At 67.9% G+C, this 57671-nt stretch carries 43 protein-coding genes (2 of these 43 cut by a window edge); 19 read left to right on the forward strand and 24 right to left on the reverse strand.

Going from position 1 to position 57671, the window contains the following annotated elements; genetic code table 11:
* The 5 genes from WT24_RS17540 to WT24_RS17560 form a co-directional block, all read left to right on the forward strand.
* On the forward strand, positions 1–1433 hold the 3' portion of the coding sequence (locus WT24_RS17540; RefSeq protein WP_060035178.1) for an APC family permease. 7 nt of this gene lie to the left of the window's left edge; only the last 1433 of its 1440 coding nucleotides appear in the window; its start codon lies beyond the left edge, outside the window; the stop codon is at positions 1431–1433.
* Positions 1434–1693: 260 nt separating this feature from the next.
* Positions 1694–3139: an aldehyde dehydrogenase gene (locus WT24_RS17545; RefSeq protein ID WP_060035180.1), complete on the forward strand. Its 1446-nt coding sequence runs from the start codon at positions 1694–1696 to the stop codon at positions 3137–3139.
* Between the two features lie 62 nt (positions 3140–3201).
* Positions 3202–4566, forward strand: a complete 1365-nt coding sequence (locus WT24_RS17550; RefSeq protein WP_059794483.1) for an aspartate aminotransferase family protein — start codon at positions 3202–3204, stop codon at positions 4564–4566.
* A gap of 151 nt (positions 4567–4717) precedes the next feature.
* Positions 4718–5281: a cytochrome b gene (locus WT24_RS17555; protein WP_059794486.1), complete on the forward strand. Its 564-nt coding sequence runs from the start codon at positions 4718–4720 to the stop codon at positions 5279–5281.
* A 195-nt stretch (positions 5282–5476) separates the two neighbouring features.
* Positions 5477–6625 carry a porin gene (locus WT24_RS17560; protein WP_060035182.1) on the forward strand — a complete coding sequence of 383 codons (1149 nt, stop codon included), beginning with the start codon at positions 5477–5479 and terminating at the stop codon, positions 6623–6625.
* A 60-nt stretch (positions 6626–6685) separates the two neighbouring features.
* Here the strand turns inward: WT24_RS17560 and WT24_RS17565 are convergent, their stop codons facing one another.
* Complete coding sequence (locus WT24_RS17565) at positions 6686–7741, reverse strand: porin (protein ID WP_060035184.1); 1056 nt, start codon at positions 7739–7741, stop codon at positions 6686–6688.
* Between the two features lie 279 nt (positions 7742–8020).
* Here WT24_RS17565 and WT24_RS17570 point away from each other — a divergent pair, with 279 nt between their 5' ends.
* Positions 8021–8749: an IclR family transcriptional regulator gene (locus WT24_RS17570; RefSeq protein WP_059794495.1), complete on the forward strand. Its 729-nt coding sequence runs from the start codon at positions 8021–8023 to the stop codon at positions 8747–8749.
* A 54-nt stretch (positions 8750–8803) separates the two neighbouring features.
* On the opposite strand, the gene WT24_RS17575 is transcribed toward WT24_RS17570, so the two are convergent.
* The 9 genes from WT24_RS17575 to WT24_RS17615 form a co-directional block, all read right to left on the reverse strand.
* On the reverse strand, positions 8804–10255 hold the full coding sequence (locus tag WT24_RS17575; protein ID WP_060035186.1) for an NAD-dependent succinate-semialdehyde dehydrogenase: 1452 nt from the start codon (positions 10253–10255) through the stop codon (positions 8804–8806).
* Positions 10256–10338: 83 nt separating this feature from the next.
* Positions 10339–10671, reverse strand: coding sequence for an NIPSNAP family protein (locus tag WT24_RS17580; RefSeq protein ID WP_060035188.1), 333 nt, complete (start codon positions 10669–10671; stop codon positions 10339–10341).
* The gene (locus tag WT24_RS17585; RefSeq protein WP_060035190.1) at positions 10661–12289 is read right to left on the reverse strand and encodes a bifunctional 3-(3-hydroxy-phenyl)propionate/3-hydroxycinnamic acid hydroxylase; all 1629 of its coding nucleotides are present in this window, start codon (positions 12287–12289) and stop codon (positions 10661–10663) included. Before WT24_RS17585 ends, WT24_RS17580 begins: the two co-directional genes overlap by 11 nt.
* On the reverse strand, positions 12286–13173 hold the full coding sequence (locus WT24_RS17590; protein ID WP_179949365.1) for an alpha/beta fold hydrolase: 888 nt from the start codon (positions 13171–13173) through the stop codon (positions 12286–12288). The genes WT24_RS17585 and WT24_RS17590 overlap by 4 nt, the downstream gene beginning before the upstream one ends.
* A gap of 27 nt (positions 13174–13200) precedes the next feature.
* On the reverse strand, positions 13201–13806 hold the full coding sequence (locus tag WT24_RS17595; protein ID WP_059794508.1) for an amino acid synthesis family protein: 606 nt from the start codon (positions 13804–13806) through the stop codon (positions 13201–13203).
* A 49-nt stretch (positions 13807–13855) separates the two neighbouring features.
* Positions 13856–14371 (reverse strand): VOC family protein, encoded by a 516-nt coding sequence (locus WT24_RS17600; RefSeq protein ID WP_060035194.1) that lies wholly within the window; start codon positions 14369–14371, stop codon positions 13856–13858.
* A 12-nt stretch (positions 14372–14383) separates the two neighbouring features.
* The gene (locus tag WT24_RS17605) at positions 14384–15421 is read right to left on the reverse strand and encodes a sialidase family protein (protein WP_060035195.1); all 1038 of its coding nucleotides are present in this window, start codon (positions 15419–15421) and stop codon (positions 14384–14386) included.
* A gap of 15 nt (positions 15422–15436) precedes the next feature.
* Positions 15437–16249 (reverse strand): SDR family NAD(P)-dependent oxidoreductase, encoded by an 813-nt coding sequence (locus tag WT24_RS17610; RefSeq protein WP_060035198.1) that lies wholly within the window; start codon positions 16247–16249, stop codon positions 15437–15439.
* Between the two features lie 49 nt (positions 16250–16298).
* The gene (locus tag WT24_RS17615) at positions 16299–17879 is read right to left on the reverse strand and encodes an acetolactate synthase large subunit (RefSeq protein WP_060035200.1); all 1581 of its coding nucleotides are present in this window, start codon (positions 17877–17879) and stop codon (positions 16299–16301) included.
* 395 nt (positions 17880–18274) lie between these two features.
* On the opposite strand from WT24_RS17615, the gene WT24_RS17620 reads away from it, so the two are divergent.
* Complete coding sequence (locus WT24_RS17620; protein WP_059506245.1) at positions 18275–20380, forward strand: TonB-dependent siderophore receptor; 2106 nt, start codon at positions 18275–18277, stop codon at positions 20378–20380.
* Positions 20381–20411: 31 nt separating this feature from the next.
* Here WT24_RS17620 and WT24_RS17625 read toward each other — a convergent pair whose 3' ends face one another.
* From WT24_RS17625 to xylA, 10 genes are all read right to left on the reverse strand, one after another.
* Positions 20412–21665 (reverse strand): arsenic transporter, encoded by a 1254-nt coding sequence (locus tag WT24_RS17625; RefSeq protein ID WP_060035202.1) that lies wholly within the window; start codon positions 21663–21665, stop codon positions 20412–20414.
* Positions 21666–21702: 37 nt separating this feature from the next.
* Positions 21703–22965 carry an MFS transporter gene (locus WT24_RS17630; protein WP_060035262.1) on the reverse strand — a complete coding sequence of 421 codons (1263 nt, stop codon included), beginning with the start codon at positions 22963–22965 and terminating at the stop codon, positions 21703–21705.
* A gap of 21 nt (positions 22966–22986) precedes the next feature.
* The gene (locus WT24_RS17635) at positions 22987–23535 is read right to left on the reverse strand and encodes a hypothetical protein (RefSeq protein WP_060035205.1); all 549 of its coding nucleotides are present in this window, start codon (positions 23533–23535) and stop codon (positions 22987–22989) included.
* A 435-nt stretch (positions 23536–23970) separates the two neighbouring features.
* Entirely contained in the window at positions 23971–25347 is a 1377-nt protein-coding gene (locus tag WT24_RS17640) for a sigma-54 dependent transcriptional regulator (protein ID WP_060035207.1), read from the reverse strand.
* Positions 25329–26819, reverse strand: coding sequence for a PAS domain-containing sensor histidine kinase (locus WT24_RS17645; RefSeq protein WP_060035209.1), 1491 nt, complete (start codon positions 26817–26819; stop codon positions 25329–25331). Before WT24_RS17645 ends, WT24_RS17640 begins: the two co-directional genes overlap by 19 nt.
* Before the next feature lie 386 nt (positions 26820–27205).
* A complete protein-coding gene (locus tag WT24_RS17650; protein WP_059794529.1) occupies positions 27206–28417 on the reverse strand; it encodes a sugar ABC transporter permease in 1212 nt (403 codons plus the stop codon).
* Entirely contained in the window at positions 28414–29973 is a 1560-nt protein-coding gene (xylG, locus tag WT24_RS17655) for a D-xylose ABC transporter ATP-binding protein (RefSeq protein WP_060035211.1), read from the reverse strand. The genes WT24_RS17650 and xylG overlap by 4 nt, the downstream gene beginning before the upstream one ends.
* A 65-nt stretch (positions 29974–30038) precedes the next feature.
* The gene (gene xylF / locus WT24_RS17660) at positions 30039–31067 is read right to left on the reverse strand and encodes a D-xylose ABC transporter substrate-binding protein (protein WP_060035213.1); all 1029 of its coding nucleotides are present in this window, start codon (positions 31065–31067) and stop codon (positions 30039–30041) included.
* An 86-nt stretch (positions 31068–31153) separates the two neighbouring features.
* Positions 31154–32632 (reverse strand): xylulokinase, encoded by a 1479-nt coding sequence (xylB, locus tag WT24_RS17665; protein WP_059506263.1) that lies wholly within the window; start codon positions 32630–32632, stop codon positions 31154–31156.
* Positions 32633–32636: 4 nt separating this feature from the next.
* Positions 32637–33959 (reverse strand): xylose isomerase, encoded by a 1323-nt coding sequence (gene xylA, locus WT24_RS17670; protein ID WP_059506318.1) that lies wholly within the window; start codon positions 33957–33959, stop codon positions 32637–32639.
* A 264-nt stretch (positions 33960–34223) separates the two neighbouring features.
* Here xylA and WT24_RS17675 point away from each other — a divergent pair, with 264 nt between their 5' ends.
* The gene (locus WT24_RS17675) at positions 34224–35417 is read left to right on the forward strand and encodes a DNA-binding transcriptional regulator (protein WP_060035264.1); all 1194 of its coding nucleotides are present in this window, start codon (positions 34224–34226) and stop codon (positions 35415–35417) included.
* 27 nt (positions 35418–35444) lie between these two features.
* Positions 35445–36533, forward strand: coding sequence for an aldose epimerase family protein (locus tag WT24_RS17680; RefSeq protein WP_059506267.1), 1089 nt, complete (start codon positions 35445–35447; stop codon positions 36531–36533).
* A 161-nt stretch (positions 36534–36694) separates the two neighbouring features.
* Here WT24_RS17680 and WT24_RS17685 read toward each other — a convergent pair whose 3' ends face one another.
* The gene (locus WT24_RS17685) at positions 36695–37588 is read right to left on the reverse strand and encodes a LysR family transcriptional regulator (RefSeq protein WP_060035215.1); all 894 of its coding nucleotides are present in this window, start codon (positions 37586–37588) and stop codon (positions 36695–36697) included.
* Between the two features lie 162 nt (positions 37589–37750).
* Between WT24_RS17685 and WT24_RS17690 the strand changes: the two genes are divergently transcribed.
* Positions 37751–38500 (forward strand): SDR family NAD(P)-dependent oxidoreductase, encoded by a 750-nt coding sequence (locus WT24_RS17690; RefSeq protein WP_059506271.1) that lies wholly within the window; start codon positions 37751–37753, stop codon positions 38498–38500.
* 58 nt (positions 38501–38558) lie between these two features.
* On the opposite strand, the gene WT24_RS17695 is transcribed toward WT24_RS17690, so the two are convergent.
* On the reverse strand, positions 38559–39797 hold the full coding sequence (locus WT24_RS17695; RefSeq protein ID WP_059794542.1) for an SfnB family sulfur acquisition oxidoreductase: 1239 nt from the start codon (positions 39795–39797) through the stop codon (positions 38559–38561).
* A 303-nt stretch (positions 39798–40100) separates the two neighbouring features.
* Between WT24_RS17695 and WT24_RS17700 the strand changes: the two genes are divergently transcribed.
* Together WT24_RS17700 and WT24_RS17705 are read left to right on the forward strand one after the other, a co-directional pair.
* Positions 40101–41360 (forward strand): acyl-CoA dehydrogenase family protein, encoded by a 1260-nt coding sequence (locus WT24_RS17700; RefSeq protein ID WP_060035217.1) that lies wholly within the window; start codon positions 40101–40103, stop codon positions 41358–41360.
* Positions 41357–42757 carry an LLM class flavin-dependent oxidoreductase gene (locus WT24_RS17705; RefSeq protein WP_059506276.1) on the forward strand — a complete coding sequence of 467 codons (1401 nt, stop codon included), beginning with the start codon at positions 41357–41359 and terminating at the stop codon, positions 42755–42757. The genes WT24_RS17700 and WT24_RS17705 overlap by 4 nt, the downstream gene beginning before the upstream one ends.
* Before the next feature lie 127 nt (positions 42758–42884).
* Here WT24_RS17705 and WT24_RS17710 read toward each other — a convergent pair whose 3' ends face one another.
* Positions 42885–44312, reverse strand: coding sequence for an MFS transporter (locus WT24_RS17710; protein ID WP_059506279.1), 1428 nt, complete (start codon positions 44310–44312; stop codon positions 42885–42887).
* 340 nt (positions 44313–44652) lie between these two features.
* Between WT24_RS17710 and WT24_RS17715 the strand changes: the two genes are divergently transcribed.
* Genes WT24_RS17715 through WT24_RS17725 form a run of 3 tightly spaced genes read left to right on the forward strand, consistent with a single transcriptional unit; the run spans position 44653 to position 47323 of the window.
* On the forward strand, positions 44653–45645 hold the full coding sequence (locus WT24_RS17715) for an aliphatic sulfonate ABC transporter substrate-binding protein (protein ID WP_060035219.1): 993 nt from the start codon (positions 44653–44655) through the stop codon (positions 45643–45645).
* Between the two features lie 2 nt (positions 45646–45647).
* Entirely contained in the window at positions 45648–46514 is an 867-nt protein-coding gene (locus WT24_RS17720; protein WP_060035221.1) for an ABC transporter permease, read from the forward strand.
* A complete protein-coding gene (locus tag WT24_RS17725) occupies positions 46511–47323 on the forward strand; it encodes an ABC transporter ATP-binding protein (RefSeq protein WP_059506284.1) in 813 nt (270 codons plus the stop codon). Before WT24_RS17720 ends, WT24_RS17725 begins: the two co-directional genes overlap by 4 nt.
* Positions 47324–47350: 27 nt before the next feature.
* Here the strand turns inward: WT24_RS17725 and WT24_RS17730 are convergent, their stop codons facing one another.
* On the reverse strand, positions 47351–48259 hold the full coding sequence (locus WT24_RS17730; RefSeq protein WP_082742212.1) for an alpha/beta fold hydrolase: 909 nt from the start codon (positions 48257–48259) through the stop codon (positions 47351–47353).
* Positions 48260–48345: 86 nt separating this feature from the next.
* Here WT24_RS17730 and WT24_RS17735 point away from each other — a divergent pair, with 86 nt between their 5' ends.
* The 4 genes from WT24_RS17735 to WT24_RS17750 form a co-directional block, all read left to right on the forward strand.
* Complete coding sequence (locus WT24_RS17735; RefSeq protein ID WP_060035225.1) at positions 48346–48732, forward strand: MerR family transcriptional regulator; 387 nt, start codon at positions 48346–48348, stop codon at positions 48730–48732.
* A gap of 618 nt (positions 48733–49350) precedes the next feature.
* Positions 49351–49587 carry a hypothetical protein gene (locus WT24_RS17740; RefSeq protein ID WP_060035228.1) on the forward strand — a complete coding sequence of 79 codons (237 nt, stop codon included), beginning with the start codon at positions 49351–49353 and terminating at the stop codon, positions 49585–49587.
* 122 nt (positions 49588–49709) lie between these two features.
* Complete coding sequence (locus tag WT24_RS17745; protein WP_060035230.1) at positions 49710–50033, forward strand: hypothetical protein; 324 nt, start codon at positions 49710–49712, stop codon at positions 50031–50033.
* 125 nt (positions 50034–50158) lie between these two features.
* Positions 50159–57671: the 5' portion of an RHS repeat domain-containing protein gene (locus tag WT24_RS17750; protein ID WP_060035232.1), read on the forward strand. Its footprint extends 1085 nt past the window's final position; only the first 7513 of its 8598 coding nucleotides appear in the window; it begins with the start codon at positions 50159–50161; the stop codon falls past the right edge of the window.

Consider the following 57671-nt stretch of genomic DNA (forward strand, 5'->3'; position numbering starts at 1 on the left):
AATCGTCACCCCGGTCCGAAGCGGGGCTCAGCCAGAACGCCGTCGGACTTTCTCACATCGTTTTCTTCGTCGTCGCCGCGGCCGCACCGCTCACCGCGATGGTCGGCGCGACACCCGCCGCATTCTCGCTCGGCAACGGCCCGGGCGTGCCCGGCGTATTCGTGCTGGCCGGCGTCATGTACCTGATCTTCAGCATCGGCTATGCGGCGATGAGCCGACACATCTCCAATGCGGGCGCCTTCTATGCGTACATCGCGAACGGACTGGGCCGCCCTGCCGGCGTGGGCGGCGCATTCGTCGCGATCGTCGCGTACAACGCGGTGCAGATCGCGATCTACTGCATGTTCGGCTTCTTCCTGAACGACAGCATCCAGCGGCATTACGGCGTCGACGTGCCGTGGTGGGCGTTCGCGCTTGCGTGCGTCGTCGCCGTGCACGTCTGCGGCGCGCGGCGCATCGAGTTCAGCGGCCGGCTGCTCGGCATGCTGATGATCGGCGAGATCGCGATCGTCATGCTGCTCGATCTCGCGATCGTCGTGCACGGCGCGAGCGCCGGCGGCTTCAGCGCGAAACCGTTCAGCCCGGCGATGGTGTTCGCGCCCGGGCTCGGCACCGCGCTCGTGTTCGTGCTCGGTTCGTACATGGGTTTCGAGGCGACGGCGATCTTCTCCGAGGAGGCGCGCGACCCGAAGCGCACGATTCCGCGCGCCACCTATCTGGCCGTGATCCTCATCATGGCGTTCTACGCGCTGTCGTCGTGGGCGATCGTCGAGGCCTGGGGCGAGAGCGGGATCGCCGCGCAGGCCGCGCACGATCCGGCCAATCTCTGGTTTGCCGTCAGCGGCCGGCTGCTCGGCGGCATCGCGACGGACGCGATGAACGTCCTGCTCGTCACCAGCCTCTTCGCGGCCATCCTGTCGTTCCACAACACGATCACGCGCTATTTCTACGCGATGGGCCGCGAGCGCGTGTTGTGGCGCAAGCTCGGCCATACGTGCCCCGTGCATCGTTGCCCGGACGTCGCCGGCAAGGTGCAGACGCTGATCGCGCTCGCGGCCATCGCCGGCTCGGCGGCCTTTCGCCTCGACCCGTTCGCGGTCGTGTTCTCGTGGATGAGTGCGCTGGCCACGATCGGCATCATCGCGGTGCAGATCCTGGTGGCGGCCTCGGTGATCGCGTTCTTCGCGCGCGACCATCGGGACGCCGGCGTCGTGCACCGCCTGATCGCGCCGCTCGTCAGCGTGATCGCGCTCGGCGCCTGCCTCGTGCTGGTCGTGCGCAACCTGTCAGTGCTGAGCGGATCGGATTCGACCTTCGTCGCGATGTTTCCGTATTTCCTGGTCGCCGTCGGCGCGCTCGGCATCCGTGCCGCGCTGCGGCTGAAGCGCAGCGACCCCGACCTGTACCGCGCACTCGGACGCGCCGTCCAGTAGCCGCCGCCCGGACGGTGCCGCGCCGCACCGTCGTCTCATTGCGCGTTCCCCGAGGATGTCCCGCCGCCGACGCGACCTGCGATGCGTCGCGCCGGCGCGGGTATTCCCTATTCCGAGCGCGCGTCAACGATTGCCGATAGCGGACAAGACGCGCGCTTTCATCGACATACAGTGAATGCGACGTCGAAACCGGACCGTGGCGGTTGCCATCGCCCTCACCCGTTCGGTCCGACGATTCGCCCCTGGGAAACACGGACACCATGATGAAAATTCAGAATCTGATCGCCGGCCGGCATTGCGACGCAGCGGCCGGCCGCACCTTCGACAAGCTGGCGCCCGCGACCGGCGACCGCCTCGCCGCCGTGCCCGCATCCACCGCCGAGGACGTCGATCGCGCGGTGCGTGCCGCGCACGCCGCACTGCACGACGACGCATGGGCACGCGCGGGCGGCCCGGCCCGCGCCCGCTGGCTGCTTCGGCTGGCCGACCTGGTCGAGCGCAATGGCAACGCGCTGACGGAATTGCTGGCCGTCGAACAGGGACGCCCGCTTGCCGAGATGCGCATGATGGACCTGCCGATGTGCGTCGACACGCTGCGCTACTTCGCCGGCTGGGCCGACAAGCTCGAGGGCCGCACGATTCCGACCGACGGCTTCATGGGCCGCCCGACGCTCAGCTACACGCGGCGTGCGCCGGTGGGCGTCGCCGGTCAGATCATCCCGTGGAACGCGCCGTTGATGATCGCCGCGTGGAAACTCGCGCCGGCGCTCGCGGCCGGCTGCCCGGTGGTGATCAAGCCGTCGGAGGACGCGCCACTGGCCGTCGCCCGGCTCGGCGAGCTCGTTTGCGAAGCCGGCATGCCCGCCGGGGTCGTGAACATCGTCCACGGCGTGGGCGCGGAAGTCGGCGCCGCGCTGGTCGCACACCCGCTCGTGAGCAAGATCAGCTTTACCGGCAGCACCGAAGTCGGCCGCGCGATCGCCGGCGTCGCGGCGAAGACCTTCAAGCGCGTCACGCTCGAACTCGGCGGAAAAGCCGCGCAGATCGTCTTCGCGGATGCCGATCTCGACCGCGCGATTCCGTCGCTGATGGCCGGCATGTTCGCAAACCAGGGGCAGACGTGCGCGGCCGGCTCGCGCGTGCTCGCGCACCGCTCGATCGCGCACGCGCTCGAAGAGCGGCTCGCCGACGCGGCCCGCGCGATCCGGGTCGGTCCGCCTTCGGAACCCGGCGTGCAGATGGGCGCGCTCATCAACCCGCGTCACCTCGCGCGCGTACGTGCGCTCGTCGACGGCGCACTCGCCGAAGGCGCGGTCATGCTGGCCGGCGACGAACAGGTGCCGCCGCGCGGCTGCTTCATGCGCCCGACGATCCTGGGCGGCGTCCATCCGGGCATGCGGATCGCCCGCGACGAGGTGTTCGGCCCGGTCGGCATGGTCATGCCGTTCGATGCCGAGGACGACGCCGTTCGCATCGCCAACGACACGCCGTTCGGCCTGTCCGCCTCGATCTGGACGCAGGACGTCGGCACCGCGCACCGCGTCGCCGAGCGGCTCGACGTCGGCGCCGTCGCGATCAATGCGTGGAGCCCGATCGACGCACGCCTGCCGTGGGGCGGCACCAAGCAAAGCGGGATCGGGCGCGACCTGTCGAAGGCCGCGCTCGATTCGTACCTCGAGGAAAAAATCGTCACCGCCGCCCTGTGACCCCGCGGCGCACACCGCGCCGCCTCCTGTTCAAGCACTTCGTAAGAGAGACGAGAGACACCATGGACTATCAAAAGCGTCAAAAACGATTCTGGCATCCGATGAGCTCGGCGGCCGCCGGACATACGACCCCCACCGTCGTCATCGCGCGCGGCGACGGCAACTACGTGTACGACGTCGACGGCCACCGCATGCTCGACGGCGTGGGCGGACTGTGGAACGTCAACGTCGGCCACAACCGGCCGGAAGTGAAAAGCGCGATCGCCCGGCAGATGGACGAGCTGTCGTACTACCAGACCTTCGACGGCGTCGCCCATCCGCGCGTCTACGATCTGGCCGACCGCCTGTGCGCAATGTTCGCGCAGGAAGACATGCAGCGGGTGATGTTCGGCAGCGGCGGATCCGACGCGATCGAGACCGCGCTCAAGATGGCGCGCCAGTACTGGATCGCCGCGGGCGAGCCGTCGCGCACGAAATTCCTGTCGCTGCGCAACGGCTATCACGGCGTGCACATGGGCGGCACGTCGATCGGCGGCAACGGCGTCTACCATTACAATCACGGCCCGCTGCTGCCCGGCTGCGTGCTGCTCGACACGCCGTGGCTCTATCGGAACCCGTGGAACTGCGACGATCCGCGCCAGCTCGTCGAGCACTGCATCCGGCAGCTCGAGGAAACGATCGCGTTCCACGGTCCGCAGACCATTGCCGCGTTCGTCGCAGAGCCAGTACAAGGCGCCGGCGGGCTGATCGTGCCGCCCTCCGACTACTGGGCGCGCGTGCGCGCCGTCTGCGACCGCAACGGCATCCTGCTGATCGCGGACGAAGTCGTCACCGGCTTCGGCCGCACCGGCAACCTGCTCGGCAGCCGCGGCTGGGGCGTCGCCGCCGACATCCTGTGCGTCGCCAAAGGCATTTCCGCCGGGTACGTCCCGCTCGGCGCGACGCTGTACAACGGGCGTATCGCCGACGCGATCGAACACGGCGCAGGCTTCTCGCATGTAGTCATGCACGGCTATACGTATAGCGGGCATCCGCTCGCGTGCGCCGCCGCGCTCGCCGTGCTCGACATCGTCGAGGCCGAGGATCTGCCGGGCAATGCGGCACGGGTTGGCCAGCGCCTGCTCGAGCAATTGCTGCCGCTGAAGGCCGACTTCGAGACCGTCGGCGACGTGCGCGGCAAGGGGCTGATGCTGGCGCTCGACCTGGTGACCGACAAGGCCAGCCGTACGCCGCTCGATCCGGGCAAAGGATTCGCCGCACGCGTGGCCGATGCCGCGCGCCGGCGCGGTGTGCTGGTGCGGGCGATCGCGAACAAGATCGTGATGTCGCCGCCGTTGACGCTGCGGCAGGACGAGGCCGACTTCATCGCTGTGACCCTGCGCGAAGCGCTGCAGGAGTGCTGCGCGGATTCGCTCGCGATCGCCTGACCGCCCGAAACAGCCCGGCGCACGGACTTTTCGTCGAAGGTTCGTGCGCACCGCCATCCGGCCTCGGTTCGACGAAGATCGGTGCGGAACGTCGAAATGGATGACCGGCGTCCCGCCTGTCGCAGTGTCGTTTCAAAGGAAGACAAATCAAATGGAACACCAGGCCATTGCATTCACGGTAGAGAAATATCCGCTCGCGCTTCGGCTGCTGCACTGGGTCAGGGCGATCCTGATCGGCGCGCAGCTCTGGACCGGCTGGACGATGGTCCGGCTCGACGACAACCTGCCGGCCAAGTTCGACTGGTACTACCCGACGCACAAGGAGTTCGGTGTGCTCACGCTGCTGGTGGTCGTCACGCAACTGGCGATTCGCTCGATGAAGCCGCTGCCGCCGTTGCCTTCCACGCTGCCGGCGCTCGACCGCAAGCTCGCCAAGGTCGGTCATTACCTGCTGTACGCGCTGGCGATCGTCGTGCCGCTGATGGGATATTCGATGTCCAGTACGTTTACGCAGAGCGACGGCGTGCCGTTCTTCTTTTTCCGCGTACCCGAGTTGCTGCCCAAGAACGACCACTGGTTCGAGGCGTTTCAGTGGTTGCACCGGACGCTCGCTTACACGTTGCTCGCGCTCGTCGTGCTGCATGTACTTGGCGCGCTGAAGCACCGCTTCTTCGACCGCAACCCGGAAAACGACGTGCTGCGGCGGATGCTGTAACGCCGACGCCACGCGGAACCTCGCGCCCGGCGGGGCACCGCATTCGGTCCGCTCGATCGCAGCGGACCGATTTTCTTCCCGATTCATATTTCGTTTTACTAACTATAAACGGACACGCGGCACGCGTCCGGCGCCACCGCGCACCGTCGGAAACCGCGTCGTTTCGCGTGGGCCGCCCACACCTGGAGATCGACGATGAAGAAAATGATGGCGGCCGTATCGGCCGCGAGCGCCATGGGTTTCGGCCTGACGGCCCATGCGCAAAGCACCGTGACGCTGTACGGCCTGATCGACGAAGGCATCAATTTCACGAGCAACGCGGGCGGCAGCAAGGCTTACCAGATGGTCAGCGGCGATACCGTCGGCAGCAACTGGGGACTGAAAGGCACTGAGGACCTCGGCGGCGGCCTGAGAGCGCTGTTCCAGCTCGAGAACGGCTTCAACGCGAGCACCGGCGCGCTCGGCGTGGCGTCGCGAATGTTCGGCAGGCAGGCCTACGTCGGGCTCGATTCCGACCGGTTCGGCACGCTCACGTTCGGCCGCCAGTACGATCCCACGCTCGACATGTGGAGCCCTTTCACGGCCACCGGCAACTGGCTCGGCGACTTCGGCGCGCACCCGTACGACAACGACAACGCCGACTGGGACTACCGCATCCAGAACAGCGTCAAGTACGTGTCGCCCGCGTACGCCGGCTTCAAGGGCGAAGTGCTCTACGGGCTCGCGAACCAGGCTGGCGGCTTTGCCCGGAACCGCGTCTACAGCGCCGCCGTGCAATACCAGGCGGGCGCTTTTTCCGCTGCTGTCGCGTACCTGAAGGCCAACGACGGCGGTGCAACCGCGGGCGGTGCGTTGTCGGGCGACGATACGGTCTTCAGCGGCCGCTCGCAGCAGAACATCGAGGCCGGCGCGTCGTACAAGTTCAGCGACAAGCTGACGGTGTCCGCCGCGTATTCGCACGTGGACGTGACCAACCCCGAGTCGAATCTCTACTTCGCGAATCAGCCGGCGGCAGGCTCGCAGAACGCGTGGAAATTCGACAACGTCGAGGTCAACGGCCAGTACTTCTTCCGCCCGGACGTCTGGCTCGGCGCCGCCTATACCTACACGCACGCGCATGTCGCAACGGCGGCGGGCGATGCGTCGCCGAGCTGGCACCAGGTGTCGATGATGCTCGACTACGATTTCAGCAAACGGACCTCGACGTACATCCAGGGCGCGTACCAGCATGCAACCGGCAATACCGGCACCGACTTCGACTACGCGCACGTGCTCGGCACGGCCGGGCAGTCGTCGGGCCGCAACCAGCTGGCGTTGCGCATCGGGATGATGCACCGCTTCTGAACGCTGTGGAAAAACACGGGCTCGCACGGCGTACGCGGCAGCCCGTGTCTTCCCGTCCCGTCAGAACTGATGCCGCACCCCGAGCCGAACCGCAGTCTGCGTCGAGCCGGACGCCGCCCCGCCGAGCGCCGCTTCGACCTGCGCGCCGTACGCACTGTCATGCCCGCGAGCGAATACCGCATAAAGGCCGGTACGCTTCGACAGCGAATAGTCGGCGCTCAACGTGATCTGGTTGGCCGAGCCGATGTCGCCGCCGCGCTGCTGATACTGGAAACCGCCGCCCAGCTGCAACGACGGCGTGACGGCATAGGTCAATCCGGCGTCATAAGTCGTGGCCCGCTGCGACGCGGCGGCGCTGATCCGGACATCCGACACCATGCCGAAGACACGGAACGGCCCGACGTTGTAGCCTGCCCCGCCCGAGAAATTGCGCAGATTGCCGCCGGCAGCCACGTCGTGCTGACCGAAATAAGCGAGCGCGGCGCTGAACGCCCCTTGCGTGTACGACAGCATCGCGCTTTGCACGCTGCTGCGCGCGACGGTGCCGGGCACGTTGCCGAACCCCCACATGCCGCCGAACGCCACACCGCCGAATGTCGGGCTCACGTACTTCACCGCATTGTTCACCTGGACACCCCACACGCGGTTGTCGAGCGCGCCGCCGGCCGACGCATTCGTCGGCAACCCCCACGCGAGCAGGCCGGCCGGCGTATTCGCGCCGACCGCGAAGGCCGGCAGGAGATCGCCGACGAAATCGAACTGCCGCCCGAGGGTCACGGTCCCCCAGTCGCCGCCGAGCCCGACGTACGCTTGCGAACTGAACGCAGAGCCCGGCACGGTCAACGCGCCGTCGGAGGTCTGGAACTGGCTCTCCAGCCGAAAGACCGCGAAGTTGGCGCCGCCGAGATCCTCCCTGCCCGTCAGGCCCCACACGTCGTTGCGCGACACGCCGGCCTGTAACGCGAGCTGACGCCCGCCGCGCGGGGCGGACGCCACGTCGCTCGTATAGGTCAGCCCCGTGTCCAGCGAACCGTAAAGCGTCACGCTCGATTGCGCAAGCGCCGGCGCAACGACACCGCAGCCGCACCATGCCGCCATCCTGAACCACGCTTTCATCGTCTTCTCCTCATCGAATCGTTCCGGCCGATGCGCCCGTGAAGCGACCGGCACGGCAGCAACATCGATCCGGTAAAATTTCACCCGTTAGAATAGGAATCCATATCAATTGCGCTGAAGCGATCCACCCCGACGCCGTTCCGGTTGCCGCCTGCACGACTTACGTTAGACTACGGCCTGTCGCCTGCGGCGGCGCATCCCGTGCCGCAGGCCGGCAGCCCGAACCGCATTCGTCCGTCCGTTCCATTGCCGCAAGCCGTCTGAATCCCGGATCACGTCATGTCGAGCCTCACCAAAATGCTGTCCATCCTCGACGTCTTCTCTTCGTCCGCGACGTCGATGACCGCCGAGGAAATCGCCGAACACATGGGCTTTTCGCGCACCACGTGCTACCGCTACGTGAAGGAACTGGCTTCCGTCGGCCTGCTCGTCGGCAGCAACGGCCGCTACACGCTGGGCCCGCGCATCATCCATCTCGACTACAACATGCGGCAGTCGGACCCGACGCTCACCGCCGCGAAGCCCGTCATCCAGAAACTGGTTCAGGTCACCGGCGGCGATGCGCTCGTCTCGACGCTGTTCGACGAGCAGATCATCAACGTGATGCACGAAACCGGCGCCGAGAACCTGCAGTTGGGCTTCGGCCGCGGCCGCATCATGCCGCTGTTCCAGGGCGCTTCGTCGAAAGTGATCGTGGCCGCGATGTCGCGCGCGCGGCTCAAACGCCTGCACGAACGGCACAATGCCGAGCTCGGCGAGTTCGCCGCCGACTGGACGCAGTTCTGGCGCGCCTGCCAGCAGATCGTCGACGCGGGATACTGGATCTCGCGGGGCGAACTCGATGAAGGATTCGTCGGCATCGCCGCACCGATTCGCACCGCCAGCAGCGGCGAGGTCAACAGCAGCCTGTCGCTGATCTTCCGCGCCGAACACTTCGCACTGTTCGACGAACACGTCCTCGGCAAGCTCCTGATCGACGCCACCGCCCAGATCGGCGGCGCCACCTGAGCATTCGCGCGGCATCGCGCGCGACGCCGCGCCCGATCGCCGACGCATACGCGGTCAGTTCATCTGCGTGATGAACTTGGTGACCAGATAACCGTCGAACGTCTCCGTTCCGCCCTCGCTGCCGAAGCCGCTGTCCTTGACGCCGCCGAACGGGATCTCCGCCGGCCCCATGCCGAAGTGATTGATGTTGACCATGCCGGCCTCGAGCGCACGGCCGATCCGGTGCGCATCGCGCGCCGACGTCGTGAACGCGTACGACGCGAGGCCGAACGGCAAGCGATTGGCTTCGTCGAGCGCATCGTCGAGCGCATCGAACGGCACGATCCCGACGATCGGGCCGAACGGCTCCTCGTTCATCAGCCGCGTGTCGCGCGCGGGGCCCAGCACGACCGTCGGCGCGAAATAGTGCCCCGGCCCCGGCAAGCGCGTCCCGCCCGCGGCAATCTCCGCCCCTTTTGCCTTCGCGTCGGCGACGAAGGCATCGATCGCGGATACGCGTCGCGCATGCGCGAGCGGCCCCATCGTGGTCGCCTCGTCCAACCCATGGCCGACGCGAATCTTGCCGACCGCCTCGAGATACGCGACGACGAACCGTTCGAACACCGGGCGCTGCACGAAAAAACGCGTCGGCGATACGCACACCTGCCCGGCATTGCGAAACTTGTATGCGGCCAGCATCGTCGCAGCGCGCTCGATTTCGGCGTCCGCACAGACCAGCACCGGCGCATGCCCGCCCAGCTCCATGGTCATGCGCTTCATGTGCGACGCGGCGAGCGCCGCCAGTTGCTTGCCGACCGGCACCGACCCCGTGAACGAGATCTTGCGCACGAGCGGCGATTCGATCAGTTGCCTGGACACGTCGCCCGGCACGCCCCAGACGATGTTCAGGCAGCCCGCGGGCAATCCGGCATCGTGAAAGATGCGCGCGAGCGCGACGATCGCGCTCGGCGACTCCTCCGGCCCTTTCAGCACCAGCGTGCAGCCCGACCCAAGCGCGGCCGCGATCTTGTGCATCGCCTGGCTGAACGGAAAATTCCACGGCGAGAATGCCGCGCACACGCCGATCGGTTCCCGCAGCACCGTCTGCGCGACGTCCGGCGAGCGCGACGGCACGACGCGGCCGTACGTGCGGCGCCCCTCCTCCGCATGCCATTCGAGCTGCTCGGCTGAAGACACGACTTCGGCGATCGCCTCGCGCAGCGGTTTGCCCTGGTCCATCGTGATGTGACGGCCGATCGCCTCGGCCCGTTCGCGCACCAGCGCGGCGGCCCGGCGCAGAATGTCCGAGCGCGCGAGCGGCGACTCGCGGCGCCACGTCGCGAACGCGCGATGTGCGGCGCGCACCGCGGCGTCGATATCGTCCGGTGTCGCATGCGGCAGGTCGCCGAGCACGCCATCGGTTCCCGGATCGAGAACGGGTTGCGTGCGCCGGCCGTCGGCCTGAAGAAACCGGCCGTCGATATACAGCCCGAGCGATGCGTAATCGCGTTGCACATCAGGCGTCATGCGGGAAGTCAGGGGCGTAAACGGAATCAAGACGGATACCTCGGTAAAGACTGCACGATGGGCCGGACAGTGCGTCGATCGCATCACGCGGCCGGTGGCGGTACGCGCAGCAGGCCGCCGATTTCCTGTCGGAGAATCTGGTTGTTCTGCCGGACGAGCAGATGCCGGACCTTGCCGCGAAACGTCCTGAACGCGGGATCGGCCATCAGCACGGCACGACGGCGGGCGCGATCGTCCAGCGACTCGAACGCCCACAGATAGACGAGCTGGTTCAGCGGTCCGATTTCCGTCGCGAAACAACCGACCATCGTGCCGAGCGCCTGCTCTTGCGCCACACGACCGCATTCCGCATAGAGTCGCAGATACTCGGCGACGCCGCCCGGCACCAGCGTGTAGGTGCGTTGCTCAACAAACATCCGCGGTCTCCCGTTGTCGCGCTGCAAACGCCCGGAACGCGGCGGTCACGCCGGCCATGCCGACGGCGTCCGTCTGTGCTGCCACGTACCGGTCCGGACGGACGACGACGAGCGGCCCCGCATGCTTGTCGAACCATTCGGCCATCGCGTTGTCGACGTCCTCGACGCACACGCTGTCGTGTGCGCTCGCGATGCGCTGCTCACGGCACGTTCCGCTGCGAGACCGTACGATCTGCACGAATTTCGCGCCCAGCGCGGTCCAGAACGCGCGATCGTCGTCGCTCAGGCACGCCTGTGGATCGCATCGCCAGCCGATGATCGAAAACCACGGGCCGAGCACGTCGTCGAGCTTGCGGCGCGCGCCGTCGGCCGTTTCGACGTCGGGTTGGGCGATCATCCGCCCGACGGCGTCCGACGTACCCGCGACCACGATCCCGCGCGTATAGCTGGGCATCGGCTTGAAACGCATCTGCAGCACGTAATCCTTCAGGCCCGGTGCATACCGTGCGAACGCGAGGAATCGGTCGCGCAGGAACGCGATCGGACGGCTGGTCGGCATCAGCATGGCGCCGAACGTGTCCGCGAGATCGATCATTGCCTTCGCGTGATCGCGGCGCTCCGACTCGTACGTCGCGATCACGCTCCGGTGCAACGTGCCGTTCACGACCCCCGCGAGCTTCCAGGCCAGATTGCCGACGTCACGCAGCCCCGCGTTCAGCCCCTGGCCGATCCACGGCGGGCTCAGATGCGCGGCGTCGCCGACGAGCGCCACCCGTCCGGCGACGAAACGTTCGGCCACGCGGGAGTGATGGGTATAGGTACGCGCCCGCACGATCTCGAGCTGCTCGACGTCGTCGACGTACGGTTCGATCAGCGCGCGGATCGACTCCGGTCGCGCGATCGCCTCTTCGTCCTCGTGCGGAAACACGAGAAATTCCCAGCGCCGATAGTTGAACGGCAGATAAATGCAGACGTTCGGGCGTCGCGGATCGCAGTTCAGCGCGGTACACGGCTGGTCGAGTTGCGCGTTCCTGACGTCGACCACCACCCACTTCATCGGATGCGTCGTCCCGGCCAGCTCGATGCCGAGCATCTCGCGGACGGGACTGCGCCCGCCGTCGGCCGCGACCACGTAGTCGGCGTCGAGTTCGTATTGCCGCCCGTCGGCGGCGCGCACCTGAAGCGTCACGCATTCTTCGTCCTGCGCCAGACCGACGACCTCTTCGCCCGTACGCAGCGACACATGGGAATAGCGGGCCAGTGCATCGCGCAGCGTGCGTTCGGCCAGGTGCTGCATGAAGATGTTGCGGCGCCACCAGCCGAACTCGCGTATCGACGGACGGATGTCGGCGAAGCATTCGCCGTTCGCATTGAACATTCGCAGCGGCACGTTCTGAATGATGTCGCGGCTCAGCTCGTCGGCCAGACCGGCCGTCTGAAACAGCCGCAGCGCCTCGTCGTCGATGCCGACCGCACGCGGAAATTCGACGATCTGCGGCGCCCGCTCGACGACGATCGTATCGACGCCGTACAGGCCGAGCAGGTTCGCCATCGCCACGCCGTTCGGCCCCGCGCCGACGATCGCGACCGAGGTCCGGTTCCGGTTGTTCGCTTTCATTCGTCCGCGCCTCCCACGCGCCATGCAGGATCCTCGAGGCGATCGAGCCAGGTGCGCAATGCGCGATTGAACGCGGCCGGCTGATCGTCATGCACGTAATGCGTCGCCCCCGGAATGTCGATCCGCTCGATTTCCGCATTGGCGGCCGCCATTTCGGCCGCCACGTCCGCGGACAGGAAGTCCGAGTCGCCGCCGCGCAACAACAAGGTGGGCACGTGCAGATTGAGGATCGACGGCCACAGATGGACGAGCTGCTCAGGCGTCGCGGCCAGCCGTGCCGCGGCAATCCCTTGCGCGTCGTGCCGCCATACGATCCGCCCCGGCTCGCTCTCTTTCAGCGAGTGCGCAACGCGCGAATCGAGCGCGGATTCCGCGATGTTCGGCCGCTGGCGTCGCCAGAACGCGCGCGCGTCGTCCCACGATGCGAACGCGTCCGGCGTGTCCTGCAGCTCGCGCCTGATGCGCTCGGAACCCGGCGAGCCGGCCGACGCGCCGGGGCCCATGTCCTCGATCACGAGACCCGCGAGCCGTTCCGGTTGCGCCGCGGCGTAGACGAGCGCATTGGCGCCGCCCATCGAGTGCCCGACCAGCACGAATCGCCGCAGGTCGAGCGCGCGCACCAGCGCGTCGAGATCGCGCACGTAGGCCGGCGCATAGTAGTCCCGCCGCGGATCCCAGTCGCTCAGCCCGCGTCCGCGCTGATCGAGCGCGACGACCCGGTAGCGGTCGACCAGCGCGGCGGCGACGGGCGCCCAGGTATGCGCGTAACTGCGCAAGCCGTGCAGCATCACCACGGCCGGCGCATCGTCGCGCCCCCAGCTCACGTAGTGCAGCCTCAGCCCATCGTTGCCGACCCATCCATCCTTGGCGGATGCCGTGTTCATCATCTGCTCCTCGACCGGCATGCGCGATCAGACGAGACCGTCGCGACCGACGATCTCGCTCGCCTTCAGGCCGCCGAGACGTGCGTGCAACCGGCCGCGCGTCGCGAACGCGAAGATCACCAGCACTTCGTCGTCGTTGGGCGCATCGGGAAACAGGCACGTCACCGTGTCGTAGTGCGAGCGCACGTAGAGCGCATCCTTGTGCGCGAGCGGCACGTCGATCACCGTATTGATCGGGCCTCGCTTGCCGCTCGACGGCACCCACGATTTGCCGCCGCCCAGCGCGGCCCGAATCGGCTCCGCGAAGATCGACGTGAGGAACGCGTTGCCGTGTTCGTATTCGCCGGCCGAACCGACCAGGCAGGCCTTGCCGTAGCTCTCGATCGCCCGCCCGGCGGCAAGCGACTCGATGCGCCGCGCGAACTCCTTGCCGAGCGCGGGCGACGGACGCACGAGGTCGTCGAGGTTTTCGCTGAACCGCCCCGCATACGGGTTGTGAACGGCCGCGGCGATCACGATCTTGCGCAGCGGCTCCCCATCCGCAAGCTGGCCGGATTCGTTTGCGAGCGCATCTTCGATCTGCGTGTACCACTTGCGGATATGAAAGCCTTCGAAATTGGCTGTCTTGCTCATTAGTATTCCTTTATAAAAACGTCGATGATGCGTGTTGAAACGCAGCGCGTCAGTCGAACAGCGGTTCCAGCTGGACGGGATCGCTCGGCGCGTTGTACCGATGCAGCACGCGCTTGCCCTCCTCGTCGTCCGTGACGGTTTCGCAGAAGAATTCGAGCCGGTTGCCGTCCGGATCCGTGAAATACACGCCGATCCCGACCTTGTGATCGGTGATCTTGACGATCGGCACGTCGCGGCGGAGCAGCATCCCGTACAGGCGGCGCAGTTCGGTCAGGCCGCCGGCGATTTCGAGGCCGTAGTGCTGCAGGCCGATCGTGCCGAGTTCCGCATCGGACGCCGCCCGAATCAGCGCGATGTCGTGGTGCTTCTGGCCGAAGGACATGAACACCCACTGCTCGCCGCGCGCGGTTTCCGTCATGCCGAGCACCTCGGCGTACCAGGTGCTCGAACGGACAGGGTCCCGTACGAACAGCGACAGGTGCGTGCGCTGCACGCGCGGCGTCGGCAGCGGCAGGCCGCTCGCGTTCGCACGCTCGGCATGTTGCCGGATATCGGACGGTGTCATCGTTCGCTCCGCTCAGTGGGTCGATTGCGCGTGGGCGGCAAGCGGCGCCTCGAACGGGGTCCACGCAACCGCCGTGATCTCGCTGAAATCGCGCCATTCCTTGGTCCAGTTCCGGCCGCCGTCGCGCGAACGGAACAGGTGTCCGTACTTGGTGCCCGCATAGACGAGCGCCGGCTGGGCCGCATGCACCCCGAACGCCCAGAACGTGGAGTTCGGCGGCGTGTGCAGATCCGTCTCGCGCCACGCGTAGCCGCGATCGGTCGAGCGGTAGATGCGGCTGCGGGTGCCGGGCGTACCGTCGCCGATCGCCATCAGCAGGTCGCCTCCCGGCTGCGGCAGTTGCACGACGGTGCGCGTGTAGTACAGCCCGTCGAAGCGGTCGCGCGACAGCTTGCCGTCCCACGTCAGGCCGTCGTCCTCGCTCACGTACACCGCATTGACCGTCAGCAGCACCGTGGTCTTCGGCCGGCCCTGCGTGGCGGGCAGGATCGCGATCGCATGAATATCGCTGTTGCGAATCGCCGTACCCGGGCCGTCCACCCGCGTCCAGCTCGCACCGGCATCCCGGCTGCGCCATGCGCCGCCCTCTTCCACGCCGTACCAGACGTTGCGGGCGTCGTCCGGATCCACGCAGATCGTCAGCAACCGCGGACGATTGACGCCCGAGCAGAACTCCGGAAGCTCGGGCGCCGTTCTCTCCCAGGTCACGCCCGCGTCGCTCGACTTGTAAAGCGCGGCGCGCGACGGCGCGCCGGTGCCCGCATAGAGCACCGCCGGATTCGCGGGGTCGATCGCGATGGACCAGACCGTCTGCCCGTTCAGCAGGTTTTCGGGCCGAAACCAGTGCGCGCCGCCATCCTCGCTGATGCACAGCCCCGAATCGGCGCCGGCATAGACGCGCGACGGCGTCGCGGGATCCACCGCGAGCGCGCGCACGATGCCGTCGAACTCGATCGGTTCGGCGAGCCCGAGGCGGTGCCAGGTCTTGCCGTCGTCGTTCGAGCGCAGGATGCCTTGCCCTGCGGTGGCGACCAGTACGGTTGCGGTCATGAAATGCTCCTTGTGTCAGAGAAAAATGCCGCGCGTGAGCCCGCCGTCGCAGCCGATCGACTCGCCGGTGATCGAGCCGGACTTCGGCGACGCGAGAAACGCGACGATCCACCCCATTTCCGCCGGCTGCAGCACGCGGCGGATCGGCGTGGCCTTCACGTAGTTGGCCTCGACCTCCGCGGCCGTGAGCCCTTGCTTGCGCGCTTCCTTCTCGTAGAGTTCGTGAATGTGCGGCGTCTCGACGACGCCCGGGTGAATCGTGTTGACCGTGATACCGAACGGGCCGAGCTGGTCGGACAGCGTCTTGGTCAGGTGCACGATCGCCACGTTGCGCATGCCGGACAGCTGCTTGCTGCCGCGCCCCGTCAGGCCGCCGACGTTGACGATCCGGCCGAAGCCGTTGCGCCGCATGTAGGGCGCGGCCGCTTTCGCGCAGCGCAGATAGCCGACCACCTTGATATCGATGTCCTGCAGCAGCCCCTGCGGATCGGCGTGTTCGAGCTCGGCCCGCACGAGGCCGCCCGGATGCGCGGCGCCGTTCAGCAGGATGTCGAGCCGGCCGAAGCGCTCGACGCTCGCGGCCATCGCCGCTTCGATCGACGCCATGTCGGTCGTGTCCACCGTGACGGGCAGGATTGCGCCGGCCGCGTTGCCCAGCGGCGCGAGCGCCGCGCGAATCTCGACGGCCGCCGCTTCGAGGTGTTCCATGCGCCGCGCGGCGATTGCGACGTTGACGCCTTCGCGCGCTAGTTCGAGCGCGACCGCCTTGCCGATGCCCATGCTGCCGCCGGTGATGAATGCGGCTTTTCCGTGGAGTTGCAGATCCATAACGATGAAAGGTGAGAGTCGGGATTGGAGAAAGGACCGGGTTGTGCGATCAGGACAACTGCATTTCGATGAGCGTCGGCCCGTCGGCATGCGCGAGTGCGTCGTCGAGCGCCTGCACCAGCGCTTGCGCCGTGCTCGCGCGCCCGGCCGGCACGCCATAGCCGCGCGCCAGCGCGAGCCAGTCGATCGGCGGGTCGTCCAGTTGCGTCAGGCGGCTGGCGTGCGGCGTGTCGGCCGGCAAGCCGCTGCGCGCGAGCTCCGTCTGCAGGATGCCGTAGCGTCGGTTCGATGCGATCAGCATCACGATCGGCAAACGCTCGCGCGCCATCGTCCACAGCGACTGGATCGTGTACTGCGCGCTGCCGTCCGACTGCAGCGCGAACACGCGGCGGTCGGGGCAGGCGACGGCGGCGCCGAGCGCCACCGGCAGGCCCTGGCCGATCGCACCGCCCGTGTTCGTCAGGATCGTGTGGCGACGGGCGCGCGCCGACGCGGTCACGAACGGATAGCCGCACGTACCGCCTTCGATCGATACGATCGCGTCGTCGGGCAACGCATTCGCGAGCACGCGGCCGACGGCCTGCGGCGTGAGCGGCCCGTCCTCCACGCGCCAGCGCTCGACGCGGACACCCTCGTCGTTCGTCGTCGTGCCGATACGATCGGCCAGCGCCACCAGCGCGTCGTCCGCCGCATCGCCCGGCGCCGCCAGCATCACGATGTCCTCGGGCCGCGCGAGTTCGCCCGGAATGCCTTCGTAGCCGAAGTAGGTGACAGGCGCGAGCGCGCCGGCCAGCACCACGCGCCGGCCGGCGAGCGCCGCCCGCGCCGGCTCGGGGAAATAAGGCAGGCGGTCGATGTCCGGCAGGCCGCCGCCGCGCTCCGCCCGCGCCGGAAAAGTCTCGCTGAAGCAGGTCGCGCCGGTTGCCGCCGCGATGCGCGCCGCCGCACGCTGCCCGCGTGCCGACAGTGCGCGGGCGCCCATCAGCAGGACGGTGCGCTGGTCGCCGAGCAGCAGATCGGCCACGCGTTCGACTCGAGCGGCATCGAACGACACCGTGGCCGGGCGAACGACGGCGGGCGCCGCCGCGCCACGCACCACGGCCGACTGGAGATCGACGGGCAGCACGAGGGTCGCGACGCCGCGCTGCGCGCCCATCGCGGCCGAAATCGCGTCGGCCGTATCCGTCGCGAGATCGGTATCGCGCGCCACGCTGCGATACCACACCGACACCGGACGGGCGAGCGATTCGATGTCGGACGTCAACGGCGCGTCGTACTTCAGATGCTCGCGCGTGTGATCGCCGACGATGTTCAGGATCGGCGTGCGGGCGCGGCGCGCATTGTGCAGGTTGGCAATGCCGTTCGCGTGGCCCGGCCCGAGGTGCAGCAGCGTCATCGCGGGCTTGCCGGCCATGCGGCCGTAGCCGTCCGCGGCGCCCGTGCACACGCCCTCGAACAGCCCGAGGATCGAGCGCATGCCCGCCACGGCGTCGAGTGCACCGACGAACGGCATCTCGGTCGTGCCGGGATTGGCAAAACAGACGTCGACGCCGGCGTCTCGCGCCGTCGCGAGCACGACACTCGCTCCGCTTCTTGCTTCGGTATCGCTGTCCGACTGGGGATTGTTCATGCGGCTGCTCGACGGGGTTGGCTGAAGTGTTTTTACTTTAATCCCGAATTACGGGATTTGTCAAACACACTCTCTTCGCTTTCACGCCCTGGAGAAGTCCACGTTTACCCGTAATTTGGCGAAAAATCCCCGTATTTTTGAGGTGAAAGCTCTATCCGACTACCATCACACATCGACATAATTCCCACATTTCGGAATTTCAATAAATTCACACATCCCCGCGATCGCTTCCGTGTAGCACACCGCCACCCTTCCCCCGCCCAATCTCGAAATTACGATTGCAAATGCCTCTCATTTGCATTAAATTGCCGCGCAAATGTACTGTTTGGAACACCGATGTCGGCGCGAGGCCGCCCGCCGTGCCCGAACGCGAAACACACCAAAAAGGGAGGAGTATGAGCAGGAGGAACTGGGCGGCCGCACCGATGGCCATCGTCGTCGGCACTGCCGGCATGGGCGCCGCCGACGCACAGGAAGCGGCGCTGCCGACCATCGAGGTGTCCGCGCAACGCGCGACGGCGCCGTTTCGCACGCGCGAATCGACGAGCGCGACGCGTAGCGAGGCGGACGTGATGGAGATTCCGTTCGCGGTCAGCAGCGTCGATACGAAGCTGATCCAGACGGTGGCCGCCACGCGCGGCGACGATCTTTACGACTGGGTCGCGGGCGTCTCGCGCCAGAACAACTTCGGCGGCCTGTGGGACAACTACGCGGTGCGCGGCTTCGCCGGCGACGGCAACACGTCCGGCACCGACTATCTGGTCAACGGCTTCTCGTGGAATCGCGGGATGAGCGTGCCGCGCGACACCGTCAACCTCGAGCGCATGGAAGTGCTCAAGGGGCCGGCGTCCGCGCTGTATGGCCGCGGCGATCCGGGCGGGATCATCAGCTACACGACGAAGCAGCCGCAATTCGCACGCGCGAACACCATCGGCGTGTCGGCCGGCAGCTACGGCGCATTGCGCCAGACGCTCGATTCGACCGGCCCCGTCACGAAATCGCTGGCGTACCGCTTCGTCGCGATGAACGAGAACAACGGCAGCTTTCGCGACACGGTGTCGAGCAAGCGCTACCTGTTCTCACCGTCGTTCACCTGGGACATCGGCGCCGACACGACGCTCCACTACGAGTTCGAGAGTGCGCGTCAGCGCGCGCCGCTCGATCGCGGCGTGCTCGCGGTCAACGGGCAGCTTGGCGCAATCCCCGCGTCGCGCTTCCTCGGCGAGCCGCGCGACGGCGACTACGACGTGCGCAACACGGGCCACCAGTTCACGCTCGAGCATCGCATCGATTCCAGCTGGTCGATCAATGCCGGCGTCGCGCAACGCAACACCGACCTGTCGGGGCGCTCGTCCGAAGCCTTCGCATTGCAGAAGGACGGCCGCACGCTGTGGCGCCGCTACCGGCAAGTCGCGTTTCACTCGAACGACCTGCAAGGCCGCCTCGAGACGGCCGGCTCGTTCCGCACGGGCGGCATCGGCCATACGCTCGTGATGGGCGTCGATGCGTACCGCTTCAACTACGACCAGTTCGTCACCCGCTCCACACCGACCGCCGCCGCGCCGTATGCGATCGACATCTTCGATCCGGTCTACGGCCAGCCCGCGCCGACGCCGCGCACCGCGACCAACCTGCTCGAACGCGACGACGGTCAAGGCGTCTACGCGCAGGACACGCTCGCGTTCGGGCCGCACTGGAAGATCCTGGCCGGGCTGCGCTGGGATCGCTTCCACCAGTCGATCGACAACCGCCTGAAAGGCGTGACGACGAGCCAGTTGCAGACCGCGGTGAGCCCGCGTCTCGGCGTCGTGTACGAAATGAGCCCGGCATTGTCGCTGTATGCGAACACCGCGTATTCGTTCCGGCCGAACAACGGCGCCGACGTCGGCGGCCGTGCGTTCGATCCCGAAAAGGGCCGCGGCTACGAAGCCGGCGCGAAATGGGCGGGCACACGCTGGCTCACGACCGTCTCGGCGTTCTACGTCACCAAGCGCAACGTGCTCACCGCCGATCCGGCCAATGCCGGCTTCTCGCGCGCGGCCGGCGAAGTGCGCAGCCGCGGCGTCGAATTCGAATGGAGCGGCGATCTCGGTCACGGCTTGCGCGGCATCGCCAACTTCGCGTACGTCGACGCCGAGGTCACGCACGATACCGTGCTGGCGCCCGGCTCGCGCCTCGTCGACGTACCGCGGTTGAGCGGCAGCGCGCTGCTCATGTACGAGACGACCCTGCCGTTCGCGGACAAGGCCGGCGCCGGTGCCGGCGTGATCTACGTCGGGCGCCGCGCGGGCAACACCGCCAACACGCAGGACGGCTTCGAGCTGCCGGCCTATGCGACCGTGCAACTCAACGGCTATCTTCAGGTCAACAAGCACCTGCGTGCGTCGGTCGTGCTGAACAACCTGTTCAATCGCACGACCTACGTCAGCTCGTACAACAGCCTGTGGGTCACGCCGGGCGCGCCGCGCAGCCTGTTCGCGTCGCTCGCGTACTCGTTCTGAGTCGACCGGGGCGGCTGACCGGCATCGCGCGTCAGCCGCCAACCACGAACCGCGCGCCCAGCGCGAGCAGCAGCGCCGGCGGCATCACGCACGCCCCGACCGCGAGGAACGTACGGAAACCGACCTGCAGCCGTTCGCGCCGGATCGCCGCCAGCCACAGAATCGTCGCGAGCGAACCGGTGACCGACAGGTTCGGGCCGAGATCCACGCCGATCAGGATCGCATCGACCACCGTTCGCGGACTGTGCGCGGCCTGGATCGTCGAGCTCGCGATCAGCCCGGCGGGCAGATTGTTGACCCCGTTCGACACCAGCGCGACCGCGACGCCCGCCGCCGCCGCGGCGACGTGCTCGCCGCTTTGCATCAGCGCGTGCAGCAGCCCCGTCAGGACGCGCACCGCGCCGGTCCGGTCGAGCGTCTCGACGACGACGAACAACCCCGCGACGAGCGGCAGCATGCTCCACGAAATTCCGCGAACGATCGGCATGCATGCCGCACGATCACGCATCGCCACGCACGCGACCGTGACGCCCCCCGCCAGTGCGGTCGGCAATCCAAGCGGGCAATCCAGGACCGATACCACCATCAGTGCGACGGCCGTTACCGCGATGCCCGCCAGCGCGATGCGGCCGCCGCGCGTCAGCGGCTGCACCGGCAGCCCCGACTCGCAACCGCCGGAAAGCGCACGTCGCTGCACGATCCGCAGCATGACGAACGTGCACGCGATCGATGCGACGGACGGCGCCGCGAAGTGCGCGAGCCATGGGCCGAGCGACGGCATGTGCGCGCCGTACAGCACCAGGTTCGCCGGATTCGAAATCGGCAGCACGAAACTCGCGGCATTCGCGACGAGCGCGCAGCTGTACAGCAGCGGCATCGGGTCGGCCTTCGCGCGGCGCGCGGCGGCAAGGACCGCGGGCGTCAGCACGACGGCGGTCGCATCGTTCGACAGGAACGCCGTGGTGACGACGCCGACCCCGTAGATCAGCGCGAACAACCGCCGCGACGAACCCTGCGCGAGATTGACGACGTGCGTCGCGACCCAGTCGAACAGCCCCTCGCGACGGGCCGCCTCGGACAGCAGCATCATGCCCGTCAGAAAGAGGTACACGTCGCCGCCCTTCGCGACGGCGTCCAGCGCCTGCGCGACGGGCAACAGGTTCAACACGACCAGCAGCAGCGCGCCGCTCACGGCCCAGATGGCCTCGGGCCAGCCGAACGGACGCGTGATGACGCCCGCGGTGGCGAGCGCGGAAATCAGCCAGGCAAGCGAAACAGGGTTCATGGGCAAGTCGACAAAGGCATGAGAATCGAAACGGCTTTCAAGACGACGTCGCCGACAAGTCGGCGGGTTTGCCGCACACGCTGCTCAACGAGCGCGCATGACCGAGCCACAGCGCGAGCGAGCCCGTCGACACGGCGCCCAGCACGACGAACGCGGCCGGATAGCCGACGTGCTGCGCGAGCACGCCGCCCAGCACCGGGCTGAGCGCCGCGCCGATACCCTGCGCGGTCGCGACGGCGCCCTGCCCGGCATTCACGCGGCCGGACCCATGCAGCAGGCGAACCACGAGCGCGGGCACGACCACGCTTTGCAGGCCGGCGCCGATACCGTCGAGCACCTGCACCGGCCACACGCCCGCTTCGCTCATCCACGCCGCGGCGACGACACCGCGCACCGGCAGCACGAGGTACGAGAACAGCAGCACCCGCCAGTAGCCGTGCGAGCGAATCAGCCGTGGCGCGAGCCAGGCCGCCGCGATCATCACGCACTGCGCGATGACGATGGTCTGTGCGGTGAACGCGCTCGGGTTGCTGCGCTGCGTGACGACGACACCCATCCCGTAGAGCGGCAGCATCGCGGCGTTGCCGAGATGAAACAGCGCGAGCGACGCACCGAGCAGAACCAGCGGCCGGTTCCCCGCCAGCGTGCGCAGACCGCCGACGCGCGACGCCGACGCCGCGTCGAACGCATGCGAATGCGCAGCATCCGTTCCCGGTGCGGCGGCAGGATCGAGACCACGTGCGCACGCATGATCGATCGCGTGCCCGGGAATCGCCAGCGTGCTCGCAATGGCGAGGACCGTGAACACGCCGATGAGCGCGAACACCGCATCGAATCCGACATGCCAGCCGAGCCATCCCGCGAGCGCAGCACCGGCGACGTTGCCGGCGTGGTTCGCCATCTGGTTGCGCCCGAACTGCCGGTCGAACCCCTGCCGCCGCACGATGCCGAGCGTCACGCCCGCGACGGCCGGCGCCAGCACCGCGCCGCTGACCGCCGCCAGGATCTGCGACGCCGCCACCGCCGGATAGCCGCGGACGAACATCAGCGCCAGCGACGCCAGTGCCGTCGCGGCGGCCGCGACGACGATCAGCGCCCGCTTGGCGCGCACCGCGTCGACGAGCGCGCCGGCCAGCGGCGTCGCGGCCATCGCGGCGAGCCCGGCCAGCGTCATGACCGTGCCGATCGCATCGGCGCCCCAGCCGCGCGACAGCAGGATGACGCCGATGAACGGGCCGATGCCGGCCTGCACGTCGGCCAGGAAGAAGTTGAGCGCTTCGAGCGCGCGTGCCGGCCTCACGGTCACCTCAGCGTCGCGCGCTCATTCGGCGTCCGCATCGACGAGTTCGGCGATCTCGCTCACGTCGAGCGTCGTGCCGTGCCGCGTGACGACGCCGTGCCCCCACGCCTGCACATGGATACCGGGACGCAGATAATCGTGCAGGGCGTCAGTCGCATGCGGCGGCACCCGCAGCGCGACGCCGCTCGTCAGCACCGCGCCGTTCAGCTCGCCTTTCGGGCCGTGCAGCGCGAACGCGACTTCGCCGCTCGCTTCCATCGGTTCCCGTGCAGCGTGCGTCGGCTTCGGCGGCGCGGCGTGCGCGGGCCCGTCGTCGACGATGTCGACGCCGTCGCGCCCGGTCAGTTGCACGGCCGCGATCATCGCCGCGCGCCGCGGCTTGACGCCCCGCACGCGGATGCGGTCGCCGACCGCGACATGGCGCGCCAGTTCGCGGCCCAGATGCGGCGGCACGTGAACCTGCAGGTCGCCGTTCAGGATCAGGCCGTCGATTTCTCCGTGCGGGTCGAGCAGGAACTGCGTGACGCGGCCGCGCGTTTCGGGAAGACAAGCGGGATCGATCCAGTGCATGGCAGGACTCCTTTCGATGGATGGGAGAACAACGTCGCGCGATCAGCGCGCGACATCGTCATGAAGATTCACGACATGGCCGCCGTGCCACGCCGGTAGTCGCAGGTGGTATTCACGTCGATCATCCGCGCGCGGCGCCGGCGGCACCTGCGCGACACTGACCGTTGCGACGGCAACGAGCGCGGCGTAGAGCGTGCGATACGACCGGCGAGCGGCGGCGCGGCACGGCGGCCGCGCTCGGACGACAGGCAGGCAGGCAGGGCTTCATGACGGCTCCGGCGACGGGTTGCGATGCATCGATATTTGCAACACCCGTGCCAACCCGGGAAGCACCGCGTGGCCGTGCACCGGACGGCGACGCACACCAAAACTGTCGGATTTCCCGACATGTCGCCTCACCGGATGTCGTCGATCCCGACAGTCGAAACCGCGCGATCAGTCGTCGCGCTCGATCCCGAGATTCGCCATGCGCGCATAGAGTGACTGGCGGCCGATCCCGAGCTGCCTTGCGGCTTCCGCGCGATTGCCGTTCGCGCGCTCGAGCGCATGCACGATCGCCGCGCGCTCGACGGTCGCCAGCGCCTCGGGCAGCGGCATGTCGAGCAGGTGGGCCGGCACCGCATCGGCGCCCAGCTGGCGTGCCGGCACGACGGCTAGGCCGAGATCGGCCGCGCTGACGGCCGGCCCGGGGGCGAGCGCGGCCGCCCGCTCCATCACGTTGCGCAGTTCCCGGACATTGCCCGGCCAGCGATGATCGAGCAGTGCGCGCTGGGCGTCGTTCGTCAGGTGCAGCGAGCGCGTGCCTGCCGCGTTGCCCAGGAAATGCGCGGCCAGCGGCAGGATGTCCGCCACACGCTCCGCGAGCGGCGGCAGGTGCAGCGGAATGACGTTCAGCCGATAGAAGAGATCTTCGCGGAACGTGCCGTTCGCGACGGCCGCGGCGAGGTCGCGGTGCGTCGCCGCCACGACGCGAATGTCGATCGCCGTCGCGCGATCCGCGCCCAGCGGCACCACCTGGCGCTCCTGCAGCGCACGCAGCAGCTTGGCTTGCATCGCGGCGGGCATGTCGCCGATCTCGTCGAGAAAGAGCGTCCCGCCGTCGGCCTCGACGAGGCGCCCCGCGCGATCGGCATGCGCCCCCGTGAACGCGCCGCGACGATGCCCGAACAACTCGCTTTCGAGCAGATCGGCCGGGATGGCCGCGCAGTTGACGGCGACGAACGGCCCCGCATGCCGGGCCGATGCGGCATGCAGCACGCGGGCCGCCACCTCCTTGCCCGTGCCCGTCTCGCCGGTCAGGAGCACGGTCGCGTCGCTCATCGCGGCCCGGCCGATCTGCTTTTGCACGTCGCGCATCGCCGCGCTCACGCCCAGCAACCGCGGTCGGTCCGCTGCAGGTTCGCCCGCGAAACCGCCGCCGGATGGCGCCGGCGCGGGCGGCTGATGCGCCGACACGATGCGTTCGAGCAGTTGCGCGATGTCGCGACGCCCGATCGGCTTCGTCAGGTGATCGAATGCGCCGAGCCGCATCGCTTCGATCGTGTTGTCGCTGGTCGCATGGGCCGTCAGCATGACGACCGGGATCGCGGCCAGGGCGGAATCGTCGCGCAGTTGCGCCAGCACGGCCAACCCGTCCAGATCCGGCAGACGGAAATCCAGAAAGACGCATTCGATGTCGCCGCCGTCGCGCAGCGCACTCAGTGCCGCCCGGCCGGATGCGGCCTCGACGGCTCGATGACCGAGATCGGCGAGCGTTTCGGCGAGGCTGTCGCGAAAGGCCGCGTCGTCGTCGACTATGAGGATGTTTGCCATGGAATTTCAATCACGAATGCGGCACCCCCGTCGAGGCGCGCGTGCCCGCCGTGCGCCGCCGCCACTTCGCGGACGACGGCAAGACCGAGGCCCGTGCCATCCGCGCGGCCTGTCACGAAAGGCTCGAAAATCCGCTCGCGCTGCGCAGCCGGCACGCCGGGGCCGCTGTCCGATACGGTGATGCGCAGCCAGTCGCGCCCGGCGAACGCGCGCCGCTCGGCGGCGAGCGTGACCGCGCCGCCGTCGCCTGCATGGTGCAGCGCGTTGAGCAGCAGATTGTCGAGCGCCCGCCGCATCTGGTCGGGATCGAAAGCGGGAAAATCCGACGGCCGCGCGAGCCGTTCGCCCTGCGTCGCGAGCGACAGCGTCAGGTCGATCGCTTGCCGCTGCGCCAGCTCGCGGTGCGCGTCGACGACCTGCGCGAGCCACGCGTCGACGTCGACACGCGTCGCATGCGGGCGCACCGGCTGCGTCAGCGCGAGCAGGCTCGACAATTGCGCATCGATGCGCTCGATCTGCGCGAGGATCACGCGCAGCGCGTCCTGCTGCCGCCGGCCGTCGCCGGCCAGCGCGTTTTCCGCCTTCAGCCGCATCGCGCCCATCGGATTGCGAATCTCGTGCGCGACTTGCGCGGCAAGCTTGCCCAGCATGCCGAAGCGCTCGGCCTGCGCGAGGCGCGTGCGCAGTTCGTCGGCCTGCCGTTGCAGCAGGTCCGCGCGCCGCGCCCGCTCGTTGAACGCATCGATGACGCGGTCGAGATCGGGTTCGCCGACGTACGGCAGGTGATGCTCGCGACCGTCGGGCCCCAGCCCGCTCTCGATCCGCGCGAGATTACGCTTCCAGCGGCGCAGCGCCACGGCCAGCGCCGCCGCGATCGCCAGAATCACGGCGAGCACGGCCGCGAGGCCCGTGGCCAGCAGCTCGCCGTGCCGGCCCAGCGGCGGGCGCGCACGTGTGAGCATCCACACGAACAGCCCCGATCCGCCGCGTACCGGGCAGGCCGCCGCGATCACGGCATCCTGCGCGCCTTCGACGACGTTCGCCGTCTCGGCATGGGTCGCGGCCGCGGCACGCAGCGTGCGGAGGATCAGCGGCGTTTCCGCTTCCGGAACGTCGCGTTTGACGCCGCTGCCCTGGTAAGTGGGAAAGGAATACGCGAGAAAACCGCTCGCCGCGGGGGCGGCGCCGGGCATCCAGAATCCGCCTTCCATATCGGGCGCACGCGAGAGCACGATGTCGAGGATCGCGTGCATCAGCTCCGGGGCAGGCCCGGCGCCCGCCGACGCCAAAGACGCGCCGTAACGCGACGCCACCGCTTCGCAGGCCGACGCGCCGGCGGCCTTCGCGCTGGCCACCTGCTGGCTCTCGGCGGAACTCGCCGTGACCCAGACGACCGCGACCAGCGTCGCGCACAGCGCCGCGACGAGTGCCCAGAGCATGACGAGTTGGGAGGAGAACGACGGACGCTTCATCGGATCGGGCTGGCGGTCGAGGACGACAGAATAGCGTATTGCCTGTCATGCGCAGCCGCCACGGCTGCGACGCATCGCACCGACGGCCCGCCGGGCCGGATCGGCAACGGCTCGCCGTGGAAAGCCGCGCGAAAGCCCCGGGCGCTAGACTGCCCTCGGTCCAGCGTCCCGCCCGACACTTCCCCGTCGAGCCCCCATGCGCGCCCGTTCCGTTCGAACCTTGTCCTCCGTCCCGTTCGCCGTCGGCACACTCGTCGGCACGGCCTCCGCCAGCCATGCATGCGAAGTGCCGCCGCCCGTGCGGACGATCGACCCGCCCGGCTACTACGACGACCCCGCCGGCCATGCGCGCGACGTGAAGCCGATGCGCGACCGACACGGCTTCGTCACCGCCGGTTCGACCGCGACACCACGTCGATCCACACCGCCAGCACGAGCACCGCGCCCTTGACGATCATCTGCCAGTACGCGTCGACGTCCAGCATCGACATCCCGTTGTCGAGGCTCGCCATCACGAGCGCGCCGATCAGCGCGCCGTAGACCGTGCCCGACCCGCCGCGCATCGACGTGCCGCCGATGAAGCACGCGGCGATCGCGTCGAGTTCGCCCATCGAGCCGGCGGACGGCGACCCGGCCGCGAGCCGCGCCGTGTTGACGAGGCCGGCAAACGCGCACATCAGCCCCATCAGCGCGAAGATCACGAGCTTCACGCGATCGGTGTCGACGCCCGACAGCCGCGTCGCCTCCAGGTTCGAACCCACCGCATAGATACGCCGGCCGAACACGGTCTGCGTCGCGATCCACGAGAACACGCCGAGCAACACGAGCAGCAGCAGCACGGGCACCGGAATACCGCCGTAACGATCGAGCGTCGCGACGAAGGCGAACAGCACCGCCCCGGCGCCGACGATCTTCGCGACGTCCTGCCACAACGGGGCGACCGCGAGCCGGTAGCGCCGCCGCGTGCCGCGCTGCCGCACCACCAGCAGCGTCGCGACCGCGAACAGCAGGACCGCGAGGCCGTCCCCGGCCAGGCGCGGCAGATAGCCCTGCCCGATGAACACGAAGCCGTCCGACACGGGCGCGATCGTCGAGCCGCCCGTCACGCCGAGCAGGATGCCGCGAAACGCGAGCATCCCGCCGAGCCCGACGATGAACGACGGCACGCGCCGATAGGTCGACCACCAGCCGTTGAAAAGCCCGATCAGCACGCCGAGCGCGAGCACGGCCGGAACCGTCGCCGCAACGGGCCAGTGGCGGTTGACGTCGAGGATCGCGGCGACGCCGCCAAGCAGCCCGAGCAGCGAGCCGACCGACAGGTCGATCTCGCCCGCGATGATGACGAACACCATGCCGCACGCGAGCATGCCGGTGATCGACATCTGCCGCAGCAGATTCGATACGTTGCGCGGCGTGACGAACGCGCCGTCCGTCAGCACCGAGAAGAACGCCCAGATCGCGACGACCGCGAACAGCAGCGCGAGCACCTTGTAGCGCGTGAAGACATGGCGCAACGCCAGCCGCGGCGCGCGGCCGTCCGGACGACGCGCGTCCGCATCCGGCGCCGCCGGGGTCGAGGAAGAAAGTTCGGAATTCATATCGCACTCGCTGCGGTGGGTTCGGCGGGCAGCCGCGCGGGCTTCAGCGCGGCGCCGAGAATCTGTTCCTGCGTGAGGCCCTGGTTGACGAAATCGCCGCGCAACTCGCCTTCGCCGATCACCAGCACGCGATCGGCCAGGCCGAGCACCTCCGGCAGTTCCGACGACACGACGATCAGCGCGACGCCGCGCTTGGCCAACGCGAAGACGAGCCGGTAGATCTCGGCCTTCGCGCCCACGTCGACGCCGCGCGTCGGCTCGTCGAGGATCAGCACCTGCGGCTCGGTCAGCAGCATCTTCGCGAGCACCGCCTTCTGCTGATTGCCGCCCGACAGGCTCGCGATCGACTGGAACGGATGCGCGGCGCGCACCGACAGCCGCTGCATCTCGGTGCGGATCGCGTCGAGCTCGGCGGCCGCGTCGATCCGCCCGCGCGCAGCGAAGCGCTGCAGCACCGCCAGCGTGATGTTGTGGCCGACGCCGAGCTGCGGCACGATGCCGTGGCGCTTGCGGTCCTCCGGCACCATCGCGATGCCGGCGCGGATCGCGTCGGCCGGCGAGCGGATCGACAATGGCCGGCCGTTCATCGTCACGCTCGCCGTGCACGCGCCCGGATACGCGCCGAAGATCGCCTGCATCAACTCGGTGCGGCCCGCGCCGACGAGTCCGGCCACGCCGAGAATCTCGCCGCGCCGAACGCTGAACGACACGTCGTCGACGCGCTTGCGGCGCGCGTTCGTCACGTCGCGGCAGGTCACGTGGCGCACGTCGAGCACGACGTCGCCGATCTCGTGCGGCTCGCGCGGATACAGGTCGCGGATCTCGCGGCCGACCATCATCGCGATGATGCGGTCGGTGGTCAGCGCGGCCATCGGCTCGGTCGCGACATGACGTCCATCGCGGATCACGGTGACCGTGTCGCATACGGCCGCCACCTCGTCGAGCTTGTGCGAGATGTAGACGCACGCGACGCCGCGGCGCTTCAGGTCGCGCACGATGTCGAGCAGGATGCGCGTCTCCGACGCGCTCAGCGACGACGACGGTTCGTCGAGGATGAGCAGCTTCGCGTGCTTGTTCAGCGCCTTCGCGATCTCGATCAACTGCTGGTGGCCGCCGCCGTAGTTCATCACCGGCTGCGCGACGTTGATCGTGTCGATCCGCAATTCGTGCAGCAGCTCCTCGGCGCGCCGGACCATCGCCGCGAAGTTCATGCGCCCGCCGGGCAGCGTGATCTCGTTGCCGAGGAAGATGTTCTCGGCCACCGACAGCTCGGGCACGAGCATCAGCTCCTGGTGGATGATCGCGATGCCCGCGCGCTCGGTGTCGCGCACGCCGGAGGCCGCGAGCGGTGCGCCTTCCCAGCGGATCTCGCCGTCCCACGTGCCGTGCGGGTACACGCCCGACAGCACCTTCATCAGCGTCGACTTGCCCGCGCCGTTCTCGCCGCACAGCCCGACGCATTCGCCGGGCCGCACGGTCAGGTCGATGCCGTCGAGCGCCTTCACGCCGTCGAATGCCTTGACGATGCCGCGCATCGTCAGCAAGGGTTCCGTCATTCGTTCATGCCTCGCAGTAAGCGCGGCCGCCGTCGCGGTGACCGCGCGTCGCGCCCGTCGTACGCTTACTGGCTCGCCAGTTGGGCCTGGGTATAGAAGCCGTCCTTCACGACGACGTCGACGTTGCGCTTGGTCAACAGCGTCGGCTGCAGCAGCACTGTATCGACCTTCTTCTTGCCGTTGTCGTATTGCGCGTTGAACGCGGGCTTCGTGCCCTTCGCGAGATCGACCGCGAGCTTCGCGGCTTCGCTCGCGATCAGCTTCAGCGGCTTGTAGACGGTCATCGTCTGCGTGCCGGCGATCACGCGCTTGACCGCGGCCAGATCCGCATCCTGCCCGGACACCGGCACCTTGCCGGCCAGATGCTGCGCGGCGAGCGCCTGGATCGCGCCGCCGGCCGTGCCGTCGTTCGACGCGACGATCGCGTCGATCTTGTTGTTGTTCGCGGTCAGTGCGTCCTCGACGATCCGCAGCGCGGTCGACGCGCTCCATTCGGGCACCCACTGCTGGCCGACGACCTTGATGTCGCCGCGGTCGATCGCGGGCTTGAGCACCTTCAGTTGTCCTTCGCGCAGCATCTTCGCGTTGTTGTCGGTCGGCGCACCGCCCAGCAGGAAATAATTGCCCTTCGGCTTCGCGTTGAACACGCCCTGCGCCTGCAGCTCGCCGACCTTCTCGTTGTCGAACGAGATATAGGCGTCGACGTCCGCGTCGAGGATCAGGCGATCGTACGACACGACCTTGATGCCGGCCTTGCGCGCTTCGGCGACGACGTTGCCGAGCGTCTTCGAGTTGAACGGCACGATCACGATCACGTCGACGCCGCGCGAGATCAGGTTCTCGATCTGCGAAATCTGCCGCTCCTCGCTTGCATCGGCCGACTGCACCGACACCTTCGCGCCGAGCTTCGTCGCGGCCGCGACGAAATAGTCGCGATCGCGCGACCAGCGCTCGACGCGCAGGTCGTCGATGCAGAAGCCGATCTCGGGCTTGTCCTTGCTCGCGTGCGCGAGCGGCGTGCCCAGCGCGAGCATGGCCAGCGCGGCGGCGCCGGCAAGCGAACTCAATACGGTACGACGCGTCACGGATTTCATGTCTCCACTCCTTGTTATGGAACCACCTCACGAACCGCGGGCGGCTGCCGGATTGCACCGCCCGCATCGAGTCACGGCAACGTGCGTCACGCGCCCGTCGCAAACACCGGTTCGAGCGCACGATACAGCGCGCGAAACGTCGGCCGCCGCACGTCGCGATACCACGCGTGCCGCGCGGGATCGGGCTCGCGCACCGCGACGACCGGCGGCTGCGGACACACGTCGGCGAGCGCCGCATCCGGTTCGAGCGCGAGATGCGCGAGGCGCGCGGCGCCGAGCGCCGGCCCCACCTCGCCGCCCGCGCGCAGCGTTAACGCACGGCCGCTCAGGTCCGCGAGCATCTGCGTCCAGTACGCACTGCGCGAGCCGCCGCCGATCACGGTGATGCCGTCGGGCGCGAGCCCGGCCGCATGCAGCGCGTCGATGCCGTCGAGCAGCGCGAAGCCGACGCCTTCGAGCGTCGCGTTCGCGAGATCCGCGCGCCGCGTGTCGGGCGTGAGCCCATAAAACACGCCCTTCGCGTTCACGTCGTTGTGCGGCGTGCGCTCGCCGCTCAGGTACGGCAGGAACCACGGCCGGCTCGCGCGTGCGTTCGTTTCCGCATCGTCGAGCAGCGCCGCGACGCCGTCGTAACCGGCCAGTTGCGCGGTGAAGTCGACGCAGCCGGCCGCGTTCAGCATCACGGACATCAGGTGCCACGTGCCCGGCAGCGCATGACAGAAGCTGTGCACCGCCGATTCGGGATTCGCGCGGAACCCGTCCGACACCGCGAAATACACGCCCGACGTGCCGAGCGACAGCAGCGCGTCGCCGGGCCGCACGATTCCGACACCCACCGCGCCGGCCGCGTTGTCGCCGCCGCCGGCCACCACCGGGATCTCGCGCAGGCCGAGCGCCCGTGCGACGGCCGGCAGCAGCGTGCCGGTGATGCGATTGCCCTCGAATACGGCCGGCATCTGCGCGCGCGACAGCCCGCAGGCGGCGAGCAACGTGTCGTCGTAGTCGCGCTTCGCGACGTCGAGCCACAGCGTGCCGGCGGCGTCCGACGGATCGGTCGCGAACGCGCCGGTCAGCCGGTAGCGCAGATAATCCTTCGGCAGCAGCACGTAGGCGATGCGCGCGAACACGTCGGGCTCGTGACGGCGCACCCACAGCAGCTTGGGCGCCGTGAAGCCCGGCATCGCGATGTTGCCGGCCACCGTGCGCAGCGCGGGCGCGAGCCGTTCGAGTTCCTCGCACTCGGCATCCGCGCGGCCGTCGTTCCACAAGATCGCGGGGCGCAGCACGTCGCCGTGGGCATCGAGCAGCGTCGCGCCGTGCATCTGTCCGGTCAGGCCGAGTGCATCGATGTCGCGCGGGTCGATGCCGGCAGTGCGCGCATCCGACACGAGTGCGGCGAGCGCGCCGCATGCGGCGTCCCACCAGTCGCGCGGCGCCTGCTCGGACCAGCGCGGCTGCGGCCGGCTCACCGCGAGCGCGCGGCTCGCGCTCGCGCGCACCGCGCCGTCGCGGTCGAGCAGCACCGCCTTCACGCCCGACGTGCCGAGATCGAGTCCGATGTACATGGCGTCAGCGCAGCCCGTAGATCGCCTGGTTCACGATGTTCTCGAGCCGCTCCTGCGCGCCGCTTGCATGCCGCGGGTCCACGCCCCGCGCGAGCGCGTCGGCCGCCAGCGACTCCAGCGTATAGCCGCCCGACAGGATCTTGCGGCCGAACTCGCTGTCCCACTGCGCGTAGCGCTGCCGGCGCAGTGCGTCGAGCCGGTCGTTCTCGACCAGCACCGCCGCGCGTTCGAGCGCGAGCGCGAGCACGTCGATCGCGCCGACGTGGCCGTAGAACAGGTCTTCCGGATCGATGCTCTGGCGCCGCACCTTGGCGTCGAAGTTCATCCCGCCGGTCGTGAAGCCGCCGTGGCGCAGGATCTCGTAGAACGCGAGCGTCAGTTCCTCGACGCTGTTCGGGAACTGGTCGGTGTCCCAGCCGTTCTGCGGATCGCCGCGGTTCGCGTCGACGCTGCCGAACACGCCGAGCGCGAATGCGTTCGCGATCTCGTGATGGAACGAATGGCCCGCGAGCGTCGCGTGATTCGCCTCGATGTTCACGCGGATTTCGTTCTGCAGCCCGTACTGCACGAGGAAGCCGTGCACCGTCGCCACGTCGTAGTCGTACTGATGCTTGGTCGGCTCCTGCGGCTTCGGCTCGATCAGCAGCGCGCCCTTGAAGCCGATCCGGTGCTTGTGCTCGACGACCATCGACAGGAAGCGGGCGAACTGGTCGCGCTCGCGCTTCAGGTCGGTATTGAGCAGCGTCTCGTAGCCTTCCCGTCCGCCCCACAGCACGTAGTTCTCGCCGCCGAGCCGGTGGGTCGCGTCGAGCGCATGGCGCACCTGGGTCGCGGCCCACGCGAACACGTCGGGGTTCGGGTTCGTCGCGGCGCCGGCCGCGAAGCGCGGGTGCGAAAACAGGTTCGCGGTCCCCCACAACAGCCGCACGCCAGTTGCCTGCTGACGCTCGGCGAGATAGTCGACCATCCGCGCGAAATTGGCCGCGTATTCGCGCAGGCTGTCGCCTTCCGGCGCGACGTCGGTGTCATGGAACGTATAGAACGGCGTGCCGAGCTTCGTGAAGAACTCGAATGCGGCGTCGGCCTTCATCCGCGCGCGTTCGAGCGCGTCGCCGGGCTGTTGCCACGGCCGTTGAAACGCGCCCTGCCCGAAGATGTCGTGACCCGGCCACACGAACGTGTGCCAGTAGCAGACCGCGATGCGCAAATGCTCGGCGAGCGTCTTGCCCAGCACGCGTCGCTCGGGGTCGTAATGGTGATAGGCGAGCGGGTTGTCCGACTGCGGCCCTTCGTAGCGAATTGCGGGAATGTGTTCGAAATACGACATGGCGTCTCCGTGCAGGTTCTTGTTGCAGCGCAACGCACGTCGGGACGACGCACGCGGCCGAATTCGTTGGCTGGATCGTGCCCGCACGCCTGCCGGCCGGCAATTGCGAAATTGCGCAGCACGCTTGATGTTTCTTGCCAGCCGCGTTCGCGCGGCGCACGTTCCGTCCTACAATCGCCGTACACCGAACCACCGCGCGCCGCCCCCGCGATCGCGCCCCGGAGACAACGGCACGGCGCCCCGATGCGCTCACCCGACACCGAGATGACACGCGCCCCATCCGCCCAGACACCGCACCGCATCGCGCTGCTGTTCAACGCGAACAAGGTCTACGACCGCGAGATCATCAGCGGCATCGGCCAGTATCTGCACACGACGCGCGTCGTGTGGGATCTCTTCCTCGAAGACGATTTCCGCTGCCGGCTCACCGGGATCGAGCGTTTCGACGGCGACGGCATCATCGCGGACTTCGACGACCCCGCCGTCGCCGACGCGCTCGCCGGTTCGCCGCTGCCGATCGTCGCGATCGGATCGTCGTACGAGGATCCGGCGCAATACCCGGAAGGCGTCCCATATATTGCGACGGACAACCCGAAGCTCGTGTCGCTCGCCTACACGCACCTGATCGGGGCGGGACTCGCGCATTTCGCGATGTACAGCCTGCCGGTCGCGCAGGAGAACCGCTGGGCGCAGCAGCGCGAACTGGCGTTCGACCGGCTCGCGCGTGCGGATGGGCTCGATGCGCCGATCTACCGCGGGCTGTCGACGAGCGCGTCGGGCTGGAATCACGCGATCGAACAACTGGTCGGCTGGCTGCATGCGCTGCCGAAGCCGGTCGGCGTGATCGCGGTGACCGACGCGCGTGCGCGGCACCTGCTGCAGGCGTGCCTGATCGCCGGCATCGCGGTGCCGGAACAGGTGGCGATCATCGGTATCGACAACGATCCGCTCACGCGCACGCTCACGCGCATTCCGTTGTCGTCGGTGATCCAGGGCACCGAGGAAATGGGCCGCACCGCCGCGCACCTGCTGCACCGGATGCTGCGCGGCGCGCGCTTTCCCGGGCAGCGCATTCTCGTGCCGCCGGTCGGCATCAACGTGCTCGAATCGACACGCCATCAGCCGCTCGCGAGCCCGCACGTGATGCGTGCCCGGCATTTCATCCGCCAGTACGCGTGCCAGGGCATCAAGACCGAACAGGTCGCCGACTATGTCGGCGTATCGCGCTCGCTGCTCGAGGAGCACTTCCGGCGCGAACTGCAGCGCACCGTGCACCAGGAGATCCTGCGCCACAAGCTCGAAGCCGCGCAGGCGCTGCTCGCCAGCCGGCAGGCGTCGAGTGCCGAAGTCGCGATCCGTTGCGGGTTCACGTCGCTTCAGTACATGTACGCGGTATTCAGGCGCGAACTCGGCTGCACGCCGCGCGAATATCAGGAACGCGCGGCCGCCACGAACTGACGCCCGCCGCCCATCCGACATCCACTCATGCATATCGATACCGATTCCTCATACCTGACGCCCGGCGTGGCGCGCGTGCATGCCGAACCGTGGGGCGCGTTGCCCGACGGCGAGCCAGTGCGGCGCTATACGCTGCGCAACGCGCACGGGATGCGCGTCGTCGTCAGCGACCTCGGCGCGACCGTCGTGTCGTGGCTCGCGCCCGACCGCACGGGGCGCTTTGCCGATATCGTGCTCGCGCACGACACGCCGGCCGAGTACCTCGAATCCGGGGTCTATCTCGGCGCGACGATCGGCCGATGGGCGAACCGGATCGCCGGCGCGCGCTTCACGCTCGACGGCGTCGACTACCTGCTCGACCGCAACGAGAACGGCAACCTGCTGCACGGCGGCGCGAACGGTTTTCATCGCGCGCGGTGGGACGTGCTCGACGATAGCGGCGGGCTGACGCTGCGGCTCGATTCGCCGGAAGGCGACGCGGGATTCCCCGGCAACGTGAGCGTGCAGGTTCGCTACACGCTCGACGACGACGGTACGCTGACGATCGACTATACGGGGTGGACCGATGCGCCGACGCCGCTGAACCTGACGAATCACAGCTACTTCAACCTGAACGGGCGCGCAGGCAGCGACGTGCGCGGCCATCTGCTGCACATCGACGCCGACGCGTTCCTCGAAGTGGACGATGCGCTGATCCCGATCGGGACGGCCGACGTGACGGGCACGGCGTTCGATTTCCGGCAAAGCGCGCCGCTCGGCGCGCGCCTCGACTGGCCGCATGCGCAACTGGCGCGCGCACGCGGCTTCGATCACTGCTTCGTCGTGGGCAACGGCGCACGCGAGGTCCGGCCCGTCGCACGGGTCTACGATCCGGAGAGCGGCCGCGAGTTGATCGTGTCGACCGATCAGCGCGGCCTGCAGCTCTATACGGGCAACTACCTCGACGACGTGCGCGTGAGCGGCGGCACGCGGTGCGCACGACACGCGGCGCTGTGCGTCGAGGCGGGCGGCTTTCCGGATCAGGTCAACATGGACGGCCTGCGCGACGAAGCGATCGTGCGTCCGGGCGACGTCTATCGGCAAACCACCCGGTATCGGGTGGGGGTTCAGGCATAGGCCGCGCGCAGGACGCGCGAGCCGCGTCGTCGCGCGTCAGGCGGCGTCGGCGTCGCGCCGGGCGACTACCGCTCCGCCACGGCATGCGGGCCATCGTGGCGGCTGATCGCCCTCCGGTTCGCATCATCTCGATGCCGATCCGGCGACGGCCCCGTGGTTGCCTAATCGCGCTGGGCCAGGGCAGCGGAAAAGAAATCGGTCACCATGCGCACGCGAGCCGGCACATACCGGCGTTTCGGCCAGACGAGGCTGATGTCTCTCGCTTCTTTCAAAAATTCGTCGAGAACAGTGACGATGCCGGCATGCTGGAGTTCGTCGGTAAGCGAAGCCCGAGTGAAGAGACCGATTCCGACACCCGCCAGCACACCCGCCCGAATCGTTTCGACGCTGTTCGACGACAAGTTGCCGCGAACGGTCACGCTGAAGTCGCCGGCGGGGCCGACGAACGGCCAGTTGGCGGCCGATTCCGAAAGGCCACCATACAGAAGGCAATTGTGATCGACGAGTTCGTCAGGCGTCTTCGGAATGCCATGGCGCTCGAAATAGTCCCGGGAGCCGACGCAAACGAGGCGCGTGCTTGCCACGCGTTTGACGACAGCGTCGGCATCGTCGACTCGGCCGACTCGAATGGCGAGATCGATGCGATCTTCCACCATGTCCCGCACGAAGTCCGAGAGAACGAGATCGACCCGAAGCCCGGGACTCGATGCCAGCAAGTCCGGGATCAGCGGAAGAACGTGCAGGCGGCCAAAGGTCGAAGGCGTCGCGATCCTGACCAGGCCCGTGACATCGAGCGTGCTGCTCGTCATCTCGCTGTCGGCTTCGTCGAACTCGTCGACGAGCGGCTTCATGCGATCGTAATAGCGCTGCCCCTGATCCGTCAGCGTGACACTCCGAGTGCTGCGGTTCAGCAGCATGACGCCGAGGCGTTTCTCGAGCGAACCGACCGCCTTGCTGACGGCCGACTGCGAGTGGCCGGTTCTACGCGCCGCAGCCGAGAATCCGCCTGCGTCGACAACGGCGATGAAGGCGCCGACTTCGTCCAATCGATCCATTGCAGCCCCTGGCGAAACCGCTCGTTTCCGCGCACGGATCGCTCACGTTGAAGTGCGAGCGATTCTAGCAAGAAATAGCGCTTATGAAGATTCGCCCGATTATCATTCGCGGCGCAGACCGTTACGCTTTCTTCCGTCACCCCCAATACACGGAAGATTCCAATGACTTCTCTCGTAGGCAAGGTCGCCGTCGTCAGCGGCGGCACAACCGGTATCGGTCTCGCGATCGCGCAGCGCTATGTGGCCGAAGGTGCGCACGTATTCATTTTCGGGCGCCGGCAGGCCCAACTCGACGCGGCCGTCGAGCGGATCGGACGCAATGTCACGGCCATCCAGGCCGACGCGGCGAATCTCGACGATCTCGAACGCGTCGCGTCGGCGGTCAGGGCCGACAAGGGCGCGATCGACATCGTCGTGTCGAATGCGGCGTTGGTCGAGCAGGCGTCGATCGATACCCTGACCCCGGAACATTTCGACAGGACGTTCGACCTCAACGCCCGTGCTCCCGTCTTTCTGGTGCAGAAGCTCCTGCCGCTCATGACGAATGGCGGATCGATCATTCTGGTTTCGTCAGCCATGCACGTGATGGGCATTCCGGGTCACACAGCCTATGCGGCGACGAAAGCGGCCTTGCGTTCGTACGCGCGCACCTGGGCCGCCGAGTTCAAGAATCGCGGCATTCGGGTCAACACGCTGAGCCCGGGCGTCACCGACACGCCGATGCTCGACTCGCAGGTAACGAATGCGCAGGAGCGTCAGTCCCTCGTCGACATGTACCTGAACATGATCCCCATCGGCCGGCTCGCGCAGCCCGAGGAGATGGCGAACGCGGCCGTGTTCCTTGCATCCGATCAAAGCGTGTACATGACAGGCGCGGACCTGATGATCGACGGCGGCGTCGGTCAGGTTTGAGGCTCACCGGCATCGCGCGGCCGTCGACCGCGCGCTGCCGGCGTCCAACCGCCGACGCTCAATTCCAAGCATGGCGCGCCGGGCGCACGCCGTTCAGGTAGTAGTTGCCGACGAGGTGATATTTCCAGCGCACCGGATCGTGCAGCGTATGTGTGCGCGCGTTGCGCCAATGCCGGTCGAGATTGTGCTCGGCGAGCGTCGACTGCGTGCCGGCCAGCTCGAACAGCTTCTCGCCGGCGAGCAGCGCGACCTCGGTCGTCAGCACCTTCGCTTCGCCGACCGCGACGGACGCGCGCGCGACATCGTCTTCGGTCACGTCGCCCTTTGCCGCGATCTCGTCGAGCGTGCGCGCCGCACGCTCGAGCAACGCGTCGGCCGCATGCAGCTGGATGTGCAGGCGGCCGATTTCGCGAATCGTCAGCGGATCGTCCGCTGCCCGCTCGACGCCGCTGTCGACCCACGGCCGCGTGCGGGTTCGCACGAACGCGAGCGTATCGTCGATGGCCGCCTTCGCGATACCCGCGTCGATCGCCGCCTGGATGATCTGCGACAGCGGACCGTTGAGCGTCGGCACGTCCGACACGCGCTGCGCGGGCAGCACGTGCGACGCCGGGATGCGCACCGCATCGAGCACGACCGTGCCGCTCGCGGTCGTGCGCTGCCCGAATCCCGACCAGTCGTCGATCACGGTCAACCCCGGCGTCGGTTGCGGCACGTACGCGAGCCATGCCTGGCGCGCGTCGTCGAGCCCGAGCACCGGCACGTAATGCGCAAACAGCGCACCGGTCGAATAGAACTTCGTGCCGTCGACGACGTAGTCGTCGCCGTCGCGGCGCACGCGCGTCTTCAGGTCGAGCACGTGCTTCGTGCCCTTCTCGGAGAACCCATTGCCGAACCGCTTGCCGCTCAGCACCTCGGCGAAGAAATGACGTTTCTGCGCGTCGGTGCCGACGAGCGCGATCACGTCGACCAGCCCGAAATGATTCTGCGGAAGCTGCCCGAGCGACGCATCGGCCGCGGCGACGATCTTGATCACCTCGGTGAGCGTCACATGCGATACGCCTGCGCCGCCGTATGCCTTGGGCACCGTGATTGCCCACAGCCCCGACTGCGAAAACCATTCGATTTCCTCGCGCGGCAGGCGACGCTCTCGATCGCGCTCGGCGGCCCCTTGCGCCAGGCGTTGTGCCAGCGCATGCGCGACCGCAAGCGCTTGCGCGTCGTCGGCGATCACGTTCGCCGCCCGCGGTGGCACGTCGGCCGGCCGCTCCTGAATCGTCGCGCTCGTGTCTGACATCGGTTTCTCCTGTCGAATGGCGAAAGCATTCAATCTAGCAGCGCCGTGCACGCCGGAAAACCGAGCGATTCTCGAAACGATATTCCTTGGGAGAACAAACGACGTCGAACCTGATGCAGGCGAACCGGCGTTTGGACGTCGCAACGGACGCGAGAACGTCGATGCGCGCTCATTCGATCGCGGTCGCAGCCCCGGTAATACGCAGCGACGATAACGATCCGAGAATCCGTTATTGGAGCGCCCGCGTCGCGCTTCCTATACTGGGCTCCCGGCGCACACGGCCCGTCTTTCGAGGAATACCGCATGACTTCGTCGCACGCAGCCCCCGACCTTTCCACCGGTACCGACTACGATGCGCTCGCGAGCCGGTTCCGGCCGATCTTCGCGCGCATCGCCGCCGGCACCGCCGAGCGCGAACGCCGCCGCGAACTGCCGCACGAGGCGATCGGCTGGCTGAAATCGGCGGGCTTCGGCGCGATACGGCTGCCGGCGAGCGCCGGCGGCGCCGGCGCGTCGCTGCCACAGTTGTTCCGGTTGCTGACCGAGCTGGCCGCCGCCGATTCCAATTTGCCGCAGGCGTTGCGTGGGCACTTCGCGTTCGTCGAGGACTGGCTGAACGCGCCGGACGGGCCGCAACGCATGACCTGGCTCGACCGCTTCGCGAGCGGCCAGCTCGTCGGCAACGCGTGGTCGGAAGCCGGCGACGTCCCGCTCGGCCAGACCGTCACGAAGGTGTCGGAGCGAGACGGCCGGCTCGTGCTGAACGGCCGCAAGTTCTACAGCACGGGCAGCCTGTTCGCCGACTGGATCGACGTGTTCGCGCAGCGCGCGCACGACGGCAGCGACGTGATCGTCGCCGTGTCGACCGCGCAGCCGGGCGTGATCCGCGAGGACGACTGGGACGGTTTCGGCCAGACCACCACCGGCAGCGGTACGACGCGTTTCGAGGATGCGGCGGTCGATGCGGAGAACGTGATCGATTTCGCACGCCGCTTCAAGTATCAGACCGCGTTCTACCAGTTGTTCCATGTCGCGACGCTCGCCGGCATCGGCCACGCGATCGTGCGCGACGCGGGCGAACTCGTGCGCAACCGCACGCGCGTGTACAGCCACGGTAATGCGCAGCGCGCCGGCGACGATGCACAGCTGCAGCAGGTGATCGGCGAGATCGCGTCATGGGCGTACGCGGCCGACGCGCTCGCGCTGCGTGCCGCGCAACCGCTTCAGCAGGCGTACGAAGCGCGCTTCGGCGGCGACGAAGCGGCCGAGCAGGCCGCGAACGTCGCGGCCGAAATCGAATCCGCGCAGAGCCAGCTCGTCGTGTCCGAACTCGTGCTGCGCGCGGCGACGCGCCTGTTCGACGCGCTCGGCGCGTCCGCGACCCGCAGCACGACCGCGCTCGATCGCCACTGGCGCAACGCGCGCACCGTGTCGTCGCACAATCCGCTCGTCTACAAGGCACGCATCGTCGGCGACTGGATCATCAACGGCCGCACGCCGCCGTTCGTCTGGCGCGTCGGCAACGGTGCGGGCGCAGGCGCGGAAACGGGAGCCGCGCAATGAGCAAGACGATCCGCTTCAACGCGTTCGAGATGAACTGCGTGGGCCATCAGTCGCCCGGCCTGTGGGCGCATCCGCGCGACCGCTCGTGGCAATACAAGGATCTCGACTACTGGACCGACCTCGCCCGCGTGCTCGAGCGCGGGATCTTCGATGCGATCTTCATCGCGGACGTAATCGGCTACTACGACGTGTACAAGGGCAGCAACTATCACGCGCTGCACCAGGCCGCGCAGATCCCCGTCAACGATCCGCTGCAACTGGCCGCGCCGATCGCGATGGCGACCGAGCATCTCGGCATCGGCATCACCGCGTCGACGACGTTCGAGCACCCGTACACGTTCGCGCGCCGGCTGTCGACCGCCGACCATCACACGAAGGGCCGGCTCGCATGGAACATCGTCACGTCGTACCTGGAGAGCGGCGCGAAGAACGTCGGCGATCGCGGGCTGCGCACGCACGACGACCGCTATGCGGTCGCGGCCGAGTACGTCGAGGTGCTGTACAAGCTGTTCGAGGGCAGTTGGGAGGACGGCGCGGTGGTGCGCGATCGCGACGGCCGCGTGTTCACGCATCCCGAGAAAGTGCACGAGATCGGCCACAAGGGCCGCTTCTTCGACGTGCCCGGCTATCACCTGTGCGAGCCGTCGCCGCAGCGCACGCCGGTGCTGTTCCAGGCCGGCGCGTCGGGCCCCGGCAAGGCGTTCGCCGCGCAGCACGCCGAATGCGTGTTCGTCGCCGCGCCCACCCGCGACCAGCTCGCGCGCTACGTGGCCGACGTGCGCGCGCAGGCCGCCGCCGCCGGACGCGACCCGGCGAAGGTGCTGATCTACAACCTCGTCACGGTGATCGTCGACGAAACCGACGAGCGGGCACAGGCCAAGTTCGACGAGTATCGGCGCTACGTGTCGTACGACGGCTCGCTGGTGTTCATGTCGGGCTGGACCGGCATCGACTTCGGCCAGTACGCGCCGACCGATCCCGTCAGGCGCGTCGAAACGAATGCGATCGTGTCGGCGGTCGAGCACCTGTCGGGCGGCGACACCGCGTGGACGATCGAGGCGTTGGCCGCCTGGGGCGGCATCGGCGGGATGGGCCCGGTGTTCGTCGGATCGGCGGCGACCGTCGCGGACATCCTGCAGGAATGGGTGGCCGCGACCGACGTGGACGGCTTCAATCTCGCGTATGCGGTCGCGCATGAAACCTTCGAGGACGTCGTACGCCATCTCGTGCCCGAACTGCAGCGCCGCGGCGTGTATCCGGCCGCGTATGCGCCGGGCACGCTGCGCGAAAAACTCTTCGGCGGCTCGGCGCGACTGCCCGACGAGCATCCGGCCGCGCGGTATCGCGACATCGAACAGGTCAAGCGCGAGGCCGAGCGGGAAACGGTCGGCGCATAACGGCAAGATGTCGAAGCCGGTCCGTCCGCATTCACTCACGCGGCGACCGGCTTCAGCGCAAACGGCTTCGTGCAGTCCGACGAAGCCGTTCGTGTTTGGCGGGGAGCGCGAGCGTCCCCGTCGGCGCTCACGCGACGCTTTCGTCGTCGATGTCGTGCGCCGTCGGTTCGTACCGCACGATCAGCAAAAACGCAATCGGCGTGACCGCACTGACCGCGACAACCCAGAACATGTCGGTGCCGAGCCGGGCCTGAAGGATCGGCAGCACGAACAGCGCGAGCGCCTGACCGATGCCGCACAGCGACCGCCCGAAGCCGACGCCGGTGCCGCGGATCGCGGCCGGATACGACAGCGTCGGATAGATCATCATCTGCGCACCCGGCCCGAAACCTTCCGCGAACAGCCACGTACCGAGCATCAGCAGCACGACGCCCACCGCCAATGCGCCGTGCGGATGCCCTGCGAGCGCCAGCGCGACGAGCGCGACCGTTTGCAACGCGAACCCCGCGATCGCGACATGACGCGACGGATAGCGATACGCGAGCCGCATGCCCAGCAAGCCGCCGGTGAACGCGAACAGCACGTTCAACGCCAGCGACGCGGCGATCGTCTCGAACACGCCCGCCCCCAGAAATTGCGACAGAATCGACGGCAGGAAGAACGCAATCGCCGTGTATTCGAACGGGATGCACAGGTTCATCACGCTGGCGACGATCGTGCGCCCCAGATACGGCCGCTGGAACAGCACGCGAATCCGCACGGGCGGCGGGCTCGGTTCGCGTCGCGCGTCGTCCGCTTCGTGTGCGTGAATGCCGTACGACTCGCGCAGAATGCGTGCGGCATTGGCCAGATCGCCCTGATTCGCGGCCCACAGCGGCGATTCGTTCATGAAGCGGTTCCGGAACAGGATGATGACGAGCGCCGGCACCGCGCCGAAGATCAGCGACGCGCGCCACAGCCATCCCGCATGCTCGGCCGGCAGCAGGAAATACAGGCCGAAGATCAGCAGGAAGCATACCGACGACGCGACGTACCACATCGGACACCATGCAGCGAGCCGGGACGCCTTGTTGCCGCGCCCGCTGAACTTCGAGAATTCCGCGAGGAACGCCATCGCGACGGGCAGGTCGATGCCGACGCCGAGCCCCATCACGAAACGCGCGGCGATCAGCACCCAGACGTTCGGCGCGAGGCCGGCCGCGATCGCCGCAACCACGAAGAACAGCATGTCGGCCATGAATACCTGATAGCGGCCGATCCGGTCGGTCAGCCAGCCGCCGATCAGGCTGCCGAAGATCGTGCCGATCATGATCGCCGACCCGACCAGCCCGGTCAGCGCGGGCGTCAGCCCGAATTCGCGCGCCACGTCGTCGATGCCGTACGACAGCGTCGTCAGGTCGTATGCGTCGAGAAACACGCCGCCGAGCGCCAGCAGCACGATCATCCGCGCATGGCTGACCGAACTATCCACGGTGTTGATCAGGCGCGCGACGTCGCTGGCCGAGCGGATGGGGGAAGAAACCGGCGTGACCGGGCTCAGATCGATCGAACTCATCGGATTCCTTAGTTTGATGCCGAATGCACGGCAAGGTCGTCGTGATCGTGAAGCCGGGAACCGGGCAGGTTCCTGCGCGACCAGTGCGGCGTCGAGCGAATGCGGCCGTGCGATCGCCGGGTTCCGGCAGCGGAAATTCTGTTCCTCCGCTCCGGCAATCCCAAGCGATATAAAGCGATAAATTAATCGGCGTGCGTCATAAAGTTGCGCGGGGCACGCTTATCAGCAACGTGCATGTTCAATCGCGGATTTCTTCGTTAACGGATCGCCTGCGCTTCGTTACATTAGCCCTCTTCCCAGCCTGTTCGCGGCGCATTGCCGCTCTTCCGGAGAATCCCCGATGAAGCCGTTCTGGTCCCGCGTGTGGCAATCCGCGGCCCTCGTCGTTGCCGCGCTTGCCGGCCTCGCGTCGATGCACGCGCACGCGGCGACGCCCGCCGAAATCCGCGTCGACTATGCGTATTACTCGCCCGAGAGTCTCGTGGTCCGCCACTTCGGCTGGCTCGACGACGAATTCAAGGCCGACGGTACGGCGATTCGCTGGGTGCTGAGCCTCGGCAGCAATCGCGCGCTCGAATACCTGAACAGCGGCGCGGTCGATTTCGGCTCGGCCGCGGGGCTGGCGTCGGTGCTCGCGCGGGCGAACGGCAACCCGATCCACACCGTCTACGTGTTCTCGCGCCCCGAATGGACGGCGCTCGTGGTGCGCAAGGATTCGCCGATCCGCTCGCTCGCCGATCTGAAGGGCAAGAAGATCGCCGCGACGCGCGGCACCGATCCGTTCCTGTTCACGCTGCGCGCGCTGCACACGGCCGGGCTGACGCGCGACGACGTCGAGATCGTCAACCTGCAGCATCCGGACGGCCGCACCGCGCTCGCGAACGGGCAGGTCGATGCATGGGCCGGGCTCGATCCGCACATGGCCGCCGCCCAGCTCGACGACGGCGCGCGCCTGCTGTATCGCAACGTCGCGTTCAACACGTACGGGTTCCTGAATGTTCGCGATGCGTTCGCCAGCCAGTATCCGCAGGCGGTGACGCGCGTGCTGAAGGTCTACGACCGCGCGCGCCAGTGGATCGTCGCGCATCCGGCCGAGACCGCGCAGATCGTCGCCGATCAATCGAAGGTGTCGCTGCCGGTCGCGAAGCTGCAGCTTCAGCGCAACGACTTCGGCGACCCGGTGCCGGGCGACACGCAGCGCGCGGCGCTGAAGGCCGCGGCGCCGGTGCTGACGGCCGAGCAGTTGACCAAGCCGGGCGTCGATCCTGCGAAGATCGTCGATGCGCTGATCGATCCGTCGTTCGCGCGCCCGATCGTCGCGGCGTCGCATTGAGCATGCCCCCGGTGACGAACACCGCCGCGCGCGGCGATGCGCGCGCGGCGCACCCACCCGCTTCGCGGCCTCGTACGGCCCGGCGCGACCCGCTGCGCCCATGGCGTATCGCGGGCCTCGCGCTGCCGTTCGTCGCGCTCGTGCTGCTGGAGTTCGTGGTGCGGCGCGGCTGGCTGCCGGATCATCTCGTGCCGGCGCCGAGCGAGATTCTCGATACGCTCGCGCGGATGGGCGCCACGCGGCTCGCCCGTCACGTCGGTGCGAGCACGCTGCGCGTCGCGGCCGGGTTTGCGGCCGGCGCCGGGCTCGCGCTCGTCGTCGGCGCGGCGATGGGCCTGAGCCGCCGGATCGACGCGCTGTTCGAACCGACGTTCCAGGCGCTGCGCGCGATTCCGTCGCTCGCATGGGTGCCGGTACTGCTGCTGTGGCTCGGCATCGACGAAGCACCGAAGATCACGCTGATCGCGATCGGTGCGTTCTTTCCGGTTCATCTCGCGGTGGTCGCCGGCATTCGCGACGTGGACCGCAAGCTCGTCGAGCTCGGCGCCGTATACCGGCTCGGCCCGCTCGCTTTGTTCCGTCGGATCCTGCTGCCGGCCGCGCTGCCGCAGATCGTCACCGGCCTGCGGACCGGCCTCAGTCTCGCGTGGATGTTCATGGTCGCCGCGGAGCTGATCGCGGCCACGCGCGGTCTCGGCTTCCTGCTGAGCGACGGCCGCGAGACCGGGCGCCCCGATCTCGTGTTCGGCGCGATCCTGCTGCTCGCGTTGCTCGGCAAGCTGACCGACGGCGCGATGCGCCGCGTCGAGTCGCGCTGGCTCGGCTGGCGCGATGCGTTCTGCAGTGCGTCGCGCGAGGGCGGGCAATGAGCGCCTACCCTTCCGTGCGCCCGACCGCCGGCGTCGCCGCGCCGCTGCTCGACCTGCGGATCGCCCGCAAGCTGTACGGCAGTCGCACGATCCTGGCCGACATCGCGTTGCAGGTCGCGCGGGGCGAGATCGTCTGCGTGGTAGGCCCGAGCGGGTGCGGCAAGAGCACACTGTTGCGGATCGTCGCGGGCCTCGACCGGGATTTCCGCGGCAGCGTGACGCTCGACGGCAGCGTGCTGGCCGGGCCGTCCGCGCGCGTCGGCGTGATCTTTCAGGAGCCGCGGCTGCTGCCGTGGCTGTCGATCGCGGACAACGTCGGCTTCGCGTCCGGCCCTCGGGGCGGACGCCACCCGAGCGTCGCGCGATTGCTCGACGAAGTCGGCCTGGCCGGCGTCGCGCGGCAACTGCCGGCCACGTTGTCGGGCGGGATGGCGCAGCGCGCCGCGATCGCGCGCGGGCTGTTCGGCGAGCCGGATCTGCTGCTGCTCGACGAACCGTTCAGCGCGGTCGACGCGATCACCCGGATGCGCTTGCAGACGCTGCTGCTCGACGTCGTCCAGCGGCACCGGATGGCCGCGATCGTCGTCACGCACGATCTCGACGAAGCGCTGTATCTCGGCGATCGCGTGCTGATGCTCGCACCGAATCCAGGCCGCATCGACGACGAAATCCACGTCGACGTCGCACGGCCGCGCGATCGGCGCGATCCGTCGCTGGCCGCGCAGCGCGTGCGGCTGCTCGATGCGTTCCAGCGCTTTCACGATCGCGCGGCGGGCGACACGGCCGGCGTGCCGGCCGCGCCGGCCTGACGTCGCTGGCCCGCGCGACACACGACTTCACGGCGAGGACGCCGATCGGACGAACGCGGCCAGATCGCGATTGAATCGCTCGGCTTCCTCGATGAACGGCGCGTGCCCCGATTCCGCGTACACCTTGCCGACGATGCGTGGATTCAGCTCGGCCGCGCGGGCCAGCGTCGCGTGCGTATCGACCAGCGCGTCGCGGCCGCCGTAGACGAAGAGCAGCGGCACGCGCGCGTTGCCGAGCCCCGTGGCGGCGAACACCGACATCGTCGGGATGGCCTTTTGCATGTCCCACGACGCCATCGCGGCGTTGGCGAGCAAGCGCTCGAACGTGGCGGCAGCCGGCCGACGGTTGAAGCACAGACCGACGAACGTGCGTTCGCCGTCGAGATGCGTCTTCAGGTCCGGCGCATTCATGTCCCGATACACGTCGGGATGATCGACGATCTGGCCCGGCGCAAGCTCGACCACGCCATCGACGTACACCGCGCCCGCGATCGCGCGATCGCCGTATTTGGCGAGGTAGTTCGAGATCACCACGCCGCCGAGCGACCAGCCGACCACGACCGGCTTGCGCGCATGCGCGCCCTCGATGACCGCGGCGAGATCGTCGCCCCAGCGGGTGCCGTCGCGATACGGCTGCGCGCCTGGCGGCTTGTCCGACAGCCCGTGGCCGCGCAGATCGTACGTGATGATGCGGAATCGGCGCAGTTCAGGGCTGTCGACCTGCGCGTCCCAGTTCAGGCGGCTGCCGAGCAGGCCGTGAATCAGGATGATCGGCACGCCGCCGGGGTCGCCGCTTTCCTGAACGGCCAGCTTCACGCCGTCCGTCGACGTGACGGTATAGCTCTGCGGCGCGGCCGCCGCGTCGTACGCCCATGCGAAGGGCGTCGCCCACCAGATCGCGGCAATCAGCCAGCGGATCAGCACTCGGGTATTCACGATTTTTCCTCCAGGCATGAACGGACGCCCAGTCTCAACCCTCACACTGATGTGAGAGTCAAGCGAATCGTGTTAGCCTGCCTCTCATGAAAAAACCGCCCACTCCGCCCCCGATGACCATCGGCAAACTCGCGCAGCTCACCGGCGCGAGCGTGCGTTCGATCCGGCACTACGACGAGCACGGCCTGCTCGCGTCGGTGCGCGCGGCCAACGGCTATCGCCTGTTCCCCGAAAAAGCGGTGACGCAGGTCAAACAGATTCAGCGCATGATCGCGACCGGTTTCACCCTCGACGACATCCGCGGCTTTCCGGACTGCATGCTGCTGATCGACGGCGCGCGTTCGTGCGATCAGATAACCGACGTCCAGCGCGAACGCCTCGACGCGATCGACCGCCAGATCGCCGATCTCGAAAAGCGGCGCGCGCGGCTCGTCAAGATGTTGCGGGAGGGCGCGGTGCCGCCGCTCGATTGACGCGGCGGCGTTCTCGGCACGGCTCGCCCCTCCTCGCTCTTCGGGCACCCACTCCGCATCAAAATCGCTCCAGAATGCGTAGACCATGCCCGTCGTGCCGCAGAGTCCCCGCGAAAAATAACGATATTCAATTACGGCTGATTACGAACGCTTTTTATAATCGCGTCCTTGACATGTCGAATCGCGTGGTATTTACTCCCATTGCACTCGATGCATTACGAAAACCAACAGGACTGAGAGTTGCATTTGCATCGGCACGCGAAAATGCGCGTCGGCGAAATGTAAGACGAAGCAGTAAAACAGGCGTGATCCGACCGGGGGCCACATCCATGTCCGCTACCAGCAAACCGCCGCCTGGCGGTTGATTCCCGCAATTCAGCCATTCGACCACGCAGGTCTGCCGCCGGTTTTCCGATAGAACCCGGGGCGGCGGCGTGACGTGCGTCGTCAACCCGAATCGCATCGTTCATGCGTCGGGTTTCAATGCGAGACGGCACGTTCGCGGAATATCCATTTTAAAAATCCGGTGAATTCCAAATTTCACCGGCCATGCATTATCCATTGGAGATTTTCCAAAACAGGCACCTCGACATTTCATATATTGATGAAGGAATAAAAATGAGTACCACGACGATCGAAAATGCCGGTTACGGGGTCTATAACTCGACCATCGATGTCACGTCCCAGGTGACGGCGGCCTACAAGAACGGTCAGCGCGTCTTCACGGCCAGCAACCAATGGGGCGATCCGGCTCCGGGCGAGCGCAAGTACCTCTACATCTTCTGGACCCGCAACAGCGAAGGGCAGTCGGGCGTGACCGGCGAGCACGATCCTCACGGCGTGACACTGCCCTGAACCGCGTTCCGCGCGCGGAACGGGTCGCCGCGTCGCGGCAGTGTGCAGCCGCTGTACGGCCCCATGCGCGTCATCCGGCGCGCAGCGTGTCTTCCCACTCTACTGATCGACAGGAGTCTTTCATGCCGTCCGTCTACGTGCAGAACATCTCGATTCCCGTGAGCACCGCCACGCCATCCGACGCGGGCGTCATCACGGCCCAGACCACCTACAGTTTCCCGACCAACGTGATTGCGGCCGGCGCGTCGGTGGCCGGCTACTCGGTCTCGTTCGGCAACACCGACCACCACCTGCGCACGGTAGGCGCGAGCGTGCAGGTACAGACGCAGAACAACTCGCCGACGGTGACCATCACGGGCTCGCTCCAACTGATCGACAACAGCAGCAACAAGCTCAATCCGAGCAGTTGCTCGTTGACCGCATCGGTCATTGCCTGGGCGCAATAAGCGACGTTCGCCTCCGCGTCGCCGCGATGCGTCGCGGCGTCGTACCGTTGCCTGATTCGCGGTCCTGCCTTTCATGGTCCTCCGCCCGGCGTTCGGGCCGAGGACCATTTTCTCTAGGAGTCGCCATGTCCACCAGCGCCAGCCAGCAAGCCGACATCCCCGCCCTGGGCGTGCTCCAGTTCGATGCCGGCAGCTTCGGTTCAGCCGTGAACCTGTTCCGCGGCAATCTCGCCTTCCCGCTCAAGCTGCTGACGCTCCCGGCGCGGGGCGGACTGGCGTTCGACCTGACCCTGCTGTACCAGAGCAATGTCGCCGATCAGGTCTCGCAATGGAATCTCACGAACCCGAGCGGCGCGCTCGGCGTGGGCTGGAGCATGCCGCTCGAACGCATCGTCGCGGAAACGCAGGGTACGGGCAGCCCGCTCGACGTCCAGTATTACCTGATGAGCCAGGGCCAGGCGATGCAACTCGTGCCGATCCCGACGGCGTGGAGCCGTGGCACGCTGGCCGCCGACGCGTTCGACGACGCCGCGAACGCGGCGCTGTTCGCGAGCGACCGGGTCCCGGCGCAACTCGCGTCCGCGCTGGACCGACACGGCTGGCGCCCGTCGGGCGACGCGCGTGTCACGCCCACCGGCCGCCACGACGAGTGGCGCCTCGATGATGCGTTGTTGCGCCGCTCGCATCTGTTGCGCCGGCAACCAGACGGCACGATCGCCGTGACCACCGACGGCCAATCCTATGAAACGGCGCCGTACCAGTTCTGGCAAATCACGCACTACCCGGCTTGGGACAGCTGGGAAGTCGTCCGCCCGGACGGCACGGTCGCCACCTATGGCGGCTCGGATGCGGCGGCCGCCACGCGCAACCTGATCCAGTGGGGTATCCGTTGGGGTAACTGGGTCGGCCCGAGCCGCCGTGCGGAAAACCAGCAACGCTACGCGCTGGCATGGAATCTCGCCCAGTTGCGCAATACGCTCGGGCATTGGATCGAATTTTCGTACAGCACGATCGAGCAGGCGGTCGGCGACGGCACGTTGACCTACACGCGCGAATGCCAGATCGCGAGCATGGAAAACGATCTCGGCTGGTCGTGCCGGTTCGCATGGCAGCCGATGACCTACGACATCCGCTCGCTCGACGCGCCGAAGGAATACCTGGCCGCGCACGGCGACCCGACCCGGGTGCCGGGTGACAAGCCGAACGCATGGCAGGACCGCTACGAGACGCGCTATCTCGACCACGTCGACGTGATCGACAGCTCGGGCGCGCCACAGACCCGCCTCGATTTCGAATGGTACGACCTGACCCTTCTCGCGCCGCGCGACGCCGCCAATCCGCTCGCCACCGGCGCCTGCTACAAACGCTATCTGAAAGGCGTGACGGATACCTTCAGCGGCGGCGCGGCCCGTCCCGGCATCACGTTCGACTACAACTTCGATGCCGGCGGCTCGCCGAACCCGGGCGCGATGACGTCGATGACGCTGCCCACCGGCGGCGTGCTGCGATACACGTACACCGAGATCGACGTGGGCGCGGACGAGGACGTCGATCCGGGCTCGCGCAATCTCACCGTCGACAATCCGTTCGGCGCCAGCCGGCCGGGCGCGCCGCGCATCTGGTACGGCGGCGACTACGTGGTCGTCGCCTGGTACGAGGCCAGCGAGAACGCACTGCTGGTGAACGTCTACACGTGGCTGGGTCGCTGGATTCCAGCCTGGTCGAACTGGCAGCGCTTCGACGGCGCCCTCGATCTCGATCGTACGGTGGCCACGGCGGGCACCGACAGCTTCGTGCTTCTGCTGGCCAGCCTCGACGACACGCAATCGACGCTCTATCTCGCGTCGCGCCGGCCGGTCGCAAACGCGGACTGGCATTTCGCGGGCGCCGCCGGCGCGCCCACACCGTACCGCTACGACAGCAGCCAGTTGCGGATCGCCAACGGCGCCGACTTCTTCGTCGTGATCGACAACGACAATCGCCATCTCGACCGCTACGCGCTGAACTGGCAGACGCGCGGCTGGGACGTCGAGCCCGCGCTCGCGAGCGGCACGTGCTGCCCGTCCGGCAGCATCGATACGCAATCGTACGTGTCGGCGGCCACGAATCACTATCTGGTGTTCTGCTACGACGAGGGCACGGCTCGCGGCCGGTTCAGCCTGATGGTCCGCGATGCGGCGACGCTTGCGTGGCGGCTCGGCAGCACGCTGGACACCGACGCGATCACGATTCCGTCGGTCGGCGCCACGTCGTATTTCCAGATGTCGATGGGCCAGGGCTTCGCGGCGACCGCATGGATCGACCGCTATGCGTCGTCGGGCGGTGTGGTGAAGGCCTTCGACTACCGCCTGGCGGTACTCGCGTGGAACGACGACTACGGCAACCTTGCGTTGCGCCCGCTGCCCGACGTATTCGGCAGCCCGGGCTTCACGAACCTGTCGCCGGCCTTCATGCAGACGCTCGGCCCCGTGATCACCGGCAACAGCCTGATCGGCTCCGGCCCGAACGTGCTGGTATTCGACGGCGTGAGCTGGTCCTATCATTTCGCGGGCATCCAGTACCCGCCCGGCAGCGACACGAACCTCCAGTTCTACTGGTACGCATGGGACCAGCTCGGCGTACTGAAGACGGAGAACACGACGTCGGCGCTCTACTCCGCGCTCGACAGTTTCGATCCCGATGCCGATACGCCATGGATCACCCAGGTGCTACAGGACGAGGATCCGGCGCCCGCGGATCGCGAGACACAGGGTTTCCCGACGCTGGCCGGCGCATTCCTGTCGCAGAACCGCGACCTCTATGGCCGTTCGGTCTGGCCGGCGTGGAACCCCCTCGCCGGATTCCGGCTCGGCGAGATCACCGTCGATCGCTTCGACAGCACGACCGTCATCAACCAGGCGCCCGACTTCCTCGCGTTCATGACGCTCGATGCCGACGGCGCGCCGCTCGACACGCAGGTGCGCTTCTTCAGCAACGGCGGGCTGCTGCGGGATGCGCAAGGCGAACCGGTGGTCGAGCGTTTTCCCGGGCAGCAGATGTTCCGCCTGCTCAACAGCACGCTGCACTACGAGACGGCGATTTCGGGCAAGCTGCCGGCGATCCCGTCGGGTTTCGTGACCTTCCCGTCGGGCCACGAGATCGACGCATCGACCCACATCACGCTGCACCACTATGCGAATCACTCGCTGCATGCGCCGCTGGCGGCCTCCGTGGTGTCCATGCTGGCGATGGACAGCGGCTTCGATACGATGCTGCGCTGCTACACGTACGCGGACGTGTCGGCCAACACCGATCCGTCGGGCAGCATCGTGCAATTCTCCAAGGTGTCCGAATACCAGGCGTGCGAGACGCCGCAGGGGCAGCGCTACGGCTGGACCACGAGCCATTTCTACAACGGCCTGCCCGCACGTACGCTGCAGCTGCCGGACGACAGCCGCATTCGCGCCGGCGTACGCTGCACGCTCGCGCCCGTCGACGACGCGTATTCGCTGGCGGCCGGCCTGTTGTTGTCGACCTCGGTGTACGACAGCGACGGCACGCTGCTGTCGTACACCACCAGCGACTGGACCTACACCGACCAGGTTGCGAGCGACGCGAACGGCACCGCGCTGCGCAATCTCTACGACGCCGTGCCGCAGATCTCGACATCGATCGAGAGCCTGCAGGGCGTCGAACGCACCATGACCTATGTGTACAACGCGGCCTCGGGCTATCCGGCCACGGTGCAGACCGCCTACTACGACAGCCGGGGCGAGCTCAACGTCACGCAACGCACGTCGCTTTTCGGTTTCGAGGTCTACCCCGCGATGTGGAGTGCACATATCCTCGCGCCGGTGGCCAGTGCATCGACGCGAGTGCAGACGGACGGCAGCTGGCTGTTGCAGGCCGCGAAGGCGCAAACCTTCCGCTACTGGGCCCACGACGACGGCACGGCCTATCTCGCGGAAGCCGACAGTTGGGTCGCGGTCGACGCGAATGCGCCGCCGTTCGCCGCGTGGAACGGCGGTCAGCCCGGCGCGGGCTGGCTGCTGGAAGAGCGTATCGACACGCGCGACGGCGAGGGCAACGTACTGCTCTCGCACGACGTCACCGGCCGGCCGATGGCTTCGCTGTTCGACGACGCAGGGCGCTTTCGCATCGCGGGCTTCGTCAATTCGGCGGGCGGCAATGCATACGACAGTTTCGAGGATTACCAGCGGCCGACCTGGAGCCTGCCGGCCGGCGCCGCCGTCTATCGCGACGACGCGGCCAGCGGCACTGCATGCCTGCAGATCACCACGTCGGCGACGATCACTCGCGCCGTGACGTTGACCGACGGCCGCGCGCAGCAGTTGTTCGGCCTCTGGTTCAAGAGCCCCCCCGGCGCCACTGCGAGCGACTTCACCGTGACACTGACACTCACCGCGCCGGGTGGCGCGCAGTTGAGCCGGCGCCTCGCACCCACTGCGGGCCAGTGGCAACCGCAACAGTGGACCGTCGATCCGTCGTCGCTGGGCCTCGGCGCGAACGCCACTGTCACGCTCGGCATTCAGGCCGACCTGCCGACAAACGGCGCCGCGTGGCTGCGGCTCGACGACGTGTTCTTCACGCCGCTCGACTGCCAGTTCCAGTCGATCGCCTACGACGGCGCACGGCTGCGCACGCTCGGCACCACCGCGCCGAACGGCGTGCGCTCGCGCACGCTCTACAACCCGTTCTCCGAGCCGGCCGTGACGGTCGGTCCGTGGGACAATCCGAGCCTGATCAGCATGACCTGGTTCGCCGCGCAGGACACGACGATCGGCCCGACCGCCCCGTTTCCGCGCGCCACACCGAACGCGGCGATCAACGTCAACGGCCAGGGGACCGGCGTGTACGACGGCTTCGGCAACGGCGCGCTGGCGTTTTACACGGCCGCGTCGGGCAATGCGGCCGACTGGAGCGCGGGCGGCGGGCTGCTCAGCTATCACGGCAATGCGACGGGGCCGCTCGGCGCGCGGCTCGAACGCACCGGTTTCGCGGCGACGAGCGTCGCCGCGCGCGTGCTGGTCGACCGCGCCAGCCTCGGCGACGCGGTGCTCGGCACGGGCACCTGGTTCGTCGGCTTCAGCCAGACGCAAGGCTGGCGTTTGTGGCGGCTCGACGGCGCAAACCCGGTGCTGCTGCAATCCGACAGCGGCGCGCCGGCCGCACGGGAATGGCTGCTGGTAGCCGTGACGGGCCGCGTGCTGTTCTTCGCCGACGGGCTCAAGGTGTTCGAATATGCGGACGCCGCGATCGCCGCCCCGTTCGGCGTGCAGCTCGGCATGACGGCACCCGGCAGCTTCTCGGCGCTGGCCGTGGCCGAGGACGTCGGCGTGAGCGTCGAGTATCGGGATGGTCTCGCGCGCAGCCTGCAGACGCTCAAGCTCGAATCGGCCAATAGCGCGGTGCTCGACACCGGCGTGTACGACGATCGCGGCAACACCGCGATCCGGGCACTCACGAGCCGCGTCACGGTCTCCGGCGCACAGGCGTTGTTCGTCTACCAGGACGGATTGGTGACCAACGGCGGCGCCGACGGCAGCCTCTGGCAAGGCGCGCCGCTCGAGGGCGCGCTGGCCGCCTACCATCCCGATGCCGGCGGCTATCCGTTTTCGCGCACCGCGTACGAAAACGCCCCGCTCGGCCGGCCGGTGGCGTTCGGTCAGCCCGGCTACGACTATGCGATCCGGCCCGGCAACACGCATTACGCGACGCGCAGCTACGGTGTCAACGTCGATGCGGGGCGCTTCGCCTATCCGTTGCCGCTCGGCGAATATCACCTGACGGTGGACGTGGATCCCAACGGCGCGGTCACGCAAAGCTGGTCGGACACGGCCGAGCACCTGATCGGCCGTGTCGTGCAAAACTCGACCACCGACGACAGCCTCGACTGGCGCATGAGCCAGATCTACGACGCGCAGGGCCGCACCGTCGCGTCGGTGCCACCCGCGTCGTACGCGGCAGGCGGCGCCGGCACGAAAGCCGTACCGGCCGGCAGCAGCACCGCCGAATACGACTTCGCCGGGCATCGGATCAGCTCGACCGACCCCGACAGCGGCACCACGCAAATCGTCTACAGCAGCGCCGGGTTGATGCGCTTCCTCGCCGACGGCAATGCATTGAACGGCGGCTACATCGCCTATCGGAAATACGACACGCTGAGTCGCGTGATCGAGGAAGGTACCTGTGCTGTCGCGTGGGATCGCGCACTGCTTCAGCAGCATGCCGACGATCCCGACTGGCCGCCGTCGTCCCCCACCTGGAGCGTGCGCCGCCACTACGACGGCGACGGGTCGGATGCGACTCAGGACGACCATCTCGTCGGCCGGCTCTGGAAGGTCGAAGTCAATCAGGGCGACGCCGGGCAGGCAGCCTTGACCGAGACGGTCGCCTACGACCGGGCTGGACGCGTGCTCACGCGGCGCCGGCAATTCGCCGGGATGTCCACGGGCGACTGCGTCGTCGCGAATACGTGGTCGGCCGGCGGCAACCTGCTGTCGAGCACGGATTCGACCACGGGCCTCGTCAGCCTGCGCCGCTACGATGCGCTCGGCCGCGTGCTCGAGGTCGCGGCCGACACCGGCGGCACGACGACGGTACTGATCGCGCACGAGTACGAGCCAAACGGCAAACCGGCGCTCACGCGCCTGCTTCCCGACGGCAAAGGTTCGTCGATGCTGTCGCGACGCTTCGCCTATACGCCGCCCGGCTGGCCCACCGTCAGCGATGCCGGAGCGGTGCTCAGGGAAACGCTCGGCTACGACACCGGCGCATGCGAGGGCGGCGGCTATTACAACGGCGAAATCGCGCGCCAGGCCGTCACGTCCGACGTGCCAGGCGGATCGCTCGGGCCGGCCTGCACCACCATGGATTCGCTCGGCCAGTTGACCGCGTTCGGCTCCGGCGCCGACGCGCAACGTTGGGACATCGACCTGAACGGTAACTTCGAGCGGCACACGCGCGGCGCCGAGTCGGCCGGCTACGCGTATGCGGCCGGCACCAACCGCCTGACCGGCTACACGGCCGGGCAAGAGACCACGACGTTAGCCTACGACCATGCAGGCGGGATCGTCGGCGCGAGCGACGGCGCGGGCACGGCACGCTGGCAGATCGGCTATGACGCCGGCACCGGGCGGCCCGTTAGCTACGCCAATCCGGGGGCGTCGCTATCGATCCTGCGCGATGCGGACGGCAATCGTGCGGCGCTTACCCGCACGAGCGGAGGCGCGACCACGCAGCGCTTCCAGATGTCGATGCCCGACGGCGAAATCATGATCGATGCGGCAAACGGCGCGAGCGAGCCGACCCGCTTCATCGCCGCGCTCGACGTCCAGGTGGCGTGGCACGGCGGGCGCTTCTACTTCGCGCTGCTCGACCATCTCGGCAGCGTGCGCGTGCTGCTCGACGCGAGCGGCGAGACCGTCGGTGCATGGCAGTACGACGTGTACGGCCAGCCCACCGTGCTGGTGGCCGCGCCGCTCGCGTGGCCGCGGCTGTTTACCGGCCACAACTACGACGCGGACTCCGGTTTCTACGACTGCAACGCGCGCTTCTACCATCCCGGGTTCGGCCGCTACCTCAGCGTCGATCCGATGCTGGAAACCCCGTCGCCGTACGTCTACGTCGGCAACAACC

This window comes from Burkholderia sp. MSMB1078WGS (genome assembly GCF_001528895.1).
GTDB lineage: Bacteria > Pseudomonadota > Gammaproteobacteria > Burkholderiales > Burkholderiaceae > Burkholderia.

Excerpts from the sequence above, each read along its gene's own strand:
- WT24_RS17545 (WP_060035180.1), top strand. The coding sequence starts at position 1,694 with ATGATGAAAATTCAGAATCTGATCGCCGGCCGGCATTGCGACGCAGCG.
- WT24_RS17595 (WP_059794508.1), bottom strand. The coding sequence starts at position 13,806 with ATGAGCAAGACAGCCAATTTCGAAGGCTTTCATATCCGCAAGTGGTAC.
- WT24_RS17605 (WP_060035195.1), bottom strand. The coding sequence starts at position 15,421 with ATGACCGCAACCGTACTGGTCGCCACCGCAGGGCAAGGCATCCTGCGC.
- WT24_RS17590 (WP_179949365.1), bottom strand. The coding sequence starts at position 13,173 with ATGAACACGGCATCCGCCAAGGATGGATGGGTCGGCAACGATGGGCTG.
- WT24_RS17740 (WP_060035228.1), top strand. The coding sequence starts at position 49,351 with ATGAGTACCACGACGATCGAAAATGCCGGTTACGGGGTCTATAACTCG.
- WT24_RS17645 (WP_060035209.1), bottom strand. The coding sequence starts at position 26,819 with ATGAAGCGTCCGTCGTTCTCCTCCCAACTCGTCATGCTCTGGGCACTC.
- WT24_RS17715 (WP_060035219.1), top strand. The coding sequence starts at position 44,653 with ATGAAGCCGTTCTGGTCCCGCGTGTGGCAATCCGCGGCCCTCGTCGTT.
- WT24_RS17570 (WP_059794495.1), top strand. The coding sequence starts at position 8,021 with ATGTCGAGCCTCACCAAAATGCTGTCCATCCTCGACGTCTTCTCTTCG.
- xylG (WP_060035211.1), bottom strand. The coding sequence starts at position 29,973 with ATGACGGAACCCTTGCTGACGATGCGCGGCATCGTCAAGGCATTCGAC.
- WT24_RS17560 (WP_060035182.1), top strand. The coding sequence starts at position 5,477 with ATGAAGAAAATGATGGCGGCCGTATCGGCCGCGAGCGCCATGGGTTTC.
- WT24_RS17550 (WP_059794483.1), top strand. The coding sequence starts at position 3,202 with ATGGACTATCAAAAGCGTCAAAAACGATTCTGGCATCCGATGAGCTCG.
- WT24_RS17680 (WP_059506267.1), top strand. The coding sequence starts at position 35,445 with ATGCATATCGATACCGATTCCTCATACCTGACGCCCGGCGTGGCGCGC.
- WT24_RS17625 (WP_060035202.1), bottom strand. The coding sequence starts at position 21,665 with ATGAACCCTGTTTCGCTTGCCTGGCTGATTTCCGCGCTCGCCACCGCG.
- WT24_RS17685 (WP_060035215.1), bottom strand. The coding sequence starts at position 37,588 with ATGGATCGATTGGACGAAGTCGGCGCCTTCATCGCCGTTGTCGACGCA.
- WT24_RS17700 (WP_060035217.1), top strand. The coding sequence starts at position 40,101 with ATGACTTCGTCGCACGCAGCCCCCGACCTTTCCACCGGTACCGACTAC.
- WT24_RS17585 (WP_060035190.1), bottom strand. The coding sequence starts at position 12,289 with ATGAAAGCGAACAACCGGAACCGGACCTCGGTCGCGATCGTCGGCGCG.
- WT24_RS17555 (WP_059794486.1), top strand. The coding sequence starts at position 4,718 with ATGGAACACCAGGCCATTGCATTCACGGTAGAGAAATATCCGCTCGCG.
- WT24_RS17580 (WP_060035188.1), bottom strand. The coding sequence starts at position 10,671 with ATGTTTGTTGAGCAACGCACCTACACGCTGGTGCCGGGCGGCGTCGCC.
- WT24_RS17705 (WP_059506276.1), top strand. The coding sequence starts at position 41,357 with ATGAGCAAGACGATCCGCTTCAACGCGTTCGAGATGAACTGCGTGGGC.
- WT24_RS17720 (WP_060035221.1), top strand. The coding sequence starts at position 45,648 with ATGCCCCCGGTGACGAACACCGCCGCGCGCGGCGATGCGCGCGCGGCG.
- WT24_RS17650 (WP_059794529.1), bottom strand. The coding sequence starts at position 28,417 with ATGAATTCCGAACTTTCTTCCTCGACCCCGGCGGCGCCGGATGCGGAC.
- WT24_RS17640 (WP_060035207.1), bottom strand. The coding sequence starts at position 25,347 with ATGGCAAACATCCTCATAGTCGACGACGACGCGGCCTTTCGCGACAGC.
- WT24_RS17565 (WP_060035184.1), bottom strand. The coding sequence starts at position 7,741 with ATGAAAGCGTGGTTCAGGATGGCGGCATGGTGCGGCTGCGGTGTCGTT.
- WT24_RS17675 (WP_060035264.1), top strand. The coding sequence starts at position 34,224 with ATGACACGCGCCCCATCCGCCCAGACACCGCACCGCATCGCGCTGCTG.
- WT24_RS17735 (WP_060035225.1), top strand. The coding sequence starts at position 48,346 with ATGAAAAAACCGCCCACTCCGCCCCCGATGACCATCGGCAAACTCGCG.
- WT24_RS17610 (WP_060035198.1), bottom strand. The coding sequence starts at position 16,249 with ATGGATCTGCAACTCCACGGAAAAGCCGCATTCATCACCGGCGGCAGC.
- WT24_RS17615 (WP_060035200.1), bottom strand. The coding sequence starts at position 17,879 with ATGAACAATCCCCAGTCGGACAGCGATACCGAAGCAAGAAGCGGAGCG.
- WT24_RS17600 (WP_060035194.1), bottom strand. The coding sequence starts at position 14,371 with ATGACACCGTCCGATATCCGGCAACATGCCGAGCGTGCGAACGCGAGC.
- WT24_RS17725 (WP_059506284.1), top strand. The coding sequence starts at position 46,511 with ATGAGCGCCTACCCTTCCGTGCGCCCGACCGCCGGCGTCGCCGCGCCG.
- WT24_RS17635 (WP_060035205.1), bottom strand. The coding sequence starts at position 23,535 with ATGCACTGGATCGATCCCGCTTGTCTTCCCGAAACGCGCGGCCGCGTC.
- WT24_RS17690 (WP_059506271.1), top strand. The coding sequence starts at position 37,751 with ATGACTTCTCTCGTAGGCAAGGTCGCCGTCGTCAGCGGCGGCACAACC.
- WT24_RS17575 (WP_060035186.1), bottom strand. The coding sequence starts at position 10,255 with ATGACGCCTGATGTGCAACGCGATTACGCATCGCTCGGGCTGTATATC.
- WT24_RS17620 (WP_059506245.1), top strand. The coding sequence starts at position 18,275 with ATGAGCAGGAGGAACTGGGCGGCCGCACCGATGGCCATCGTCGTCGGC.
- xylA (WP_059506318.1), bottom strand. The coding sequence starts at position 33,959 with ATGTCGTATTTCGAACACATTCCCGCAATTCGCTACGAAGGGCCGCAG.
- xylB (WP_059506263.1), bottom strand. The coding sequence starts at position 32,632 with ATGTACATCGGACTCGATCTCGGCACGTCGGGCGTGAAGGCGGTGCTG.
- WT24_RS17710 (WP_059506279.1), bottom strand. The coding sequence starts at position 44,312 with ATGAGTTCGATCGATCTGAGCCCGGTCACGCCGGTTTCTTCCCCCATC.
- WT24_RS17745 (WP_060035230.1), top strand. The coding sequence starts at position 49,710 with ATGCCGTCCGTCTACGTGCAGAACATCTCGATTCCCGTGAGCACCGCC.
- xylF (WP_060035213.1), bottom strand. The coding sequence starts at position 31,067 with ATGAAATCCGTGACGCGTCGTACCGTATTGAGTTCGCTTGCCGGCGCC.
- WT24_RS17695 (WP_059794542.1), bottom strand. The coding sequence starts at position 39,797 with ATGTCAGACACGAGCGCGACGATTCAGGAGCGGCCGGCCGACGTGCCA.